45 protein-coding genes, 2 tRNA genes and 1 pseudogene are annotated in these 53,885 nt (G+C 53.8%); 27 read left to right on the top strand and 21 right to left on the bottom strand.

The genetic code is table 11. The annotated features are described in order from the left end of the window. The coding region (locus tag R6V78_RS15270) for a beta-ketoacyl synthase N-terminal-like domain-containing protein (RefSeq protein WP_410290236.1) at positions 1-3,854 on the bottom strand (3,854 nt) is incomplete at its 3' end. Positions 3,855-4,051: 197 nt separating this feature from the next. Here R6V78_RS15270 and R6V78_RS15265 point away from each other — a divergent pair. Next, positions 4,052-4,627, top strand: coding sequence for a hypothetical protein (locus R6V78_RS15265; protein ID WP_410290235.1), 576 nt, complete (start codon positions 4,052-4,054; stop codon positions 4,625-4,627). Positions 4,628-4,642: 15 nt separating this feature from the next. On the opposite strand, the gene R6V78_RS15260 is transcribed toward R6V78_RS15265, so the two are convergent. The 3 genes from R6V78_RS15260 to R6V78_RS15250 form a co-directional block, all read right to left on the bottom strand. Further along, positions 4,643-6,292, bottom strand: coding sequence for a PfaD family polyunsaturated fatty acid/polyketide biosynthesis protein (locus R6V78_RS15260; protein ID WP_410290234.1), 1,650 nt, complete (start codon positions 6,290-6,292; stop codon positions 4,643-4,645). Between the two features lie 137 nt (positions 6,293-6,429). Then, a complete protein-coding gene (xerD, locus tag R6V78_RS15255; protein ID WP_410290233.1) occupies positions 6,430-7,338 on the bottom strand; it encodes a site-specific tyrosine recombinase XerD in 909 nt (302 codons plus the stop codon). After that, positions 7,335-8,456, bottom strand: a complete 1,122-nt coding sequence (locus R6V78_RS15250) for a M24 family metallopeptidase (RefSeq protein ID WP_410290232.1) — start codon at positions 8,454-8,456, stop codon at positions 7,335-7,337. Before R6V78_RS15250 ends, xerD begins: the two co-directional genes overlap by 4 nt. 164 nt (positions 8,457-8,620) lie before the next feature. Here R6V78_RS15250 and R6V78_RS15245 point away from each other — a divergent pair, with 164 nt between their 5' ends. From R6V78_RS15245 to R6V78_RS15185, 13 genes are all read left to right on the top strand, one after another. Next, positions 8,621-9,004, top strand: coding sequence for a thioesterase, FlK family (locus R6V78_RS15245; RefSeq protein WP_410290231.1), 384 nt, complete (start codon positions 8,621-8,623; stop codon positions 9,002-9,004). A gap of 56 nt (positions 9,005-9,060) precedes the next feature. Further along, a complete protein-coding gene (elbB, locus tag R6V78_RS15240; RefSeq protein WP_410290230.1) occupies positions 9,061-9,732 on the top strand; it encodes an isoprenoid biosynthesis glyoxalase ElbB in 672 nt (223 codons plus the stop codon). 64 nt (positions 9,733-9,796) lie between these two features. Beyond that, a complete protein-coding gene (locus tag R6V78_RS15235; protein WP_410290229.1) occupies positions 9,797-12,217 on the top strand; it encodes an aldehyde ferredoxin oxidoreductase family protein in 2,421 nt (806 codons plus the stop codon). Between the two features lie 34 nt (positions 12,218-12,251). Beyond that, complete coding sequence (locus R6V78_RS15230) at positions 12,252-13,424, top strand: iron-containing alcohol dehydrogenase (protein ID WP_410290228.1); 1,173 nt, start codon at positions 12,252-12,254, stop codon at positions 13,422-13,424. Positions 13,425-13,473: 49 nt separating this feature from the next. Beyond that, positions 13,474-14,736: an iron-containing alcohol dehydrogenase gene (locus R6V78_RS15225; RefSeq protein ID WP_410290227.1), complete on the top strand. Its 1,263-nt coding sequence runs from the start codon at positions 13,474-13,476 to the stop codon at positions 14,734-14,736. Between the two features lie 54 nt (positions 14,737-14,790). Next, positions 14,791-14,940 (top strand): hypothetical protein, encoded by a 150-nt coding sequence (locus tag R6V78_RS15220; protein ID WP_410290226.1) that lies wholly within the window; start codon positions 14,791-14,793, stop codon positions 14,938-14,940. An 86-nt stretch (positions 14,941-15,026) separates the two neighbouring features. After that, positions 15,027-15,983: a hypothetical protein gene (locus R6V78_RS15215; RefSeq protein ID WP_410290225.1), complete on the top strand. Its 957-nt coding sequence runs from the start codon at positions 15,027-15,029 to the stop codon at positions 15,981-15,983. Positions 15,984-16,118: 135 nt separating this feature from the next. Further along, on the top strand, positions 16,119-16,541 hold the full coding sequence (locus R6V78_RS15210; RefSeq protein ID WP_410290224.1) for a hypothetical protein: 423 nt from the start codon (positions 16,119-16,121) through the stop codon (positions 16,539-16,541). Positions 16,542-16,639: 98 nt separating this feature from the next. Continuing rightward, positions 16,640-17,683 carry a transglycosylase SLT domain-containing protein gene (locus tag R6V78_RS15205; protein ID WP_410290223.1) on the top strand — a complete coding sequence of 348 codons (1,044 nt, stop codon included), beginning with the start codon at positions 16,640-16,642 and terminating at the stop codon, positions 17,681-17,683. Continuing rightward, positions 17,680-18,498 carry a hypothetical protein gene (locus R6V78_RS15200; protein WP_410290222.1) on the top strand — a complete coding sequence of 273 codons (819 nt, stop codon included), beginning with the start codon at positions 17,680-17,682 and terminating at the stop codon, positions 18,496-18,498. Before R6V78_RS15205 ends, R6V78_RS15200 begins: the two co-directional genes overlap by 4 nt. Positions 18,499-18,577: 79 nt before the next feature. Beyond that, positions 18,578-19,522, top strand: coding sequence for a tRNA dihydrouridine synthase (locus R6V78_RS15195; protein ID WP_410290221.1), 945 nt, complete (start codon positions 18,578-18,580; stop codon positions 19,520-19,522). 145 nt (positions 19,523-19,667) lie between these two features. After that, complete coding sequence (locus R6V78_RS15190; protein ID WP_410290220.1) at positions 19,668-20,048, top strand: response regulator transcription factor; 381 nt, start codon at positions 19,668-19,670, stop codon at positions 20,046-20,048. 76 nt (positions 20,049-20,124) lie between these two features. Then, positions 20,125-20,862, top strand: a complete 738-nt coding sequence (locus R6V78_RS15185; protein WP_410290219.1) for a uracil-DNA glycosylase family protein — start codon at positions 20,125-20,127, stop codon at positions 20,860-20,862. A gap of 76 nt (positions 20,863-20,938) precedes the next feature. Here the strand turns inward: R6V78_RS15185 and R6V78_RS15180 are convergent, their stop codons facing one another. Beyond that, entirely contained in the window at positions 20,939-21,148 is a 210-nt protein-coding gene (locus R6V78_RS15180; protein ID WP_410290218.1) for an FmdB family zinc ribbon protein, read from the bottom strand. Positions 21,149-21,576: 428 nt separating this feature from the next. Between R6V78_RS15180 and aroF the strand changes: the two genes are divergently transcribed. Next, a complete protein-coding gene (gene aroF / locus R6V78_RS15175; RefSeq protein WP_410290217.1) occupies positions 21,577-22,596 on the top strand; it encodes a 3-deoxy-7-phosphoheptulonate synthase in 1,020 nt (339 codons plus the stop codon). A 32-nt stretch (positions 22,597-22,628) separates the two neighbouring features. Here the strand turns inward: aroF and typA are convergent, their stop codons facing one another. Beyond that, positions 22,629-24,467: a translational GTPase TypA gene (gene typA / locus R6V78_RS15170; protein WP_410290216.1), complete on the bottom strand. Its 1,839-nt coding sequence runs from the start codon at positions 24,465-24,467 to the stop codon at positions 22,629-22,631. 323 nt (positions 24,468-24,790) lie between these two features. On the opposite strand from typA, the gene R6V78_RS15165 reads away from it, so the two are divergent. Further along, a complete protein-coding gene (locus tag R6V78_RS15165; RefSeq protein ID WP_410290215.1) occupies positions 24,791-25,915 on the top strand; it encodes a 3-hydroxyacyl-CoA dehydrogenase family protein in 1,125 nt (374 codons plus the stop codon). Positions 25,916-26,017: 102 nt separating this feature from the next. Here R6V78_RS15165 and R6V78_RS15160 read toward each other — a convergent pair whose 3' ends face one another. Then, entirely contained in the window at positions 26,018-26,671 is a 654-nt protein-coding gene (locus R6V78_RS15160) for a PilZ domain-containing protein (protein WP_410290214.1), read from the bottom strand. Positions 26,672-26,998: 327 nt separating this feature from the next. Between R6V78_RS15160 and R6V78_RS15155 the strand changes: the two genes are divergently transcribed. Together R6V78_RS15155 and hpf are read left to right on the top strand one after the other, a co-directional pair. Further along, positions 26,999-27,805, top strand: a complete 807-nt coding sequence (locus R6V78_RS15155; RefSeq protein ID WP_410290213.1) for a DnaJ domain-containing protein — start codon at positions 26,999-27,001, stop codon at positions 27,803-27,805. A gap of 154 nt (positions 27,806-27,959) precedes the next feature. Then, complete coding sequence (gene hpf / locus R6V78_RS15150) at positions 27,960-28,259, top strand: ribosome hibernation-promoting factor, HPF/YfiA family (RefSeq protein ID WP_410290212.1); 300 nt, start codon at positions 27,960-27,962, stop codon at positions 28,257-28,259. Positions 28,260-28,416: 157 nt separating this feature from the next. Here the strand turns inward: hpf and R6V78_RS15145 are convergent, their stop codons facing one another. Together R6V78_RS15145 and R6V78_RS15140 are read right to left on the bottom strand one after the other, a co-directional pair. After that, positions 28,417-29,343 (bottom strand): HDOD domain-containing protein, encoded by a 927-nt coding sequence (locus tag R6V78_RS15145; RefSeq protein WP_410290237.1) that lies wholly within the window; start codon positions 29,341-29,343, stop codon positions 28,417-28,419. 45 nt (positions 29,344-29,388) lie between these two features. Beyond that, positions 29,389-29,484 (bottom strand): annotated as a pseudogene (locus R6V78_RS15140) (zinc-ribbon domain-containing protein); the annotation flags it as partial. Between the two features lie 250 nt (positions 29,485-29,734). Between R6V78_RS15140 and R6V78_RS15135 the strand changes: the two are divergent. Then, entirely contained in the window at positions 29,735-30,238 is a 504-nt protein-coding gene (locus R6V78_RS15135) for a dihydrofolate reductase family protein (RefSeq protein WP_410290211.1), read from the top strand. A gap of 238 nt (positions 30,239-30,476) precedes the next feature. Here the strand turns inward: R6V78_RS15135 and R6V78_RS15130 are convergent, their stop codons facing one another. The 4 genes from R6V78_RS15130 to tadA form a co-directional block, all read right to left on the bottom strand. After that, entirely contained in the window at positions 30,477-31,370 is an 894-nt protein-coding gene (locus R6V78_RS15130) for an NAD(P)-dependent oxidoreductase (protein ID WP_410290210.1), read from the bottom strand. Positions 31,371-31,455: 85 nt separating this feature from the next. Further along, positions 31,456-31,532 (bottom strand) — tRNA-Pro (locus tag R6V78_RS15125). A 68-nt stretch (positions 31,533-31,600) separates the two neighbouring features. Then, positions 31,601-32,893, bottom strand: coding sequence for an adenylosuccinate synthase (locus tag R6V78_RS15120; RefSeq protein WP_410290209.1), 1,293 nt, complete (start codon positions 32,891-32,893; stop codon positions 31,601-31,603). A gap of 64 nt (positions 32,894-32,957) precedes the next feature. Continuing rightward, the gene (tadA, locus tag R6V78_RS15115; protein WP_410290208.1) at positions 32,958-33,422 is read right to left on the bottom strand and encodes a tRNA adenosine(34) deaminase TadA; all 465 of its coding nucleotides are present in this window, start codon (positions 33,420-33,422) and stop codon (positions 32,958-32,960) included. A 101-nt stretch (positions 33,423-33,523) separates the two neighbouring features. Here tadA and R6V78_RS15110 point away from each other — a divergent pair. Both R6V78_RS15110 and R6V78_RS15105 read left to right on the top strand, forming a co-directional pair. Beyond that, a tRNA-Arg gene (locus R6V78_RS15110) sits at positions 33,524-33,600 on the top strand. A gap of 474 nt (positions 33,601-34,074) precedes the next feature. Continuing rightward, positions 34,075-35,151 (top strand): amidohydrolase family protein, encoded by a 1,077-nt coding sequence (locus R6V78_RS15105; protein WP_410290207.1) that lies wholly within the window; start codon positions 34,075-34,077, stop codon positions 35,149-35,151. Between the two features lie 22 nt (positions 35,152-35,173). On the opposite strand, the gene R6V78_RS15100 is transcribed toward R6V78_RS15105, so the two are convergent. The 6 genes from R6V78_RS15100 to R6V78_RS15075 form a co-directional block, all read right to left on the bottom strand. Continuing rightward, positions 35,174-38,596, bottom strand: coding sequence for an AAA family ATPase (locus tag R6V78_RS15100; protein ID WP_410290206.1), 3,423 nt, complete (start codon positions 38,594-38,596; stop codon positions 35,174-35,176). Then, a complete protein-coding gene (locus R6V78_RS15095; RefSeq protein WP_410290205.1) occupies positions 38,577-39,539 on the bottom strand; it encodes an SPFH domain-containing protein in 963 nt (320 codons plus the stop codon). The genes R6V78_RS15100 and R6V78_RS15095 overlap by 20 nt, the downstream gene beginning before the upstream one ends. A 213-nt stretch (positions 39,540-39,752) precedes the next feature. Further along, positions 39,753-40,784, bottom strand: coding sequence for a hypothetical protein (locus tag R6V78_RS15090; RefSeq protein ID WP_410290204.1), 1,032 nt, complete (start codon positions 40,782-40,784; stop codon positions 39,753-39,755). Between the two features lie 193 nt (positions 40,785-40,977). Further along, positions 40,978-42,117, bottom strand: a complete 1,140-nt coding sequence (locus R6V78_RS15085; RefSeq protein WP_410290203.1) for an SPFH domain-containing protein — start codon at positions 42,115-42,117, stop codon at positions 40,978-40,980. Between the two features lie 137 nt (positions 42,118-42,254). After that, the gene (locus R6V78_RS15080) at positions 42,255-42,938 is read right to left on the bottom strand and encodes a hypothetical protein (protein ID WP_410290202.1); all 684 of its coding nucleotides are present in this window, start codon (positions 42,936-42,938) and stop codon (positions 42,255-42,257) included. A gap of 76 nt (positions 42,939-43,014) precedes the next feature. Next, complete coding sequence (locus tag R6V78_RS15075) at positions 43,015-43,803, bottom strand: hypothetical protein (RefSeq protein WP_410290201.1); 789 nt, start codon at positions 43,801-43,803, stop codon at positions 43,015-43,017. Positions 43,804-44,169: 366 nt separating this feature from the next. On the opposite strand from R6V78_RS15075, the gene djlA reads away from it, so the two are divergent. Then, positions 44,170-44,928 carry a co-chaperone DjlA gene (djlA, locus tag R6V78_RS15070; RefSeq protein ID WP_410290200.1) on the top strand — a complete coding sequence of 253 codons (759 nt, stop codon included), beginning with the start codon at positions 44,170-44,172 and terminating at the stop codon, positions 44,926-44,928. Positions 44,929-44,989: 61 nt separating this feature from the next. On the opposite strand, the gene R6V78_RS15065 is transcribed toward djlA, so the two are convergent. After that, positions 44,990-46,537, bottom strand: a complete 1,548-nt coding sequence (locus R6V78_RS15065; protein ID WP_410290199.1) for a putative glycoside hydrolase — start codon at positions 46,535-46,537, stop codon at positions 44,990-44,992. 617 nt (positions 46,538-47,154) lie between these two features. Here R6V78_RS15065 and R6V78_RS15060 point away from each other — a divergent pair. Continuing rightward, entirely contained in the window at positions 47,155-47,616 is a 462-nt protein-coding gene (locus tag R6V78_RS15060; RefSeq protein WP_410290198.1) for a hypothetical protein, read from the top strand. A gap of 270 nt (positions 47,617-47,886) precedes the next feature. On the opposite strand, the gene R6V78_RS15055 is transcribed toward R6V78_RS15060, so the two are convergent. Further along, positions 47,887-49,233 (bottom strand): sigma-54-dependent transcriptional regulator, encoded by a 1,347-nt coding sequence (locus tag R6V78_RS15055; protein WP_410290197.1) that lies wholly within the window; start codon positions 49,231-49,233, stop codon positions 47,887-47,889. 372 nt (positions 49,234-49,605) lie between these two features. On the opposite strand from R6V78_RS15055, the gene R6V78_RS15050 reads away from it, so the two are divergent. The 4 genes from R6V78_RS15050 to gmd all read left to right on the top strand — a co-directional run. Next, positions 49,606-49,890 carry a ComEA family DNA-binding protein gene (locus R6V78_RS15050; protein WP_410290196.1) on the top strand — a complete coding sequence of 95 codons (285 nt, stop codon included), beginning with the start codon at positions 49,606-49,608 and terminating at the stop codon, positions 49,888-49,890. Positions 49,891-50,255: 365 nt separating this feature from the next. Beyond that, positions 50,256-50,834, top strand: coding sequence for a winged helix-turn-helix transcriptional regulator (locus tag R6V78_RS15045; RefSeq protein ID WP_410290195.1), 579 nt, complete (start codon positions 50,256-50,258; stop codon positions 50,832-50,834). 336 nt (positions 50,835-51,170) lie between these two features. Continuing rightward, entirely contained in the window at positions 51,171-52,805 is a 1,635-nt protein-coding gene (locus R6V78_RS15040) for a Gfo/Idh/MocA family oxidoreductase (RefSeq protein WP_410290194.1), read from the top strand. A gap of 40 nt (positions 52,806-52,845) precedes the next feature. Continuing rightward, positions 52,846-53,885 (top strand): GDP-mannose 4,6-dehydratase (gmd, locus tag R6V78_RS15035; protein ID WP_410290193.1); only part of this gene is annotated, 1,040 nt, incomplete at its 3' end.

Raw genomic sequence — 53,885 nt, 5'->3', positions numbered from 1 at the left:
ACCGGGGGCAGGTGGGGCATTTTCGCTTCCATGGCGGAAAGGATCTCGACCCGCTTGATGGAATCGATGCCCAGATCCGCTTCGATATCCATGTCCAGCCCCAGCATGTCCTCCGGGTAGCCGGTCAGCTCGGAAACGATGTCGATCAGGACCTTGGTAATGTCGACGCATGCGGCAACCTCCGAAGCGTTCGCTTCATAAGGGCTGTTGGTTGCCGACGACGCGGACCCGGTGCTCCCTGCCAGGAAGTCGCCGATCTGGCCCAGGGTTTTTAGGCTGCCCACCATGTCCGGGGTGACCGGGGGCAGGTGGGGCATTTTCGCTTCCATGGCGGAAAGGATCTCGACCCGCTTGATGGAATCGATGCCCAGATCCGCTTCGATATCCATGTCCAGCCCCAGCATGTCCTCCGGGTAGCCGGTCAACTCGGAAACGATGTCGATCAGAGTTCTGGATATGGTCGCTGCGGTAATTGTCGGCGCCGTATCCGGCGATGACGTACTCACGGGTGGGTCAGCCGCTGGTAAATTATCCGCAAAAACGGGTATTTTATCCGGATCGGCGGCCGTCGCAAGCGCTGCCGCCGGCCGGGTTGAAATCGATTCCGGATGTAAAGCGGGTGCCTGGATGTCGTTCGAAGCCGTCATGGACATACCCAGGGCTGATCCCACGAACATCCGTGTGCTGATCATCATCTCCTGCAGGGTTCGGCTGGCCTGGGCCTGGGTCTCTAAAAACTTCTGGTGAGCCTGGGCCGTTTGCTGTTGAAGGAGCTGAATCGATTCCAATCCTTTCTGGACTAGGGCCACAGCCTCATTCATGTTGGCCGTTGAAACCGGTTTGATATCCATGGTTTGGACATCCTGATTTTGCGGTGGGGCTGCCGGTGTGGGTTGTTTGATCTGCATACGGGTATCCATGGGCGTGGGTGAAATAACCTTTGCTTTTGTTGCTAATGGGGAATCCATGGGCTGTGCTTTTTGGGTTTTAACCGTATTTTGTGTGTTCATTGCTGAGGTTGCATTTACCTTCCGGGGCGACCGGTAGTTGGTCCCGGACAGCGGAACGGTCATTTTCTGCAAAGGTGTGGAGGGAAGTTCGCTTTCCCAGCAATTCAGGTCAATATCGGTGCCAAGGGCAGCCAGGTGGCCGATGGCGTGGGCCAGATCCATGATTCCTGAAGTCTTTCCGGAGGAGCGATCAATGGCTATGACCGTGATATCCTTCGTTTGGAGGGTAGACCTTACGAGCCCGGAGAGCACTGACTTTGGTCCCACCTCGATGAAGGTGCGCACGCCGGACGCATAGAGGTGTTCGACCGCTTCCTGAAACCGGACCGGTGAAGTCAACTGGCGGCCCAATAGATCCGCGCATTGTGAAGGGTCGTCCGGGTAAGGCGCTGCCGTCACATTTGAATATACCGGGATTTGGTTGGGGGTAAAGGCGGCTTTTTCGACGGCCAGACAAAATGGTTTTCTGGCTCCCTCCACCAACGGGCTGTGAAAGGCGGCGGAAACCGGCAGGGATATGGTCTGCATTCCATTTTGAACACAGATTGCCTTTGCCCGCTTGATGGCTTCGTCAGCCCCGGAAAGCACACCCTGGTCGGGGCAGTTGTGGTTTGCCAGCACCACGTCCGGAAACTGACCGACCAATGCCTTTAGACGATCGATGGGTGCTTTTACCGCCAGCATGGTGCCTGCATCACCGCCCCTGCCGGCGTCGGCCATCAGACGACCGCGTGCGGCGCTCAAGGCCAGCAGGGTTTCCCGGTCGATCCAACCGGCTGCATATAGTGCAGGCAGCTCCCCGTAGCTGTGACCGCAGGTGGCATCCGGCCGCAACTTGAAGTGTTCAAGAATCGAAAGCATGGCCAGACTGACCGCCCCGATGGCGGGTTGGGCCGCATCGGTGCGGCGAAGGGCCTCCGCCTGCTGACGCCGCTGGTGGTCGGACAAGGCAGGGCGTGGAAACAGAATCTCCCAAAGCGGGGTTTCCTGTTCAAAATGTTGAGCGGCGGCTTGGACGGCTTCCATGGCACCGGGAAAACAGCAGACCAGATCACTTCCCATATGGGGGTACTGGCTCCCCTGGCCAGGAAACATGAAGGCGATTTTTCCTGGATCCAAGGGTGTTGCAACGTAATAGATGCCCTGAGTGGACAACAAGGCTGTGCGGGAGCCGGCGACAACCTCGCTGGCCTTGCGCAGCTGCGCTTTCAGGTCAGCGCCGTTCAGGGTGCTGTCCACCACCATGACCAACCGGTGGGGATGAGCGGCCGAAAAAGACTTTCGCAGCGCCCTCGCTGTCCGGGAAAGCACCGTGGCATCGATGGATTCTCCAACAAACCGTTCATCGATCTGTTGCAGACCGCTGGTTATTGCCGCTGCATCCGGACCTGAGAAGGCCAGGATCTCCATCGAACCATCCCAGGCGATCTCTTGTTTATCAGGCTGATACTCTTCGAGCACCACATGAAAATTGCTGCCGCCGAATCCAAAGGAACTTACACCGCCACGTCGTGGGGTGCCGTTCGCGTTAAACCAGGGGCGCTTGGCAGTATTGAGGTAAAAGGGACTGGATTCGATTCCCAGCTTCGGATCGGGGGTGTCGGCCTTGAGTGTGGGCGGGAGGACCTTGTTGTATAGAGCAAGCGCTGATTTTATGAGCCCGGCCGCTCCGGCTGCTGCTTTGGTGTGTCCGATCATCGATTTTACCGACCCCAAAGCGCAGCGGTTGCCGTTGGGGTGGCTCCCGCCGAAGACGTTTTTCAGGGCGGTGAACTCCATTTCGTCCCCCACGCGCGTGCCGGTGCCATGGGCTTCTATCAACGCCACCGTTTCAGGGGCAATGCCGGCAGTTCGATACGCCTCGGTGAGCGCGCGTGCCTGCCCCTCGGGCCGTGGTGCGTAAATGCTCTGTGATTTTCCGTCGCTGGAAGACCCGATGCCCCGAATGAGTGCATAGATTCGATCACCGTCGCGCTCGGCATCGGCGAGCCGTTTCAGAACGAGGATGCCGATGCCCTCACCCAACACGGTGCCGTCGGCATCCACCGAAAAGGGTCGGGCGTCACCGGTGTGCGAGAGGACGCCGGTTTTAGAAAAACACATGTGCATGAAGATGTCATTGATGGTGTCGACACCCCCGGTGACGACCATACTGCTCCTCCCGGTATGCAATTCCATCAGCCCCAGGTGAACGGCACCCAGGCTGCTTGCACAAGCCGCATCAACCACGCAGTTGGTTCCGCCAAGATTCAGCCGGTTACAGATTCGGCCCGCGACGACATTGCCCAGCAGTCCAGGGAATGAGTTTTCCTGCCAGGGGACATAGCTGCCGGATATATCCGCGATGATGGCTGCTTGCTGCTGATCGCTCAGTCCCTTATCGGCCAGTGCGCTGCGCCACAGCGGATGCCCCAGTCGTGAACCCAGGGGAATAACCAGCTCCTGTGTGCCGGTAACTCCGAGGATCACCGAGGTATGCTCGCGGTCGAATTCATGGTCATCCCCATATCCGGCATCGGACAGGGCCATTTTTGCGGCCACCAGACCCAGCAGCTGGGAGGTGTCGGTGGCCTCTAATGCTGCCGGTGGAATGCCGAATTCGGTGGGATCGAAGGGCACCGTTGCGAGGAATCCACCACGATTGCAGTAGATATGATCCGGTTTTTTGGGATCGGCATCGAAATAGTCGTTCAGCTGTTGGTGGCTGGCCGGTGGATCGGTAATGCAGTCGATACCGTTGAGCAGGGTCCGCCAGTACTCTTTAAGATTTCTCGATTTGGCGAACATGCCGCCCATGCCAATGATGGCAACCGGCTGTTGAACTGCTTGTATATTCGTTGTCATTTTATATGGTTGGGTAAATATTAGGGATGATTGATTTGATCGGCCGGGCATGTAAGCGGTCCAGCGCTTTCAGCGGCCATGCATCTGCCTGCGAAAACAGAAGCCAAATATAATGCATTGACGCACAAAAAACAAGGGATTGACGCAAGCCCAATAACTTGTTAGGTAGATATAACAACCAATCAGGTTAACTATTCATGATTTATTACTATACCAATCGAGAACTATCGAAAAAACTCGAGATCAATCTCGCCCGCTGGAAACGTTGGTCGAGATCATTTCTGCCGCCGGACCCGCTGGGGGGAATGCAATCGGGCTATGCCAGGCAGTATATCTTCAAAGATCTGTTCAAGGTCTATTTGGGCGGTTATCTGCTGACCCAACTGAAACTGTCCGTCATGCAGAGTCGGCAGGTGCTGACTGATTTGTCACCATGGCTGAAAAAAAACGGGATTTTAGATCTGAATGGCGCCGATGGAACCGTCACGGAGATGGGTGCGCCATGGGGCGGCTATCGCATTTATTTCCGTCCCCTGAGCGCAGCCGGTGCTAAAAATGGGTCCGATTTTTGCTATCTCGTCCGTAAAACGGTCAGAATCCGATCCGAAGAAATGGCGACCTGCCTGCAACTGACGGAAACAGTTGAGGAGACCATCATCAACGCTGATGCAATGGATGGAAGTATTTTTTTCCGGAATCCGGATGTGCGCTTGATCAACCTCTCCCCGCTGTTGGCCCTGTTGGTTGAAAAGCTTCGCCGTCAACAGCAGTGAAATACCCTTGATCCATTACCGGTGGGACAATGATAGAATCTGATTGTCCGTGATAGGTGCAGCCAAACCTGGCGCGACAGCCAGATCGACCCCCTGGTTTTTCAAACCATTTAATCGGCCGATCACGGCGGCTCCGAAAAGCAGGTTCATGGCAACCGTGGTTGTTCTGCGGTTTTGCGGCGGTTCCAGAAAAGAACCTTTGACCCATTCGTTGAACGCACCCATGGCCGGGCCGCACCATATCTGATAGTCAATGGCCCGATCCGGTACGCCGCGCTTGGCCCACAGTGACGCCCTCCCAAGATAGGAGCGGAACACCAGCGCCATTTTGTGTTTGGGCTCCTTTTCCGCCCGATCAACCTGGGCAGGGTCCCGTCGGCTGAAAAAGGCCCGGGTATTTTCCCATTCCGCTGCGAACGAGCATTTGAGAAAAGATCCTTCCACCAGTTTTTTCTGGCTGTCCGGCACATCTTCGAACCGGTCGTAAGTTCGATAGATGTCGTAGAGCTTGGATCCGCGCATGGAAAACATGGTGCCGCGTTTAAGCACCTGAACCTTGACGCCCATTTCGAACATGTCCGCTGCCGGTGCCATGGTGACATCTGCCTGCCGGGCTTCGGCAAGCATCTTTTTGACCAGTTGGGATGTGTCCGCCTCGATGCAGGCTTGATTGATTGAACCGGTCAGAATGTATGCCGCTCCCATGGCAAAGGCGGCGGCGGCCGATTCGGGGGTGGCGATGCCGCCGGCAAGTCCGACGCGCAAGGGTGTGCCGTCGTCATACTGCCTGGCCATCTCGTCCCGCAGCGCCTTCATGGTAGGAAACAGACACAGGGCGGGGCGGTTGTCCGTATGGCCGCCCGAGTCGGCCTCGGCGGTCAGGTCTTGGACCATGGGTATACGACGGGCCATGTCTGCTTGTCCGTCCGTGATTTTCCCCAGTTGCTTAAGGCGTTGCAGGTGTTTTTCCGCCGGTGGGGAATAGAATTTGCGGGCGACCTCTTCACGAGAGACCTTGGCGATGATCCGATTGGGGCAGATGATCTTCCCGTGCTCATTTTCATGAATGCCGTGGATGCGGTACTCAACCAGGGGCGCCGTCAGATCCAGGTACGCGGATGCAGAAACCAGTCGAATCCCCTTGTTCAGGTAAAGATCAACCGTTTTTTGTTCCAGATCCATAGCATTGGGACTGTGGATTAAATTGAATCCGTAGGGTATCTGGTCAAGTTTTTTTTGCAGGCTGCCGATGGCCGCTTCAATCTGTTCGATGGAAAGCCCCCCGGCACCGAAGAATCCGATCATGCCGGCCCGGCCGGCAGCCTCCACCATGGCCGTGGAGGTGATGCCGTTAGCCATGGCCCCGCAGATGTAAGCGAATTTTAATCCATGATCCGCTTTAAATCCCGGGTCCCCGAGTGACTCCAGGGCAAAGGGCGGCGCCCATCCCAACAGGCGGTAGCAGTTGGATGCCGGTTGTGCGAGCGTTCCGAGCGTGGCCATTCCGTCCTTGGCCACACCGATTTGGCCGTTCATGTCCACCACAAAAAAGGGGTGGCAAAGATCGCGTACGACTTCGGCAATAGCCTTCTCTCCGGTTCTCGGCAAATCGTGTTCGGGTTTCCAGAACCCGTGCGGTTTAGAGGTCATATCCGTGTGGGTCAAGCTGTTGCCCCTCCTGGAGAATCGCTGGTGATGATTGGTAACTGCGTTGGAACGAATTTTTCAAAGCAAGCTCCCATATCCAAGCCACCGCTGTCTGTCAACCCAGCCGGAGATGCCCGGGCTGCTGGATTGAGGTTTTACCCTCTGGGGTGGTATTTTTTATGGGCCTGCACCAACTGCCGATGCGCCACATGGGTGTAAATCTGGGTGGTGGAGATATCCGCGTGACCCAGCATCATTTGTACGGCACGAAGGTCTGCGCCACCTTCAATTAAATGCGTTGCAAAAGAGTGTCTTAAGCTATGGGGTGTGATCTTTTTCCTTAACTTTGCCAGGCGGCCGTACCGGCCGATCAGGTTCCAGAAGCTTTGGCGGGTCATGGCCCTTCCCCGGCGGGTGACAAAAAGGTGAACACTAGCGCGGCTCTTCAACAGCATCGGCCGCGAACGGTCCAAATAGTCCCGGATGGCGTCCAGAGCCAACCGGCCGACGGGAACCACACGCTCCTTGGCGCCTTTACCGAACACCCTGACAAATCCAGCCTCCAGATTGATTGCGGTCATTTCCAGACGGATGAGTTCTGAAACCCGCAGGCCGGCTCCGTAGAGCAGCTCCAGCATGGCGGCATCCCGCAGCCCTTCGGGTTTGTCCCGGCAGGGTGCATCGATCAGTGCCTCGACGTCGGCCACCGTCAAGACGTCGGGCAGGTGCAATCCGGTCTTGGGCAGATCGATTTGTTGCGCCGGATTCTTTTGGAGAATCTTTTCATTGGTCAGAAACTTGAAAAAACCCCGCAGGCTCACCAGGTGGCGGGCCCGGGACCTGGGGCTCAATTGTTGATCCCGCAATTGTATCAGGTAGGTCAGTATCAGGCGTGTGTCGATGTCCGCGACCAGGGTTGTTTTTTTCTTTTCCAGATACAGCCCAAACCGCACCAGATCGGCGCTGTAGGCAGCAATGGTTTTTTCGCTCAGGCCTTTTTCCATAAGCAGAAAAGCCAGGTACCGATCCAGGCGCTGGAGGTAGTCCGACGCGGTGTTTTTCATCTATGGCTGATTCGGGGATCAAATGGTTGTGGATCGTTGAGCACCTGGGCCTTTTCCTGGCGCACGACGACCTGGTTTTCCATGCGCACGCCCCCCCAGTCCTGAATATAAATGCCCGGTTCCACCGTGACGATCATGCCCGCTTCCAGGCGGTCGTCCTTGATCGGGCTCAAGCGCGGGTTCTCATGAACTGCCAGACCGGTGCCGTGACCCAGACTGTGGCCGAATTTGCCAGCGAAGCCGTTTTGGTCAATATGGTCCCTGGCGATCTTGTCCACCTGGGTGCCGCTGGCGTCTGCCCTGATGGCGGCAATGGCCATGTCCCGGGCTTTGACCACAGTGTCGAAGACTTTTAAAAACAAATCATCCGGCTTACCCAGCACCACCGTTCGGGTGGTATCCGAGCAGTATTCGTTCAATCGGGCTCCCCAGTCAAAGAGAATGGGTTCGCCTGTGGCCAGTTTGCGGTCGGTGGGAACCGCGTGGGGGAGTGCGCTGTTGGGGCCCGAAGCCACGATAACCGGAAATGACAGACCCTGGGCACCGGCTTCGCGCATGTTTTTTTCCATGGCCCAGGCCACCTGCTTTTCGGTCATGCCCGGGCGAATGGCATCCAACACCTGCAAAAAGGCCTTTTCGGCCAATTGCAGCGCCTGGATGGTAGACTGGATTTCCTCTTCTGATTTGATCTGCCGCAGTTTTTCGACCAGGTTTTCAGTTGAGACCAGGTCAACCGGTGGATCGCGTTTTTCCAGCGCATGGGCATAGGCCGTATAATTCTTATGTGAAAGACGAACACTTTCAAAACCAAGCCGCTGGATGCCCAGCGCACCGGCGATTTCCGGCAGCTCCTTTTCCAGGCCCTTTTTATGGCACACGATGTCAAATCCGGAGGCCTCTGCCTGGGCCTGCAGTTCATAACGGCTGTCGGTGGCCAGCACCAGGTTGCGATCGGAAATGATCAGCACACCGGCGGATTCGTCGAACTGGGTGTCCCCGCCGGTAAACCCGCTGAGATAAAAACGGTTCTCCTGGACGGATACCATGACGGCGTCCAGTTCCATCTCTATCAAAGCCTGTCTTATTTTCTGGATGCGTGTTCGAATAATGGAATTCAAGGATGCTCCTTTGTTTGCGCAGTGACTCGTGGCAATGGATTGACAGTCTCGTTTCCTTTTTATTATGATTAGATCTTCTTTTCAAGCCACACCATCGCATTCAACCCTTAATATTGCCGTTGTTCCGGGTGGACCCGCTGCCCGAAACGCCTCGGGAGGTCAGCATGAAAATCGAAACCCATCATCTCATCGATCAGACGTTGTGCGGTAAAGCCCTATCGGTTGAAAATGGAAACAGCCTCGTCCAACTTTTAACCACCCCGCAGATGGTCGCCGACAGGCAAGGACTGGTTCACGGCGGTTTTATTTTCGGTGCGGCGGATTATGCGGCCATGATTGCAGTGAATCATCCCCATGTGGTTCTCGGTGCGTCGGATGTAAAATTCCTCAAACCGGTGCGTGTGGGCGAAACGGTAATGGCAAAAGCGCAGGTCAAAGAAATCAAAGGAAAAAAATACTGGGTTTCCGTAAGCGTCACCCATCATGACCAGGAAGTTTTTCAGGGCATGTTCACTTGTTTTGTTCTCGATAAACATGTCCTTGAATAAGAACGGGTTTAAAAGGTTCGGGCAGCGAAACTAAACCGGCAGCGAAAGGAATTCAAATGGCAAAAAAAATTGGCGTTTTACTGTCAGGTTGCGGTGTTTTTGACGGTGCTGAAATTCATGAAGCGGTATTGACCCTTCTTTTTTTGGACCGTGCCGGCGCTTCGGCCGTGTGCATGGCCCCTGATATGGATCAGCTTCATGTGATCAACCACTATACCCAGCAACCTTCCGATGAACGCAGAAATGTACTGGTGGAATCCGCACGCATCGCCAGGGGTGATATTCAGGATATCAGTACGGTCAGCGCTGACAGCCTCGATGCGCTGATTGTACCCGGCGGTTTTGGTGCCGCCAAAAACCTCAGCGATTTTGCAGTCAAGGGACCCGAGGCCCAGGTCAATCCCCAGGTGAGGCGTCTGCTGGAGGAAATGGTTCAACGTTCAAAGCCCATCGGTGCCGTTTGCATTGCTCCGGCAACTGTTGTCCGTGCCCTGTCTCAAAAATCTCCTCAGGTTACCATCGGCAGTGACCCAGGTACGGCTGCGGCAATCGAATCCATGGGTGGAATTCATTGTGCCTGCGGTGTAGCCGATATTTGTGTGGATGAAAAAAACAGCATTGTCACCACCCCGGCCTACATGCTCGGACCGGGAATCAAGGATGTGGCCGCCGGCATTGAAAAACTGGTCAACAAAGTGCTTTCTCTTTGCCGAGCGGATTCGGATTGATAAACGCGTTCGATGCAAGCCTATCTCACGCCAGGACCACTGCAACCCTACAGGATCCTCATTCATGCAAACCATCATCGGAACCAGTAATCGGATAATCGAGATCGACCTGTCTGCCGGGCAGGCAACCGAATTTCAAGTCGGGGATGATGAACGGCGCCTATTTTTAGGCGGCAAAGGACTGGGGCTCAAGTTGCTTTATGACCGCATGGATCGTGGAATCGACCCGCTGGGTGAAAAGAACTACCTGGCTTTCATGATGGGTGTGCTTATGGGTACCGGCGCACCGTGCACCGGACGCTTTTCTGCGCTTACAAAATCGCCGTTGACCGGAATCATGCTGCATTCTTCCTGTGGTGGACCTTTTGGCATGGCTTACAAAACTGCCGGCTACGACGGGTTGTTGATAACCGGTAAGGCCCCGGCACCGGTGGTGATCGAAATCGATGCAGACGGCGCCCGAATCCGCGATGGCACATCTGTTTGGGGCCAAGATACCAACGATTCTCAAAAACAGCTGAACCCGGATGGAAAATCAGGGGTCTTGACCATCGGGCCCGCTGGTGAAAACCGGGTATTGATTGCCAACGTGGCCTCAGGCCACCGTTTTTTAGGTCGCGGCGGCCTGGGAGCGGTGATGGGATCAAAAAACCTGAAAGCCATCGTTGCCCGAGGAAAAGTTTTTAAAATCGTTCCCACCAACCAGAAACTGTTCGACAAGGCCAAAAAAAGGGCCGCGGGTTATATCGAAAATAATCCGCTGACATCCGGCGACTATCGCAGCTTCGGCACCAGCAGCCACGTCAACTGGTGCAACGACGGTGGCATCCTGCCGGTGAGGAACTTTCAGGACGGGAGCCATCCCCAGGCCGATCAGGTCTCCGGTGAGACCATGCGGCAGCGCTACAAGGCCAACCCCAGCACTTGCAAGCCATGTTCCATCATGTGCGGACATAAGGGTACCCACGCTGACGGCAGCGCCCACCAGATCCCCGAGTACGAAACCGTGGGCCTGCTGGGTCCCAACCTGGGCATCTTTGACCCGGATGCCATTTCCAGGTTCAACGACCGCTGCGGCCTTTTGGGGATGGACACCATCTCAACCGGTTCCGTTTTGGCGTGGTGCATGGAAGCCGGTGAAAAGGGATTGATCGCCACCGATTTAAAATTTGGTGCAGTTGAGGGAATCGTCCAGGCCCTGGATGACATGGCCCTGCGACGGGGGTTCGGGGATGAAATGGCCAATGGCACGCGAATGTTGTCTCGAAGATATGGTGGCGCTGATTTTGCGATCCAGATCAAAGGGCTGGAGATGCCTGCCTACGATCCCAGAGGATCCTGGGGGCAGGGACTGGCTTATGCCGTGGCCAACCGCGGCGCTTGTCACCTGTCGGCCGCCACCTTCGCCCTGGAAGTGGCTTTTGGCCTGCTCAACCCGTATACCACCCGATCCAAGGCACGATTTGTCCTTTTTTTTGAAAACCTATATGCGGCGGTCAATTCCCTGCACACCTGCCAGTTTACTTCCTATGCCTATGTATTGGAACCGCCCATCATCAAATACACCCCCAAATTTTTGCTTCGCCTGACCATGCAGTTCCTGCCGTCCATTGCCATCATGCTAATGGACGTCAGCCTGTTTTCCAAACTCTGGCGGTCGGTAACCGGATTGCGGCTGAATCAATGGCAGATGCTCAGAGCCGGTGCGCGTATTCATGTGCTGGAGCGTTATATGAACACTGCCGAAGGTATTTCACGCAAAGATGATACCCTGCCAAAACGATTTTTAACCGAGGGGCGCCGGTGTGATGCCCGACAGCGGACGGTGCCCCTGCAGCCCATGCTGAATGCCTATTACCGGTTGCGGGGATACGACGCCCACGGCATTCCCGCTGACAGGACAATGAAACGGCTGGGGATAGCACCCAGATGGGAAATCTTGACCGATGAACGCCTCGACTATTTTAAGATGCTGTCGCCGGGTGGAAAGCCCCTCAAGCGGATCTACCTGACTGTCATGCTTTGGTTCGTGGGGCGGTCCATCCAGGCGGCTGCCCGGGTGGACCGGGAGGTGCGCACAGCCTTCGATGCCATCCCCGACGGCTTCACCTTTGCCTTGGGCGTTGCACCGGACGGTCCTGCCATGGTTGTCGGCAAGGATAAGGCGGGCAAGGTGAGATATCTGGGTGCCGATGCAAAGCAGCGCTATATCGATTTGAAACTGACCATCAAAAATATCGAGGCGGCGATCCTGCTTTTTACCTTTCAGGAATCCACTGTCGTGGCGGTGGCCAGAGACAGACTGGTTGTGGATGGGGATATACCCGCCGCCTGCGCCGTCGTTCGCATCCTGGATATGGTGGAGGTGTTTCTGCTACCCAAACCGCTGGCTTCCCTGGCCGTCCGCAGATATCCCCATTGGCCGCCCTTTCGAAAGTACGTTGGCCGCGTCCTGATCTATTTGCGTGCAGTACTTGGTTTTTAACGTGGTTCGAATTGGATCAAAGGAGGCGTGGACCATGCGTTTGCCGGAAGAATTTTCCTTTAACTGTCCTTTGAAGATTAACTGCGGCAGCCATGCCGTCGCCCATCTGCCTGCTGCGCTGTCGGCCGCGAATGCCCATGCCCCGCTGATTCTGGCCAACCGTGACCAGGTTGGCAAAAAGGGCCTGAACACTGTTGTCGATGCGTTCAAAACATCGGGGCTGACACTGGGAATATACGACCGGCTGCCGGATCTCCCTGAACCGGACTTGATGCCCGTCCTTGCACGGATGTACCGAGACGGTGGCTGCGACAGCGTTATCGCCGTTGGGAACGGTTCGGTTGTCGACACGGCCAAATGTCTGAACCTGATGGTCTCTGCTGGTGATCACGGGGCGTCGGCGGATTGCGGTAATTGCATGGACAAACCCTCCGTGTTGCGGCCGTTGATGGTGGTGGCAACGGCCGGCGGCAACGGCGATGAAGTCACCGGGTATGCCAACGACGGCGTGCACCGGCTGCGATCCTCCCGGCTGGTTCCTGCCGCTGTATTCATCGATCCGGCAATGTTGGGGGATCAGGACGACCACCAAGTCGTGGATGGTGCCCTGATCGCCCTGACCCATGCTGTGGAGACATTCATCGACGCTTCCACCGGGCCCATGTGCCGTGCTTATGCCCACACAGCCATCGGCCTGATCGTCAAATTCCTTCCCCTGGTCCTTCGTAAAACAGATCGGAAAAAAAATCTTTGTGCCGTGGTCAACGGACAAGTGGCGGCCGGCTGCGCATTTTCAGCCTCCCCACCGGGCATCTGTCATGTTCTGGCCACCCAATTTAAAGAGTCGACCGATCTTTCTTTGGGCTTTTTAATGTCCATTCTGCTGCCCCATCTGGTAGCTGAGGCGGGGTTGGTCCAACCGGAACAGGTGGGCGAACTGCTTTATCCGATGGTGGGGCCGGATATTTTTTCGGTGACGGCCGCTGACCTGAAAACATCCCGAACCACCGTTCTGATCTGGGAGTTTTTCGATGCGATCAACACCGAACTGGTGCAAAAAATCCCAACCTCGCTGATGGGTGCCGGACTGACGGATGAACAGATCAATCGTATCCAATCCCGAGTGGGAAGAGGCGCAACCAATGGTCATGTGGCCCGTATCATTGACAGCGCCAGACAAGATCCCGACATGACAGCCGGTTGGTAGGTCCTCGACACCCGATCTATTTTTTCCACTTGCTTCACAGGAGCACAGCATGCACTTTCCGGGATACTACGAATTTTTTTGCGGCGTTGAAACATTAGTCGGCCGCCGGGCGTTGGAAAGGATACCCCCATTGCTGAGCCGGCTGGGTGGCCAGTGTCCCCTGATCATCACCGACAAGGGTGTGGCCGCCGCCGGACTCGTCGATATTGTCACATCAGCCATCACCCCGGGAGTGCGCATCGGTGCCGTTGAAGCAGACGTGCCGCGCGATTCAGAACTGAAGGTGGTTAACCGGCTTGCCGGGGTTTACCGTGAAAGGGGCTGTGATTCCATTGTCGCGGTGGGCGGCGGCTCGGTGCTGGATACGGCCAAAGGTGTCAATATCCTCGTATCCGAGAATGCCAGCGACCTGATGCACTACTCCGGCGCCGGTTCTCTGAAAAGACCGCTAAAACCCCTGGTGGCCATTCCCACCACTGCCGGGACAGGATCGGAGGTGACAATGGCGGCGGTAATCGCAGACCACGCGCGCAAAAAGAAAATGCTGTTCACTTCTAATTTTTTGTTTCCAGACGCGGCTGTTCTGGACCCGCGCATGACCCTGGCGCTGCCGCCGACCCTAACGGCGGCTACGGCCATGGATGCCCTGACCCATGCCGTTGAGGCTTACACCTGCCTTTCCAAGAACCCGATCAGTGACGCCCATGCGCTGATAGCCATTGGGTTGATTGGTCAAAATTTATTGCAGGTGATAAAGGAGCCGGACAATGAAGATGGGCGCCTGGCGCTGGCTGTAGGGGCCAATCTGGCTGGGGTGGCTTTTTCCAATGCCATGGTCGGCATGGTTCATACCCTGGGAAACTCGGTGGGTGCGGTTTGCGGTGTAGCGCACGGCGCGTGCATGGCCATTTTGCTGCCCTACGGTCTTGAATACAACATGCACAAAAATGGTGGCTTGACCGCCCAACTGCTGCTGCCGCTGGCCGGGGCCCGGATCTATGCACACACGCCGGCCCATCTTAGGGCCGAGCAGACGGTTGCCTTCATCCGGCAGTTGAACCAGCGCCTCCACCAGGAAACCGGCGGCGGCCACGCCAGGTTCTTCAAAGAAATTACCGCACCCGACGGCACTGCGCGTGTTCCTGTTGAAAAATTGGAAGCCATTGCGGAGCAAGCTCTTGGAGACGGAACCCTTTTCTACAACCCCGAGGAGCTTGATCACGAAGACCTGGTGATGGTTATGTCGCATGCATGGGCAGGTACACCCCTGGATCGCAACCTCGTCAAAAAAGGCAGCCTTCAGATTCGATGACACCCGGAACAGAAAACCTTTGCCATCGACTTTATCCCATTTCGCGGAAACAGGATGCAAGACTGGTTGACACCGTCTGCATCGCAAGTTACGCTGGCCGGGACAGGTGGTGCAACCCCACAACCGCTGAAGGCCAAGGCTGGCCGCTGGTTGACGACCTACAAGGGCAGAAGGGTCCAACTGGTCGACGAGATGGTTGCCTAGCCTCAGTTTGCTCATCCCAATGCGGGACGAAAGCAACCGAACGGGTGATCATGCTTTGCGTGCCCAGGAACAAGGAGATCGGTGCTATGCGGATCGGGGTGTTCATTATCATTTCAGCCCTTATGCTGAATGGGTGTGTTCATCTGGAAGCCAACAAGAATATCAGCGCATTGCAACAGATCAAGGCCGGTGATGCGCAAGAGGTTGTTTTCCAAATCATGGGCCCTCCAGACCATCGCAAGGATGTTACTGAACAGCGTTTTATGGTCTATTACCAAACCAAGGCCGGCAATCCGGTCGGAGAACTCCCTTCGGCGGCCTTTTTTACACCCATCGCTTTCGAATCCGGACGGGTGGTTGCCGTCGGTGAGGACCTGATCGATACCTGGACCCGTGAGGAAGGAGAACGCTTGCGCCAGGCTGAAATCGCCGAACGTGAAGGCAGAGAGGCTAAAATTGCCGAAACCGCGCGGCAGGTCGCTGACCAGGCCCGTCAGGAAAAAATCACGGCCATCGAAGAAGCGGTTAAACCGGTGCCTGCCTCCAATGCAGCCTTGAACCTCAAGCTGTACCGTCAATTACTGGATTTGGATCCTGATAATCCCCGTTATCAGAAAAAAGTGGCCTTATACGAAGAGCGGCTGGTCCGGCAGGAAAAGGCGCGTCAGGAGCGCGCTGTGCACAGCGCTAAAATGAAGCGTCGTCAGGCGTGGGAACAGGCCCGTGAGGCGCGCAACAAAACCCTTCGGCAATATTCCGGAAACGGTACCGCCCAAATAGCCGTGCATGATATGGGCAGCGGTTCGCTTTATGTATGGGTGAAAAATGTGAGCAAACAGATCATTACCACCCATCCCGATTATTTTACCCTGGTGGACGAGGAAAAAAAACCGATAAGGTGTGAAATCAGCGGCAGTCTGGACAGCGTACTGGAGCCGGGCAGCATTTCCCACGGCAAGCTCGAATACAGTCGGGAAGCCGAACCCAGGGAACTGATCTTCCAGAACCGGGAGGTGGGCCGGATCAGCAAATTATTCCAATAATCAAACGGCCAACGCCAATAAATGGCAACCGCACCCCGGCCAACCACAAAAAATGACCGGCCCGACTGGGTCGCTGAACCAGCCCCCGTGCAGTGCAATGGTTGGTAAAACAATCAGGTAAAGGAAAAATAACCCATGCCACGAACTGACCTGGATGCTCTGGAAATCGTCTGTCGACGGATCAGCCTCAATATTCCCGAAACCTGTCCGTGGCGCTGGGACAAGGAGTTCAATCTGGCCCTGACGGTGATTGACAGGCGGGATGAAATTATGGTCGAACTGCCGCTGACCCTCGAATTTTCCAATAAATGGGATTTCAATACCATCAACGATGCCGAAAAAGCGATCCGGGATTATTTTGAGGCCGGTTTCGGAATCGTTCCAGGCCAGAAAGTATTCACCATGGATCCCATCAACGGGGTGGTCCTCTTTGTCGCGTGGTGGCCCTGGGGTGACGATGAACAGATTTCCCTGCGACTGGGACTGGTTTCGGTATCCGGAGAAAAACTGGAAGGTGCGGACGTTAAACGCCTGATCTGTCGTTGGTTGAATTTATGATCAAACCGAGGTTGCCAATATTTGTTGCCTGTGCAGCTTGGATCCTTTTTCCGGTGCTGTTTCCCGGCACCAGTGCCTCCCAGGAAACTGCACACGATTTGCTTCTGGCGCTCAGGCTGGAACAGCCGGTTTTGCTTTGCGGTGAAGCGGTCCCTGTTGATCGCCCCGATGTGGCGGAACGGTTTGAAAAAGAGATGCTGCTCGCGCTTGGAAACCGTTCCCAGGTCATTCTCTGGCTGAAACGCACGGCGCGCTATTTCCCGTATATCGAACAGAATCTCAGGGAAAACGATCTTCCCGATGACCTCAAATTCCTGGCCCTTGCTGAAAGCGCCCTCAGGATGCACGCCGGCTCCCCCAAAGGGGCCATGGGCGTCTGGCAGCTTATGCCGCAAACCGCCATTAACTATGGGTTGGTGGTGAACGACAGCTTCGACGAACGGCGCAACCTTTATCTGAGCACACCGGCTGCACTGGCCTATCTCAAGGACCTTTACGGGCGGTTTGGTTCCTGGAACCTCTCTCTGGCGGCCTACAACATGGGGGAAGAAGGTCTCGAAGCAGAAATCCTGGAGCAGGGCATCAACGACTATTACCGACTCTATCTGTCCCTTGAAACGCAGCGTTTTATCCTGCGTATACTGGCGATCAAACGAATTGTTGAGTCCCCCGGAAAGTATGGCTTCAGCCTCTCCGCAGAAGATCTATATCCTCCGGAAACCTTTTCAACGATTCAGATCGATGCCTTTGGGGATCTTCCCCTTCGTCTTATCGCCGGGGCGGCGCGAACTGATTTCAAAACCATCAAAGATCTTAATCCGGAGTTGCGGGGCTACTATCTTGCCGCCGGAGCGCGCATGGTTAATATTCCCGAGAACGGCAGATCGGGGTTTCAAACCCGTCTGGCAGCCATGATCGAGGCCGACGCCAAAATACGGAACCAGCGTGTCTACCTGGTGAAGCCGGGAGACAACCTCTCTCGCATCTCCCAAAAATTTGACGTGCCCATCGCAGCACTGCTGATTTGGAACCGCATCGGTGTCGATGCGGTGATCCAACCGGGCCAGCGGCTGGTCATTTATCCTGCGACAGGTGAAAAAATGACCGCTCGTGAAGCCATCCAGGACGATGTTGACCAATGATCGCAAAGATCATCACACCCGATGCGTTGATTCGTCTGGCCCAGGACCGTCTTCACCATCCGCCTCCAGGCAGTTTCGCGTTCACCGCGAACGGCGATCTGAGGCGGATTTCCGCCGTCCTTTTTCTCTTGGGGAAAGCGCACAACGGGGATCCGTATCTGCTCTTGAACAAGCGTTCCCGGCATGTCCGCCAGTCTGGCGATTTGTGCTGCCCGGGTGGGGGCATTTCCGCAACCATCGATTTTTGGATAGCCAGGTGGCTCCACCTGCCGGCAACGCCATTGTCCCGGTGGCCCCATGGAACGTGGTGGCGGCGGCACCGCAGAAAGGATTTTTCAAAATTGGCGCTTCTTCTGGCCGCAGCCTTGCGGGAGGGGTTTGAAGAGATGCGGCTCAATCCATTGGGGGTTAAATTTTTGGGCCCCATGCCAGCTCAGCATCTGGTCATGTTCAAGCGGGTCATTTATCCGCTGGTGGGTTGGGTGAATCGCCAGCAGCATTTTCTCCCCAACTGGGAAGTGGAAAAAATCGTCCGCATTCCTGTGGCCGCACTGTTGGACGCCGGCAACTATGCCCGCTATCGGATCTCCTTCGTAAACGACACCCCGGGTGCACCGGACACGCCTTATGGGGACATGCCCTGTTTCGTCCATCACCGCAATGGGCACGATGAACTGTTGTGGGGAGCTACCTACCGGATCACCGAGCAATTTTTGAAAACCATATTCGGCCATGTCCCGCCGTCGATGGAATCGTTGCCTGTAATCCACCGTCGACTGGACCGTAAATACCTAAAGGGATCCTCCGCACCATGATGGCGTCAGTCGACGATTGATGTTAAACAACTATGGACAACCTGAGACTGGCTCAGCCGGCTGCGTGGCGGGCGTGCCCATGAAGCCCTTGATCCTGGCACCGCTGCGCGGCTTTACCGATGTCGTGTTCAGAAACACTTTTCAGCGCCATTTCCAAGGCCTTGGTGAGGCAGTGGCGCCGTTTATTACCTCCATTAAAGGTTGCCGCATCAAGCCCAACCACCTGCGGGATCTGGTGCCTGCCGAAAATCGGGCCCTGCCGGTGATACCCCAGGTGCTTAGCAATGACCCCGACGGCTTGATCTGCCTTACCCATGCGCTAAGCGAACTCGGTTATGGGGAGATCAACTGGAACCTGGGCTGTCCCTACCCCATGGTGGCCAATAAAATGCGTGGGTCCGGCCTGCTGCCGCATCCGGACATTATTGATCGCATGCTCGAAAAAACACTGCATGGCTTTTCCGGAAAATTATCCATCAAAACGCGATTGGGCCGTTTTAGGGCCGATGAAATGAATGATCTCATGCCTGTTTTTAACCGCTACCCCATTGCCCGGCTGATTATCCATCCACGGACCGGTGAACAGATGTACGCCGGTACTGTGGATTTGATGGCTTTCCAATCCTGTCTGGAGAACTGTTCCCATCCCGTGGTCTACAATGGGGACATCAATGACCTATCAACGTTTCAACAATTGGAGCAGCGATTTCCGTCGGTCTCCGGGTGGATGTTAGGCCGTGGGCTTGTCGCCAACCCGTTTTTGGCTGAAATGATCCAATCCCGAGTCCAGAACATCAGTCGCAGGCAAGCGCGGTTCAAGAGATTTCACGATGACCTGGTCGATGGATACCAGCGTCAATTTTCCGGACCCGGTCACGTGTTGGACCGGATGAAAGGCTTCTGGCGTTATTTCGCGTCAGGGCAACCGGATGGGGCCAAGATCCTGAAGCGCATCCGCAAGATTGGATCACTTGACCATTATCTAGAGGTTGTGGCCGCGGTGCTGAGCGTCCAGGACCGGTGAGTCGACCCTATATTGGTCGACGGATTGTACAACAATCCAAATTCCATTATACTGGCCCTGAAGGTCGATATTGAACGATTATCGCTTACCCTGCCGGCTTTTGCGAACCTGAACACCGAGCTATTCGGCTCCCAGGAGCAGTTGGATGCAACCAAAAACGATACTCATCGTGGATGACGAATTGAGCATACTCGTGCCCTTGCAGTTTCTCATGGAAAAGGAAGGGTACGTGACCAAACTGGCCCAAAGCGGCAAAGAGGCTGTTGAAATGGTTGCCGAGGTCAAACCGGACTTGATCCTGCTGGACATTATGCTTCCGGATCTGGATGGGTATGAAATCTACCAGATGATCCGTGCACGAGCCGAATGGGAATCCATCAGAATTATTTTTCTGACGGCGAAAAACCGGGATGCCGACATGGCCAAGGGCCTCGCCATGGGTGCCGATGCCTACATCACCAAACCGTTTTCCAATGCGCAACTGGTAGAAAAGATACACGCGCTTATCGGCCCGGGGCGTTCCTAACTCGGTTTCTTTTTAAAAGCCAAGCCATTAATGCCACGACGGTCAATGATTAGACCCTGGGGCGCAGGTCAATAGCATGTTACGATCCCATCGCGATCTCGCTGCGGTTACCGACGATCTGGTGACGCGCCTTCGAACGCTGAAGTTTTCCGCCCCGGTGACGCACACCTACAACCCGTTGATATATGCACGCAGTGGCTATGACAGTTATGTCACCCGATATGCCGGCGCGGCCAAGCAGGTGGTTCTGGTGGGCATGAACCCGGGTCCCTTCGGTATGGCCCAGACCGGTGTACCATTTGGAGATGTAAAGATGGTAAAAGGATGGCTGGGAATTTCCGCAACCGTTGCCCAGCCGACTGACCCACACCCCAAACGACCGGTGTCGGGTTATTCCTGTGCACGCGGTGAGGTGAGTGGCCGCCGCTTGTGGGGATGGGCCAAACAACGTTTTGGATACCCGGAAGCCTTTTTTGAAAGGTTCTTTGTGGTCAACTATTGCCCGCTGATTTTCATGGAATCGAGTGGCCGCAACCGCACGCCGGACAAACTGCCCGGGATTGAAAAACAAGGGCTTTTCCGCATCTGCGACCAGGCCCTCAGACAATCGATCGAAATTCTTCGACCGCAGTGGGTGATCGGGATCGGTGGATTTGCCGAAAAAAGGGCCAGGGATGCTCTAAGTGGATGGCGAGTGGACATCGGCAGGATCAGTCATCCCAGTCCAGCCAATCCCAAAGCCAACCGGGGCTGGGCATCACTGGTGGAATCAGAGCTGATGACCATGGGAATCCACATTCCTGACGGAAAATGACGCGGCCCACGTTGACAGCTTGGCTATTGCAGGAAAAATAAGCCTTTCCGAACCGGAAAAGCGGTGATCATATCCCTCAGCCGCCTGCTGCAGGTCTGCAGGGTGGGGGTTTGAAGCCCCCGGAACCGGAGGGTATGCCATGGGGCCGAACAGCACCGGCAGACATCAGCTTTTCCAGGTTCCCGCAGTTGCAGGACGGGCAGATCTCAGGTTCGGGGTCTGATGAGAACACCAGTTGCTCGAATCGATGGCAGCAGGCTTTACACTGGTACTCAAAAATCGGCATCGTTGGGCTCCTTTTTTGTACTACAATAATGACACACCTTTCCAAGTCAAATTTATTTTTTTTTCATCTGCTCATAAATCCCGGTTTATTCTCAAGGCGGCGGCCATGCACCATTGAAAAATCGGTTGACAATCCCGGTGATGGGTGCCATAGCAAAACATCCGTTTTTGTGTTAACCATCAGAAAAATAAAGAAAACATGATTTTTTTGGCGATTCGGAAACCTTGGTTCTGGTGGTGGCCCTGACTGGCTTGCTGGGCCGGTCAGACTCTCATTTTACAAATGTTTTTTGTTTCGAATATCAGCAAACGGACCAATGGGAAAAGTCCTACGGTCCGTTTGCGTTTAAATGGCGCGCGGGGTTCTTCCGGGTTCTTTTTTCCGGCCGGGTGGGCAAACCCGGACCTGCTTAACAGAGGAGGCATACCATGCTGGTGGTCATGGATAAATCAGCGACCCCTGAACAAATCGAACAGGTGGTCAAAGTTATCGAAGGGCGGGGATGCACGGCACGGCCCATTCCCGGTGGCGATCGGGTATCCATCGGTGTGCTGAACAATGAAGGACCCGTGGACGCCGCCCTTTTCATCGGTCTTCCCGGGGTCAAGGACGCGGTGCCCATTACCAAACCCTATAAACTGGTGAGTCGGGAGACAAGGACCGCAGACACGATTATCCAGGTTGGTGAAGCTACAATCGGCAAGGGTTATCTGACCATCATTGCCGGGCCGTGTGCCATCGAAGGGCGAGACCAGGCGATGACCATCGCCCGGCATGTCCAAAAGGCCGGCGCTCAATTGTTCCGAGGTGGCGCGTTCAAACCGCGAACCTCTCCGTATTCCTTCCAGGGGCTCGGCGAGGCCGGGCTCAAAATATTGGCAGGCGTGAGGGAAAACACTGGTTTGCCGGTGGTCACCGAGGTGATGGATTTCCAGACCTTCGATATGGTGGAACACTACGCCGATGTGGTTCAGATCGGCACGCGAAACATGCAGAACTTCAGCCTGCTCAAGCGGGCAGGGCAGTCCTACCGACCCATCCTGCTCAAGCGCGGCATGGCTGCTACCATTGAAGAGTGGCTCATGGCTGCCGAATACATCATGGCCCAGGGCAACCATCAGGTGATCCTGTGTGAGCGGGGTGTGCGCACATTTGTTCACCACAGTCGCAACACGCTGGATCTCTCCGCCGTGCCGGTGGTGAAAAAAGAGAGCCACCTGCCGATCATGGTGGACCCCAGCCACGCAGCCGGTCGACGGGATCAGGTGCTGCCGCTTTCCCGTGCAGCTGTGGCCGCCAACGCGCACGGCTTGATGGTGGAAGTTCACCATCAACCGGATCAGGCCTTGAGCGACGGCGCCCAGAGTCTTTACCCCGAGCAATTCGAACTGCTTTGTCGGCAGGTCCGGGCCATATTCAAGGTTTGCGGCGAGGATGAGCCGTTTTAGGCAGGGCACAGGTGCCCGTGCTGCGCCAATTATTAATTCCCAGACTGCTTTTTAGACCCGCGCTGACCGTAACGGGCCTTGACGCCCAGCGTCGCCTTTCTCAGCCTGACGGATTTGGGTGTAACTTCAACGCGTTCGTCATCACGAATGAAGTTGATCGCCTGTTCCAGTGTCATGGGGCGAATGGGGGCCAGAATCACGTTTTCATCCTTACCGGACGCACGCATGTTGGTCAGTTTCTTTTCTTTGGTGGGATTGACGTTGATGTCCGTTTCCCGGTTATGCTCGCCAATTATCATCCCTTCGTAAACCGGCTCACCGGGCAGGATAAACAACCGACCCCGCGGCTCCAGATTATAGAGGGCATAGGGCACGGCATACCCCTGGCGGTCCGATACGAGGGATCCAGTGAACCGAGTGGGGAAATCACCCCGATAGGGCTCGTAGCCCAGAAAGTAGGAATTCATGATGCCCGTTCCCCGGGTGTCGGTTAAAAATTCGTCCCGATAGCCGATCAGGGCCCGGGATGGGATGGAAAATTCGATGCGCACCCGGCCGGTTCCTGTGTTGGCGAGGTTCATCATCTTGCCTTTGCGCACCGAAAGCTTTTCGGTCACCACCCCCATGAAGGCCTCTTCGCAGTCGACAAAGAGCCGTTCGATGGGCTCCCTGGTGACCCCTTCCTCCTGTTTCAGGATTACTTCAGGGCGACTTACGCAAAATTCAAACCCTTCCCGGCGCATGGTTTCGATGAGGATGGCCAGTTGGAACTCCCCGCGTCCTTTGACCAACATGGAGTCCCGGTCTCCGGTGGTCTCCACATGGATAGCCACATTGAGCAGGGTCTCCTTGAGCAGACGTTCGCGGATTTTCGCCGACTGCACGTAACGGCCTTCCTTGCCGCCCAAGGGCCCGTCATTGATGGTAAACAACATGGATACGGTGGGCGGGTCCACGGTAATGCGCGGCAGGGCGAAGGGTGCATCTTCGGTACAGATGGTGTCACCGATGGTCACCTCTTCGATACCTGAAAGGATGGCAATCTCACCGGCGCTGACTTCATTTACGGGTGTGATATCCATGCCTTCGTAAATTTGCAGGCGGGTAACCTTGAGCGGACGATGATTGCCCACGGCATCGATGCAGATGAGCCGATGCCTGGATTCGGCCTTGCCGCCCACCACCCGGCCCACCGCCAGGCGGCCTAAATAATCCGAATAGCCCAGGTCGGAAACCAGCATCTGAAACGGTGCTTCGGGTTCTAGTCGGGGCGGAGGAATTTCTCTGAGGATGGCATCGAATAGCAGGTGCAGATCATCGGCCAATCGATCAGGGGTTGTTCCCGCCGCCCCGTCGCGGCCGATGGCATAAAACAGAGGAAATTCGAGTTGGTCTTCACTGGCATCCAGATCGATGAGCAGGTCATATATCTGATCCAGCACCGTCGACGTACGTGCATCCTTGCGGTCGATTTTGTTGATCACCACGATGATTTTCAGTTTGGATTGCAGGGCCTTTTGCAACACGAAACGGGTTTGGGGCAAAGGACCTTCGGAGGCGTCTACAAGCAGAAGGGCACCGTCGACCATGGACAACGCCCGCTCGACTTCGCCGCCGAAATCCGCGTGGCCCGGCGTATCCACGATATTGATTTTCACACCCTGGTAAACCACGGAACAATTTTTGGCGGCAATGGTGATGCCCCGTTCCCGCTCAAGATCCATACGGTCCATAATCCGTTCGTCCATCTGCTGGCCCTGGCGGAAAAGGCCGCTTTGGCGAAACATGGCATCAACCAGCGTGGTCTTGCCGTGGTCGACGTGGGCGATAATGGCAATGTTGCGTAGTTTTTCGTTGGTCAAAAAAAGCATGTGTACTCATTTCATTTGGTTAGGGGTTTATCCGCCGGTTGGGCATGCGGACGCAGATAATAGCCATCCGGATGGTAAATACAAGGTGCTCTAAAGGCGTATTTTATTTTTGATAATACGAAGATAGATAGAATGTAGCTTAAATGTAGTTAAAAAATAGCCTTGACCGTGGGGCTCAGTGGTGCGATAAAAAGAGACCATCCGTCCGGGAAGGCAGTAAATAATCCTGTAACCAATTAATTATATAAATGATTATAGACCAATACCACCACCATGTCGACGCAATCGTCAGGGCCTGCCCCGTCGATTGAAAAGGAGGAGAGATGGCAAAAATTGAAACTGTGGGAATAGTTGGTTTCGGTGTCATGGGTGCGGCCATCGGACTTAATGCAGCATCGTCCGGGTACCGGGTTATCTTCAAGGAGCTCAATGACGAACTGGTAAGGGCCATGTATGACCGATGGGTGAAAAGCGCCCTGGAAAAGCGTGTCGCCAAGGGCAAAATGACCCCCCAGGAGATGGACCAGGTGGCCGGGATGATTTCGGGAACCGCCAACTACCGCGACCTGGCACCCTGTGATCTGATTATTGAGGCGGCCGTCGAAAAGATGGATCTGAAAATACAGATTTTCAAGGATTTGGATGCGGTGTGCCGTCCGGATGCCATCATGGTCAGCAACACCTCCACCTTTCTGATAGAAAAACTGATGGCATCGGTTTCCAATCCTGCCCGCACCGCCGGCCTGCATTATTTTTTCCCGGCCAATATCAACCGGCTGGTGGAAGTGATCCGGCAGAAAAAGACCAGTGATGAGACTTTTGCCGCGTTGATGGCGTTTGCAGAAAAAAACCGTAAGGTGCCCATTGCCGTAAAGGATTTTCCGGGTTTTGCCATTAATCCGGTATTCATCTCCAGCTACATGATGCTCGACTCATTTATTGGTGAAACCTACAATGTAGCCACCTTGGAAAATATTTCAAAACTGGCCCTGGGTGTGAGGTTCGGCATCATGTGGGTGCAAAACGGCTCCGGTCTGGGCACCTGCTACCATGCCGCTGTCTCCATGAACGACTATCTGGCAGATACCGACGTGGGCTATCCAGCGGTTCCTGATCAGCTCAAGGTTCAGTTCGAAAGCGGCAATCCTTGGAATCTCGAGGATGGGCCAGTGGCCGACGATCCGAAACTGCTTGATGTCGTCAGAGACCGGCTGCTGGGATCCATTTTTACCATCTCCACCCATCTCATCGAAAAAAGTGTGGTTTCCCCCAAGGACCTTGAACTTGGGATCTGCACGGCGCTGGCCTGGCCAAAGGGACCCTTTGCCATGATGAATACGATGGGGTTGAAGGAAGCAGCCCGGCTGGTGAAACTGACGGTGGAAAGTGGCGCGTTTAAACTGCCTCAAACCTTTGCCGATGGGATTCCATCACCCTGGGAGCTTTAGCCCGGTTTTTCCCGGATGGCAAGCGATTCCCAGTTCACAAAAAGGGTCCGGAAGCGTTTTCCCGGACTCTTTTTGTGTGTGGCCTGCAGAACCTAATGATTGCTAAGGGCGTTTTAACCTGCAGATACCTTTGGGGGCATGGCTGGGAAGTTCGCCGGCCCTCCCGTCCAACAGAATCCTGCTGACTGCAGGTTTAGGCCCGCTGGCCTTGTCGATGGCAATCCATTCACGCTGCTCTTGCATCAACAGGGTCGGGGCGATGGTGCCGTGAAGGCGTATGCAGGTACGGTTGTCCGCTTCTCGAATCACAATCCCATTGATTGGGGCCCTGCGGCCGCTGCCAAAGATGATTTCTCCCTGGACCGCCTCCCCCGGTTTATACATGCCCGTACCGTCCAGACTGATGCCGGATTCGGAGACGTCATGTACGGGGCAGGTATTCGCCTGAGCTGATGGGCGGTCATCGGTCTTCTGGACAAAAATGGGGCGCAGAACATCAACATATCGGATTCGGTAATGCTGGCGATTTTGATCAGATGATTTGCCGCCGTCCGCGTCAACAGACATTGATGGGTTGCGGTGGGACGTCACTAATCGAAGCAGGCTGATTACCGCGAGAATACCGCTGATCATCAGTACAGCGGACAAGTAATAGCGACCATATACCGATGAACCGGAAAAAATGGTCTGTCGGACCCACCATGCAGCCATCAATACGGCTGAGCTGATCAGCAGGGTAACGATGTTAATTTTCACGGTTCAGATCCTGATTGCACCAGTTCATAAATAGGGTCACGCGCCGAAATTGCCGAGCCGGGATGTCCTGGCGATCGAATCCCATGGCATTTAAAAATACGGCAGTATGATGCAGCCACATTGTTCCATGACAGTTGCGCTAACTCAATCCTCGGCGGTTTTTATAATTACTTGAGCGTACACGCTGTAAAATCCCATGGTACCGGTCAATTCAATTTTAAGGGGCCAATGCAATTGACCATCGCCAACGGACGATTCATGACTATATTAACGATCATGGGGCCCACAGCGGGTTTAAATCAAATGAAATTGAGATGACAGGGGATCATGGCGCAACAGGACTACTATCAGACACTGGGTGTGGATCGCACTTCAGATGCGAAAAAAATTAAAGAGGCCTACCGAGAACTGGCCTTCAAATATCATCCCGATCGTAACGAAAAAAAACCGGACAGCGCGGAAAAGATGAAGCTGATCAATGAGGCTTATGCGGTATTGTCAAATGTGGACAAAAAACGTGAATACGATGATTTGCGTGCTCGTTTCGGCGATAGCGCCTACGGTCAGTTTCGAAATGCCTACACTGAACAGGATATTTTCGACGGCTCCGATGTCTATCAGATCTTCGAGGAAATGGCGCGATCCTTTGGCCTTCGGGGTGTGGATTCCATATTCAGTGACTTCTACGGTTCGGGATATAAGCGCTTTGCGTTTAAGCAGCATGGCCTTCACGGTAAGGGATTCATTTACCGCGGCGCAATGGGCCAAGGCCGCGGTAAAATCGGTGCGGGCAGCGTCCCTCCCGGTGTGGGCAGGCTTTTCAAATTTTTGTTAAACCAGATCACAGGGCTGAAACTGCCCCAGATTGGGGACCATATCCACGATACGGTTCACCTCACCCAGGAGTTTGCCAGAACCGGGGGGCCTTTTCCCTACAATCACCATCGCCGTTCCAAAAAACTGGTGGTCGACATCCCGGCCGGTACGAAGGATGGGCAGCAAATTCGCCTTGCTCAGATGGGTGCAACAGGCAAAAACGGTGGCCCCAGCGGGGACCTGTACCTGAAAGTGAAAATTAAAAAGCCGTTGATAGAAAAAGCCAAGGATTTCATTGTCTCAACTTTCGGTCGATGATACATTGTCGGCTAGTCGGCAGCGACTGCTGAAAAAAAGGTTTTAGGATTCTTTTTATGTTTTCGTGCTGTTCATACGCCCTGTCGGTCCGTGGCTTTATGGGTTGCAAAAAAAGTGGTTAGTGGACCGCATTACCGCGAAAGGAGGACGTAATATGCAAATTCTGGTTACCTTTAAAAACGTAGATTCCTCAGATTACTTGAAATCCTACCTTGAAGAAAAACTTGACCGCCTTGAAAAAATCATGCCTCATTCAGGAACCGCCGATGTGGTGTTCCAGGAAGAGAAGCTCAGAAAAATCGTGGACGTCAATTTGAGTGGCAAGGGTTTTGATGTACACGCCAGAGAAGAGAGCGGTGCTTGGAACGAAGCCATCGATATCGTGGTCGACAAGGCTAAAAAACAGCTGATCAAAAACAAGGAGAAAATTCAGTCCCATCGTGCAGAAGCGTGACTTCTAATTTGGGACCAGCTGATATCCATTTCCCACCCGGTTATGGTTTTTGGGCTTACTCTGCCTGAGCATCCGGGAGATGGTGGATGGGGCGATGCAGATTGCCTGGAGAATTCGGCAGCGGTTGCGGTGGAGACGTGAAAATGACATGCTGGGCTTAGGCTATGCTCTGCGTGATCAGGCTTACCGCAGCAATGGTGGCTTCGTTATAGCGGGCCAGGTCCTCCTCGTCCAAGGAGAGAAACGCTAGCGCGCCCGGGTTCAGTTCGGACTGTTTTGCGTCCATACTGCCGCGAATCCCGCTTTGCTGGGCAATATGGTTGGCCGTGTGGACGATATAGGCAAGCTGATTACCATTGGAGGCGCCGGGGTCGTGGTGATATCGCATGGCGGTCACATGATTGTCCGGCAGTTTCCATTTGGCGCACAGATCAGAAGCCAGTTCCGTATGATCGAAGCCCAGCACCTGTTTTTCAACCTCCAGAAATGTGACACCGGTACTGAGCGACTGATCGACCTGGACCCTTCGTTCCAGAAGATAGCGATCCAGAGCCAGTTTGCCGGCATCGTGGATCAATCCGACTGAAAAGGCATCATTTTCAAGTGCCGGCGCCCGGTCTTTGGCAATCAATCGTGAACACAGAGCCACAGCCAGTGAATGCTGCCACAGGGCACCGGAACCCATCCGGTACCCCTTCAGGCGGCTGCCCAGTAGGCTGGTGGCGGAAACCATGGTGATAAGCTGTTCCAGGGTTTTATGACCAAGCACCACGGTTGCCTGATGGATCGAAGCAACCATCCCTGACAGTCCGTAATATGCCGAATTGGCGACCTGCAGGATTTTGGCTGCAATGGCCTGGTCCGTTTCGATCACCTCGGCAATCTCCTTGAATCCGGCCATGGGGTTGGCCATGACCTCCCGCGCCTTGTAAATTATTTTGGGCATGGGTGGGAGATCCTTGATGCCGTTAAGGATCTTTCGTTTCAAATCGTTGCCGTCCAGTTCTCTGGAAGGCTTTTCAGCAATGGGCGTGAATACAATTTTTCCGGCAGCTTCATCAGGTGAAATCGCCGGTTGGTCCATCACCGGTTCCGGATCTTTTCTAAGGTCCAACGTTATCTTGGTTTTACAGCCGGGGCATGGAAAAGAAACCTTTTTCCCGCTGGGAAGACGGTTATCGGGTAATTCGAAAGCTTTATGGCAGTTTTCGCATTCAACTTTCATGGGAACACCTTTCTATTCAGCCTCAGGGGTTCTTAAAAATCATGGCATCAATGTCGTATCATAACGGTTTTGGTCGATATTGACCATAATCAAATTGCGGAGTCGCTCAATGCGCAGGAGCTGACGAACGGCCACGATTTTTTATCGGCCATGTGAGGGCAAACTTGAGCTTTTGCACAATGGCCAAGTGGGGAACCCGCTTTTTGTTATAAATGGATGGGCACACAATAAAGATGTGGTTGACACCGCCATGCATGTCAGTCTGATGGTTGCCATTACCGTAGACGGAAAAATCGCCAGGGCCTCGGACCACTATCCTGATTGGACCGGCAGCGCCGATAAGCAATTGTACGTCAAAATCACTAAAAAAGCCGGTGTCATGATCATGGGATCAACGACCTTCGATACCATTGGGCGGGTTTTGCCCGGTCGCAAGACCATCGTAATGACCCGCAACCCGGATCGTCAGTCTGACCGGGAAGATCTTGTCTTCACCCAGGCAACGCCCGAGCAGATCATCAACGATCTGGATGCTCAGGGCTACGATGAAGTCGTCGTGGTGGGCGGTGCGAAGATTAACCAGCTTTTTGCTGCAAGCGGGTTGATCGACGAGTTGATTCTGACGATCTCCCCCTATGCATTCGGCTCCGGGTTGTCCATATTTTCAGGTGCGGTGGACTTGAAACTGGCCCTTGAAGAATTCTGGCAATTGGATGCAAACTCCATTTGCATCCGTTATCGGGTTTTGCATTAATATTTCCGTGAAACAGTCCAACCTTGATGAACTGGTAAAAAGTCGATTATCGGACGGTGCCGTAAAAAGTCCAAGATCAAGGCTTGCGAATCCCGAGGAATGAGGCGTACTTAACGTACGCCGCAGTGACGAGGGATGAAGCGTAACGCAGATATTGGACTTTTTACGGCACCGTCAACCTTAAATCGGCGTCTTTAGACGCGCGGCAGATGTCATCCGTGGATGGGTACCGACCCGTTTACCGGGGTAATTTTTCCCCGTTCATGACCGCCAGCACCTTATATAGCCCCTGAGTGCCCAGGTTTTCCCATCCCATGGCCATGGCCGCCACGTAAAACTGGTGCACCAGGCTGAGTCCCGGCAGTGACAGACGCATGCGACGGGACTCCTCCAGGGCGATGCCCATGTCCTTGACAAAGTGCTTGATGTAAAACCCGGGGTTGAAGTCACCATCGGCTATTCTGCGCCCCAGGGTATTGATCGACCATGAACTGGCTGCGCCTTTACCGATTACATCGATCACCCGGTGGGTTTCCATACCGGCACGTTGTGCGTACAATAGTGATTCAACCACTCCGATCATGGTGCCTGCGATCAGGATTTGATTGGTCATTTTGGTATGCTGACCGGATCCGGCGCCGCCCATCAGGGAGATGGTTTTTCCAAGGATGTCAAACAGCGGTTTGACGGCATCGAATACCGGCTGGTCACCGCCCACCATGATAGCCAGGGTGGCTTCCCGGGCACCCACGTCACCGCCGGAAACGGGTGCATCCAGCGCTTTTACACTTTTATGGGCACATTCAAGATGAATGCGCTGGGCCAGATCCGGGCTAGAGGTGGTCATGTCCACCACCGTGTCACCGGATTTGGTTCCCGCCAGGGCTCCTTCTGATCCTAAAATGACATCCCGGACATCATCTGGAAAACCGACCATCGTGAAGACAATGTCGCTGTTTTGAGAAACTGCTTTCGGCGTTGCGGCCCATACAGCCCCTTTTTCAAGAAGGGTGCGGGCTTTGTCACGTGTCCGGTTGAACACGGTCACCCGGTGCCCGGCGTCCAGCAGGTGCCCGCACATGGATAAGCCCATCACGCCGGTACCGATCCATCCGATGCGTTGATTGGTCATATAGTCCTCCTTAAACAGTTCAAGTATACGGGGGTTAAAACAGAAAAGGGGTACGATTCGAAACCGTGACCCCTTTCAATCAGATTGGTCGGGACAGCAGGATTTGAACCTGCGACCCCAGCGTCCCGAACGCTGTGCTCTACCAGACTGAGCCATGTCCCGATGGGTGGTCCTTGTACGTTAAGGCATATAAAATGTCAATAGGTTCAAGCGCGTTTAGGATGCCTTTTTTAACGGTGGAAGGGGTTGTGCGTAACGATCGTTTCCTCTCTTCCCGGCCCCACCGAAATAATCTGGATCGGTACGCCGGTCAAGGCCTCGATTCGCTCCAGGTATTGTCGAGCCACCGCTGGCAGATCCGCGAAGCGTCGAATACCGCGAATATCCTTGCGCCAGCCGGGCAGTGTTTCATATACCGGTTGGCAGGCGGCCAGGTGGTTGAGGTTGGCCGGCACCTCGCTGATCCGTCTGCCTTTCAATTCGTAAGCGACACAAATTTTAATTTCATCCAGTTCGTCGAGCACATCGAGTTTGGTAATGGCCAGGCCGGTAAGCCCATTGAGTCTCACCGCATTGTTCAGGATAACTGTATCCAGCCATCCGCAGCGTCGCTTTCGGCCGGTGGTGGCACCGAATTCAGCGCCGGTTTTTTGCAGAAGGTTGCCGATATCGTCAAATAGCTCCGAAGGGAATGGACCGGCACCCACACGGGTGGTGTAGGCCTTGACGATGCCGATTACACCATGAATGTCTTTTGGGCCAACCCCGCTGCCGCTGCAGGCATTGCCCGAAACGGTGTTGGAAGAGGTGACAAACGGGTAGGTGCCGTGATCGATATCCAGATGCGTGCCCTGGGCGCCCTCAAACAAAATTTGCTTGCCGGTTTTTCCGGCTGCTTGCAGTGCAACCGAAACGTTGGCGACGTAGGGCCTCAGCCGGTCAGCGTAAGCAGCATACTGAACCCGAGTCAATTCGAGATCAACGGTTTCGGTGGCGAGAAAGTTTTCCAGGTAGAAATTCTTTTCGGGAACGATGGCATCCAGGCGCTCCTGAAATGTTTCTGGATCGACAAGATCCACGAAACGGACACCCCGCCGGGTGGCCTTGTCTTCATAACTGGGTCCGATGCCGCGCCCGGTGGTGCCGATCTTCTTGTCGCCCTTCATCTTTTCACGACCGTGGTCGATCAGTTTATGATAAGGCATAATTACGTGGGCCCGATCGCTGATCAAGAGCAGGTCGGGTCCCACTGAAATTCCTTTGGACTCCAGGTAGTCGATCTCTTCGATCAAAACCGCCGGGTCCACCACCACCCCGTTGCCGATGACGCAGAGTTTTTTCTGAAGGATTCCAGATGGGATGAGATGGCAGATAAACTGTTCACCATTGACGACCATGGTGTGCCCGGCGTTGTTGCCCCCCTGAAAACGCACCACCATGTCGGCGTCGGCGGCAAGCAGATCAACAATCTTGCCTTTGCCCTCATCGCCCCACTGTGTCCCTACTATTACGATATTCGCCACGAGACGCTCCTTGATCACCGCTATGAACCCAAAAATGGGTGCGGACGGATGCTTGCCGCATTGTTCAAGTGGCCCTTCGCCGGCAGCGAAAAAAGTCCTGAATCACCAACCGGCATTGGTCTGCGCAAATCCCTTTGATGATTTTCACCTGATGGTTAAGCCGGGGGTCTTGCCCGATGTGGTAAAGGCTTCCGGCCGCGCCCCATTTCGGGTCGGATGCCCCGAAAACGACCGTTTTCACCCGGGCATGGACAACCGCACCCATGCACATGGCACAAGGCTCGACAGTAACATAGAGCGTGTACCTTAACAAACGATAATTTTGCACCTGCTGAGCGGCTTCACGAAGTACATTGATCTCCGCATGCGCCGATGGATCACAGCGACTGATGGTTCGGTTGTGGTCTTGTGCAATCAGCTGATTTTCAGCATCGACGATCACCGCGCCCACCGGTACCTCGTTCATCCGACCGGCCTCAATGGCCTGATCGATGGCCATTTGCATGAAGTGTTCGTGTAAAGTTTCCATTGGGGGGCAATTAAAGGCTTTTTGGTTTTTGATCAATAAATTTTTTCAAGAATCCATTGACATGACCGGCGGTTTGGCCTAATTAGCACCTTTACATTTTAGCGCCCGTAGCTCAGCTGGATAGAGTGCCGGACTACGAATCCGTAGGTCGCCCGTTCGAATCGGGCCGGGCGCGCCAGTAAATACAAGGGGTTAGCCGGTTTCGGTTGGCCCCTTTCCTTTCTGGTTGCGGTTGGTTGCGGGTTCATCGAGATCGTCCAGCCTGTCCACAGCGTCTTTATTCCCGCCTGGGACAAGATGCCCATACGTGTCGACGGTTGCTTCTATACGCACAGACCTTATTGACCTGAAATGACCCAGGATTTTTTCGGCAGGACTTGAAGTCCAGGCGTTCGTCGGTTATAGGAAAAAGAACCGATTCACAAGCAATCATCATGTTGCGTCGGATGAATCGGAAAATAAGGCCCGTCGGGGTTAAAAAGCGGTTAAAGATAGACAACCTGTGCGCAATATGACTGCATCGACTATCGCTTATCGTGTTGGATGGCTTATCGATGGAACTGGCCAACCGGCTGTTGAAAACCGTCTGATCAGCGTCCGCGCGGGCCGGATTCAACAAATTCTGCCTGCCACAGACCCGCAGCCGTTCGGAATGACTATCATCGATCTGTCGGTCTGTACGATTTTTCCCGCACTGATCGACAGCCATGTGCATTTGGTGATGTCTGGAGCCATGGAACCGCCCATTCGCCAGGCGCAGTTGAACTGCGTTTATGCGGATCGCCGCAAAACCATTGCGGCACATCTGCGCCAGCATCTGAGCTGCGGCGTGCTGGCTGTTCGCGACGGTGGGGACCATAATGGCGATACGCTGCGCTTCAAATTAGACCCGGACAACCATCCCCTGCCGTTGGTGCGTATTGCTTCCCCAGGCCGCGCCCGCCATGCACCGGGTCGATATGGCAAGCTGATCGGAATCCCGGTGGAAAAAGGCAAGACCCTGGTTCAAAGTGTCTTCGACAAGCATTCACACCGTGATCACCTGAAACTGGTTAACTCGGGACTCAACAGCCTTACCCAATTTGGTGTCGAATCTTTGCCCCAGTTCGATGAACATTCACTGGCAATGGCTGTGTCGACCGCACGGAAACATGGCCAATTTTCGATGGTTCACGCCAATGGTCATCTGCCGGTGAAAATGGCTGTCGATGCGGGCTGCAACAGCATCGAACATGGTTTTTTCATGGGCAGGGAAAACATGCTCCGCATGACTGATCGCGGTGTCGTCTGGGTGCCCACGGCCGTGACCATGAAAGCATACGGAGACTACCTGAAAAGCCAGGGACATCGCAGTGACCCGTCATTTGCCGAGGTGTCCCGAAAAAACCTGGAACACCAACTGGAGCAGATCAGCACGGCCCGGCAGCTGGGGATGACCCTGGCGCTCGGGACCGATGCCGGCAGCCCGGGAGTTCATCATGGTTTATCGGTGAAAGAGGAACTCAAGCTTTTCGTTGCTGCGGGGTTCAGCGTGGAGCAAGCCATCCGCTGCGCCAGCCGCAATGGTGCGCTGCTCATGGGGCTGTCCGACAGGGGTGAACTTACACCGGGGATGCGGGCGGATTTTATGGCGGTTCAGGCGCCCCCTGATCGCGTCCCGGAGGAACTCCATCGGATTGCGCATCGAATCGTTGAAGGGCGGGAGATTGACCTGGAAGCAGTCCAATGAAAAACGTATAACCGATAAAAATTTATGATTTCAATCGATTTTTTGATCTCCAGTTGCGCGAACGAGCTCTCTGAATCAAGCGTTTAACCGGGTCGGCCATCCTCGCCAGGGTGGATTCACGCTGGCGAAAAATCTCCTCCAGGGAAAGGTGGGGGTCTTTTGCCGGGCTTCTCAAATACCGGCGCAGGGCCACCAGCCGGTTTTTGATCTCTTTTTCCGCACGTATCCTAAGGATCTCTTTCTTTCTTAGAATATCCTGTTTAATCGCCTCGTCCGGTCGTTGGCCCTGATATTTGCCAAGCTTGTAACGAATCCGGATAGAAATGAGATCCTGCAGCACCTGCTCATACTCAGGATCGAGGCAGATCACTTCCGGAACCAGATCCCCGAAATGGGTTACTCCCAGGATGTCCTTGTCCTGGATCCAGTAGTTGACCAAAAATTCCTGTTCCAGGTCGATATAATTCCTCAGCGGCATGTACATTCGCCGCAGATACATGAGGACCTTCTCCGTTTTTTTCCGCTGCCCGCCGATGATGACCGAACCGCCGACTTCGCCGCGCTTGACACCTTTGGTCCAAGGTGCGCCGGTAATGCCGAAATCGTTGTAAACGGGAATGTGCATCAGCGTCGATAGCGTATTGATGGCCAGGGCGTACCCCGCTGACGGCCCACCTACGCTGTATGATGCGGAAAGCAGCTGGTGATGGATGGTATTTTTGTCCAGAAACTCCCCCAGCAGCCTGGCGGCACTGACTTTGGGGTCCATGTCCTGCAGGTAGTTCTTGACCATGGTCAACGCCTCTTGGGCGCTCTGCTGGGTCATTTGAACCGCCATCTCCATCTGCGCGCCGGCCGAGGATGACGAGGATACCGCACCGGTGACCATCACCTTTTCCGATGACAGGCTATAGGTGAGGCTGGTGGCGATGGGCAGGAGGACGCCGGTGACATCGTTGGCCCCGACCCCGATAATGAACCCGACCTGCGGCTCCTGGCTCAACTCGGCTTCCAGGAACTCGTCCAGCACCACTTTGCCCTTTTTGATGGGGCTTTCCGAGATTTCGTGGCGGGCCGACTTGAGATGACTGGCCATCAGGGGATAGTCGTCGGGTTGTTGAATGGGGGCGATCGCCTTTAATATATTTTCGTAATGTTCCATGAAGCGCTCGGGTTCAGCCCGTATGACTGCTTTCATCTGGTTCTGGCCTTCGAACGCATCCAGGATTCCCATGAGGGTTTTGAAATTGAATTTAACAAAGTTCTGGCGTGTTTTCTCAGGGGCATGCCGGATCTGTCGCAGGCGCATGACCACTTCATACTCGGTATTTCTTAAGGACCTGGCCTTTTCAACAAAGGCGGCATAATCCGCCGGCGTATTGCATACCCCCTTGGCGGCCTCCACAATGCGGTTGGACGTCAGCTCGGCAGACAGCGGAATACCCTCAAGGGCGTTATCCACAATTTGAACGATATCGCCTTTTTTAAGCATGCCCTTGATTTCCAACACCTTAAGACGCTTGGATCGGATCAGGGCCGGGTCGAGAATGTCCAGCCGGTTGGTGGTAAGCACGGTGAACACCTTGTGCAGGGGTGTTTCTCCATCGATAAGGTTTAAAAATTTATTGGTCAGTTTGTCTGACGGATTGCCTCCGGTGCCGCTGCGTTTGGGCGCCAGGGCGTCTCCCTCGTCGAAGAAAACAACAGCCGGAGCAATCATTTTGGCGATGTCGTATACCTTTTCAAGGTTGTCCACGGCACCGTCGACCGGATTAGAAGGGTCCTGAAGGGCACTGGCGCTGGTGGCGATGTCGTGGACCTCGCTGTTCTCGCTCAGCCAGGTTCGCACCAGGAATGTCTTGCCGCTTCCGGGAGGCCCGTTGAGCACCACTCCCTTCTCTTCACTGACGTTATAATAGAGGCAGTTATTGGTCATCTCCGAAAAGGTATCCTTGATGCTGCCCACGTAGGATTCCCATTTAATATCCCGGTCCATGCGGCCGACCACCTTCTTGTAAAGATCACCGTATGAATTTTGAGCCACCAGTTCGAAGGCTTTCCTCACCAGCATGGCGTCATCCAGGTAGACGGATGAGAAATCCTTCTTGAGCTGGATAATGGAGTGAATCAGTTTGCGCACGTAAGAAGGGATTATCTTCAGGGTGCGTGCCTTAAAAATCGAGTAGAGTTTATGCACAGTTGCGGACATATCCTCAGGCGACAGGCATCTGACCGTTTTGCATACATTTGCGTTGTGTTCGGAAAATACCAGAATGTCGTTGCGCAGCATCTCCAGACGCACCACCGCTTTGAGGTTTTCCGGATTGGTCCAGTAGTCCGAGAGGTTGATGATGCTGCCTTTCTCCACAAACCGACGGTAAACCGCGGCGTCGAAGCGCTCGGGCTGATCCGTGGTGGCAATAAGCAGGCAGTCCCGTTTGCCACTGATGATTTCATCCAGTACGATATTGGACGTATCCACCAGGGTCCGCTGCTGACGGGTGACCCCGGAGTCTCTCCCGGTGGCTTTGCCGAAGGCACTGTGGGCCTCTTCGATATGGCGTATCGATGTTTTACGAGGATCGCCCAGAGCCTTTTTAAAATAGTTGCCGGGTTCACCGGCAAGGGCGGTCTGGAAATCATTGGGGGTGACCATGGCAAAGTCAACCCAGATTCCTTGCTCCTGAAGCCTGGAGAGGCTTTGCCCGATTTTTTTTTTCAAGGTTCGCCGCAGCAGTGGAACTTTTGAGAGCCGTTTGTAAAATTTGACCTTTCTTCGTCGGGACATTTCGACGGCCAGTGTGGGATCGATCTCTTCGATGGTTTTCCAAAACGGTTCATCGGCGAGAACCGCCTCTTTTTTCAGCTCAAGATCCACTTCGGGTTGAACGTCGTTGCCGAAAATGATCTGTTCGATAGCCTGGGTTACGGTGGAGGTTTTGCCGCTTCCGGAAGGGCCGACAAACAGCATCAAGGGAGCTTTGGGAACGCTGGCGTCCGAGATGTACTCCTTGCGCAGGTGGGCACGATACACTTTTTCAAACAGGTCGTGGAGTTCGACGGGGATGTGCACATCCACCAGTTCTTTATCCAGAAGGGAGAGCAGATAGCGGTAGTCCCTGGCGGACACCTCCTTTTCCAGTATTTTGTTCCAGGCATCCTGGGGGTTGGTTTGGCCGGAAATTTCAAACCGTTTTTGCCAGTCGGTAAGAATATCCGGGTCTTTGAGAACGTTGAAGTTTTTTTCAGGTGAATCCATGAAAAAGGAGAGAAAGGTCTCCAGAAGATTGTTGATCATGTCCCTGGGCGGCCGATACTGATTCAGACGGGCGCGCATGAAGGCCTTTGTTTCCTGGGGCCACGAAGCCACCAGGTCGTTGATTTCACGGATCCGACTTTCCGGCAGCCGGACGTAGGTAATCTCTCTAGTCAGCCGTCGGGCCATCTTTGCCTCCCGCCACTCGATCGGCGGCATGGAATGCGGGAAGGGTGATCGCCGGGGGGGTGCCCTGGGTATTCTGGATCACCATGGTGTTTTGGCCCTGCTGATGCTTCTCATATGCGGTGGCCCATTTCTGTTGGGTGAGGAACTGGAGCAGCGCGGTGTCGGTGGATCCATCCTCCCGCCCGAGTGCATGCTGCAGGCTTCTGATGCTTTCCAGGTAAGCGGCATACAGTTTGCGGATACGGCTGGCCTCCTGGTCGGCAGCATAATTGTCGGCTTCGGCGATCATTTCCCGGCGTTTTTTTTCCTCCGACGCCTCCACCAGCTTGTCGCCGAATCGGGTTTCCTTGAGTACGAAACTGACCACTTCGATGCCGTATTTCTTCTCTATAGTCGGTCCACCGATATTTATGGGCCGTGATTTCAAGGCAGTGAAAATCACTTCCTTGATGGTTTCCCGGTCGCTGATCAAGCGGTCTACTTGCTGGGCCTGGAGGATATCCTTTACAACACCGTCGTAGTCACCTTGCAGCAAGTCCAGCGGGCTGAGATTTTCGATGGCCCATGTATCGAGATCCCGGATCCGGTAGGTGAGAACACCGGATGTCCACAGGGCGACGTTGCCCTTAGAGATGATCCGCATGGGCTCTGGGGTGCCTCCCAGCTGGAGCGTCTGGTTCATCAGCGGCACCTCCTGCTCAATGCGGGTGAAATAGGGCAGGCGGGCATGCCAGCCCACATCCGTGACCGCCTGACGGATGCCTCCGAATCGCTCCAATACCACCGCATAGTTCATTTTGACCTTGAAAATGGTCTTGGTGGCATAGACAACGGCGATCAGGCCATATGCCAGCCCAACCAAGGTGATCAATGCGATCAGGCGGCGCAGCACAGTTTTTATAAAGGACCGTCGCAGCAATTGAGTGGGTTGCGATGAAACCATATCTGCTCCTTTAATTGCAGGAAAATCACCAACGGGTAGTATCTGTTTCCAGGCGGCACATATTTTGCCAGTGTGGTCTGACGGCTGCCGACGACATCAGCCTATAAAGATGAGGGCTTTCCGATATATAATTGGCGTCATTCAACCATGAAAAAGGTTCCTTTTCAAGGGCAAAGCCATGCTAAAAAAGTGCTGGAACCAGCTCGATCGTTATTAAAGGTTGTCAGCCAAAGCCAGCTGGTTGCGATTGACGGCGATATCGAAGGTCGTCTGGACCAAATCGTGGTGGCGAATCTCGAAAGGAAGGTAGACCAGAAGAAATCGTCTGGGTTTGACCTGAATTTCAGCGATGCCTGCTTCCATCACTTTTTTAGGTCGAATGAAACCGGCAAGGTTCAGTTTCAGGGTTTGGATGGATTCGGACATCGGCAAATTGACTGGGTGCATCGGCCCTTCGGGCACGTCAGCAATCAGATGATCACGGGGTTGAGCAAGCGTGAGATGCTGGGTTAAGCGCAGAAAACTCCGCGGCCGGATCTTGAAGGCCGGACCCCAGAAGTGGTATGGAATCTGATCCCACCCGGGTTGAATCATCTTGGGAAGGTTGGCCACCTTCACCAGATCGGCATAGCAGTCGAGATTGATGCCCGACACGTCGGCCCTGATGCGCCAGAAGGGTAGAAAAATCGTAGCCTCACTTTTAGCTCCCGGCAGATGGGCCACTTTAACCCGGGTCAGCCCCTGTTTTGCAGTCTGCCACATGGATCGGCAGTTTTTGCAATGCAAGACCAGTGCATCCCGGTGCCCCTGCAAGTCCCAAGCGCAGTTGGGGCAAAGGGAGGGGATGAAGCGGATACGCCAGTCCGCCGGGCCGCCGGAGAATTGGCTCACCTCACCCGTCTCATCCAATTCTCCGGACACCGGTTGATTTAACACGGCATCGACTATGGTTTTGCCGACGTAAAATGGGGCGTAAATCAGGCTCAGCGATTCACCGATATGGGATTGGTGCAAAATCGGCCGGGGCATGTTCCGGTTGACCTGCGCAAGAAACGTTTCCATCGCCTGGCCCAAGGGCAGGGTGGGTTTTAGAAACCGCCCCCTGGTTTCCGGACTCACAAAACGAAGCTTCATGGCCTGGCTGCGCAAACCTACCGTGACGGGAAAAAGTGGCGATTGCACGGCCTGCTGGCTGATATCCAGAAACCGATGCTGGATACCGGACAGCAGGCAGGAAAAAAGCATGCCTTTGAATCGCCAATAGGGAAAGTAAACCAGTTCCCGACCCTTGGGTGCATTATGCGGCAGCAGATAACGAAAATAGCTACTCTCAATAAGATAGGAACTAACCTTGCAGAAGGCACACTGAAACAGGCGATCCGTTTCATTCAGCTCTGCCGGCGCGCCGCATTGGGGGCATTGATGGTCGATGACAAAATTAATATTTTTCTCCGCACTGGTTACAGAATTTGGACCCGGCCAGGTTTTCGGCACCGCACTTCTCACAAAAGACCGGCTTGGGTTTTTCTTCAGATGGATGACCGCAGCGGGAGCAGAATTTCGCATTGGGGGCCAGGTTCTTCCCGCAATGGCTGCACTGAATGAAAACCAACTGCTGATGGCCGCACATGGGACAGAACTTGGCCGATACAGGAATGCCGGATCGGCATTCTGGGCAGATGGCCGGTTCGTCCACAGCCGCCATGCCGGCGCCTTGCGGACCCTTTCCGGCCGAATTGAAATACTGGGCAAACATGGCCGGCATCATCAGCCCTAAACTGGTTCCCATGCCCATACTTCCTTCGCCATCGGCTTCCGAGGCCTTTTCCATGGCCATGGCCGATTTCATCTGCATCAGTTTGTTCATGTCGTCAAATACACCCAGGCGACTGCGGTCGTCGATGGCTTTTTGTACATCCGGCGGGGGGGTGATGGCATTCATGTACAGATGGGTCAGGCCCATACCGAAATGTTGGAAGTCATCGTGGAGCCGTTTGGACAGACCTTCGGAAAGCTCGTCGTACCTGGCCGGCAGATCGAGGATGGAATCAATGGTTTCCCCCATGTAATCATTGAATCGCGAAACGATGACCCGGTTCAGGTACTCCTCTATTTCTTCAGTGGTGAACATACCCTGGGTGCCGACCATGGTGTTGATGAACAGCACCGGCTGAACGATCCTCAGATTGAACACGCCAAAGGCCCGCAGCCGGATCAATCCCAGTTGGTTATCTTTGAATGCAACCGGATCACGTGTTCCCCATTTGAGGTTGGTAAACACCTTCATGTTGACGAAATACATTTCCGCGCGCAGCGGACTGGTCATGCCCCAGGGAAGACTGACGATTTTGGTGAGAATGGGAATATTGCCCGTTTTGAGGGTATGGCGTCCGGGACCAAACGCTTCGACGGCTTTGCCTTTGTAGAAAAAAACACCCGCCTGGCTCTCCCGAACGGTTAGCTGTGCCCCCCATTTGATCTCTCCCGAGCCTTTTTCAGGCAGCCGATGGACCAGTTCTTTGCCGCTTTCGTCGAACCACTCCAGATTCTCAAGAAATACCCGGTTGTCACCTTGCATAGGCCGATTCTCCTTATCGATAAATGAGTCTTGATCCTTATTATCGGATGTGAATTGGAAAACGTGAGCGCTGGCGTCTTTACCGGCAGTTTTTTATTGAAATAATTCCATCATGGGTTGATCAACATGTGCAGCAATCATTGGGCGGGAGGTTTGGATGCCGGTTGTGACTGCGGTGAATCATCCAGGGTCTCTTCGGCAACCGGAGGTGTCGTTGCGGGAGAAGGTGCCCCAACTGCAGGGGGATTCGTGCCTTGGGGAAGTCCTTCGGAATCTGTGCCAGAAGGCACGGGAGCCGGCTCGGTTGATGTTTTGGGCAATTGGATAGCCGGTGTTTGATCCGGCGCTGGCGGCGCGTTTGTGGGATCGGTCTGCTCAGGGGAGGGTGACGCCGGCGATAAAACGGTCGGCGCGGAAGACGCTGGAGATGTCGCTAGCATGGCCTTGAGTTTGGCGACGGTCTGCTTGGAAATTTCCAGATCGGTTTTGGCACCTTCGAGATCCTTAATGGCTGCGGACAGCTGTCGGCGGAGTTGTTCGACGGCTGTTTTTTCTTCACCCAGAGCCTGCTGCGTCTTTTCAAGAGTGATCGTGGCGGTTTTAAGTGCGGTTTCCAGCTCCTGGTTCAAAGCCCCTTTTTCCAATGTGGCGGTTTCTTTTTCGGCTTTCAGATAATTGGCCTGTAGGGTGGCAAGTCGGTTGCCGAGGATCATGGCAATCAACGCAAAGCATAGGGTCAACGCGGCAAAGGCAAGGGTGAAGTTATGTAAAAGCATGCTGGGACCGGCGTTTTTTTTCTGGGTGGCGATATCAGCAGTCATGGGCACTTTTCCGAATATAGGGTTGATGGTTATGTCGATTGAGGCCTAATCATGTCGGGGGGAATGAGATGATGCCTCACCCGTCAATGGTGCCGACGACCACGGTCAAGGACCATTCTCTGTATTTGCTGTCTATCTTCGCGGAAACCTCCATGCCGATGGTTGAAAATACCCGCTGCAGGAATGAAGCGTATGAAGGCGCCGTTTCCTTGCTGTTAACCACCAGCATGATGCCCTTCGGAGGCGTGGAAAATGCGCTTTGGGCAACTCCGTTGGTTTTCCAGCCGTCGGCGGTCAGAATTTCCTCAAACTGCCTGGCCGTCAGTTCAGATATTTGATCACCCATCACGTAAAAAATATCCAGGTTGCCCTTGGGACCCGGATCAAGCAGATCGATCAACTGTTCACGCTGCGTTTCCGAAAGGCCGCCCTCCGGTTCCAGTTCCAGTTCCAGTTCCAGGCCCGGTGTTTCGGCCGTTTCGGTCTCCTCACCATTTTTTTCTGCCTGAACCTGATGGGCTTTAATGGCTGCTTCAGCAATTTCCAGTCTTTTTCTGGCATCGAACAGCGCTTGGCGCAGCTCTTCGGTGGAGGATTTGCTGGTTTTTAATTTGAGTTGATTGATATCCTGATACTGCTGGGTTTCAAGCAGTTCCCTACGAATCTCCTCAGCGGTCTTTTCCAATGATTTTGTTCGTTTGTGGGAGGATTCGAGTTTCTCATGGAGCCGGGTGATGAGGGTTTTGGATCTGCCGGCGGTAAGATAGACCATAATACCCGTCAGCACCGCAAAAACCAGCGTGCCCGTCAGCATCCAGGTATTCAGCGCTGCAACGGGTTCGATGTGGGTCCACCATGACAGCATACGCGCCAACCTTTCGTGGAGTCGGTAGATGGGAAAGTGTCTGGAAGTTTAACAAGTATCGATAATACAAAGAAAATCAATATAATTCAAGCTATTTTTGACTGCACATCGGCCTGGGGACGTCGCCATGACCTTGTCAAAGACCGAGCCTGGATGCCTACCGGCGCCTCTGTGCTCCGCAGCTGCGTTTGTGGCGTGTCTGTATGGGCTCGCTTTCAAGGGTACACGGTTTTCTGAGGTACGTTGACGGGACCCTGGTGACATTTCACCCAGCAGTTGGCAACTGCTTTGTTTTATGCTACACGAAGAACGCTTTTTTCGTGCGCGAAAGAACCACGGTTGCAATTGAATCAGGAGATATCGTCCATGGGATGGATGGGTAAAGTGGTAGGTGGAACCATCGGCTTTGCGTTGGGCGGACCACTGGGCGCCATATTCGGAGCCGCGTTCGGGCATGTCTTCGATGCAGATGCCGCGCTTGATGCGGGCAGGATTCACCAACGGCTTTCAACAATCGAACAGCACCAATTGACCTTTTTTGTGGCGGCTTTTTCCATGCTGGCCAAGCTGGCCCAGACAGACGGGAGGGTGACAAGGGAGGAGATCGATTCCATCACCGGTTTCATGGAAAACGATCTGCGGTTGGACCCCCAAAGCCGAAACGCAGCCGTTAATATTTTCCGAACCGCCTTGAATTCGCCGGTGACATTTGACGATTTTTCCAAGCAGTTTTACAGTATGTTCCATAACCAGCCCCAAATGCTGGAACTGATGATTGACATTCTCCTGCGCGTAGCGGTGTCTGACGGCAGCATGAACCATGCCGAGGAGCGGTTGATCCTCTCCGCCGTGCACACCTTCAACCTATCCAGTTCCGTTCGTTTTGAACAGTTGAGGTCACAATATGTCCAAACGGCGGATAAAGCCTATGCGTTACTGGGGTGCCTTCCGGGTGATTCCGACGATGAAGTCAAACGCTGCTATCGGCGGCGGGTACAGGAGTATCATCCGGACAAGATCGCCGCAAAGGGACTGCCTGAGGAATTTACCCGCTTTGCCCAGGACAAGTTTCGCGAGATTCAGGACGCCTGGGAACAAATCAAAACTGCTCGGGGCATCAAGTAGCGCGGGTGGCGGGTGGGACCCTATTGGCAAAACTGGCATTGCCCCCCACCACTGAGCGATCTCATCGCGTTTGCGGCCCGATGGTTTTCCGCGAAAGCAGATAAACATCCGCGTTGATGGCCGGATCGCGTGTGGTGCCGAAAAGGCTTTCGGCGATGGCCGCCATGGTCATGGGGTCTGGTTTGGTAACAACGCCCGCGTCTCCCACAACAATCTGCCGGGCGGTTTCGGCATAAAGATCCAAGCGGTGCTGGGGAATTGCCTCGGTGGAAAAGGTGCAATCCCGGGCCCAATCGATATAGATGGGTTCGGGTCGCATCCGGCGTGCATCTTTACCGATATCACTGCAGAGCAGATCGCTGAGAAGCTTGCGTTTGGTGTAAGGTTCGGCATCCGGGTTAAACGGAATCGATCGGATTTTCAGGATATGATCCATGAGCCCCTCTTCGAGGGTCGCCAGTATGGCAGCCGGTGAGCCATAGGGTGATGGTTTTCCATCAACAGACGATTCGAGGGAGAGAATCGAATAACCCATTTTAAAACTGGTGTAATTTACGACTGCGCGATGCCCGCGTATTGATCGATCGTCCTGCAGCACGAGATCGGCCAGCACCGGGTAAAATTTTGGTCGGGGCAGACATATACCGGCTCGATCAGCCAAAGCCTTGTAAGATAAGCCATAGCTCCCGGTCGGGCTCCAGATCGACCACGTGCTGCCGGCGGCGTTTTCGATGCCATCAATCTGGGCCACGATATCCTGAAAGGTGTACCAGAATCCCTGAACCCAGGGTCGAATCGGTTTGTCGGTACGCTTCATCATGCTGCGCATGCTGGCTTGCATGATCATTTCAGGGAACGCTCCCGGTGATTTTTTTCCCAGGAAACCGGAGGGGAAGTGGGACGGATAAAACATGGGACAGATAACGTCGAGGTACGGGGCCATTTTTTCCAAGACCTGCCCAATGCCGAAGTCATCCGTTTTCCAGGCGGTCAATCCGAAAATATCAGCGGAGATGCACACCCCTAAAGGCTTTAATTCACGATGGGCCTTTTCAAGAAAGCCTTGGATGCATTCTGATTTGGAAAATCCGGGCAAGGTGTTGGGGTATTTGATGGCGGAAAGGTCCCCGTCGCTGGGAAATCGGACATAGTCAAACTGGATCTCATCGAACCCAATTTGGGCCAGTTCTTTGGCCAGGGCAATGTTGTAGTCCCAGACCCGGTTGTCACTGGGATTGGACCAGTGAAGATTGTTGGCGTCTGTCCAAGGTGTATCCGTGGAGCGATCCAGGACACTCAGCTCCGGCATTGCCGCTGCCAGGCGGTGGTCGGCGAAGACATCCAGTTTGGCAATGGTGCGGATATTGTCTGCTTTCAGCCGGGCGACGTGCTTTTCCAGGCCTGAGTGCGTGGCCCCGACGTTCAGGTCGATGGCAACGGGATTGTCTGAAGGCCATAACAACCTGCCGGTGGGGCTCTTTACGTGCAACACGACCGCATTAACCGGCGTTAAACCGGCATAATGGACAATTTCATCAAAAGTGCGCTGGGTGATTTTGTGTGGTGGAATGTATAACGCGTTAAAGTGGTCTTTGTATGTCTCAGCCATTGCCTGGTCCATGCATGCGGGTGCGATAAGAATGCAGGTCGAAGCGGCCAATATCCATAAACGGTATAAGCGGGTGGTTGAAGCCAAATGCCCAATAATCCTTTCTCAGCCTCAAGATTGCCGGATGGCTGATTGTGGTGCTGTGTTTTCGATCGCCTTGGTTGTGCTACAAAGCGGTTATCGGCATTTTTATGATTTCATGAACCCGGATTTTCAAGGCGAGCCTGTTCAACGATCGACACACTGCCTGGATGGGTCAAAGGGCCCGCCTTGCCAGTCGAGAGTTTGCCAAGGCTGAGGCTGTGAATGGCAAAAAATGCCGTCGAGCGGGTTAAATTTTGCCGGAAGGGCACGCGGGATTGGTGTTTTCAGTCGTCGGGAAAGATCGAACCCTCCCCGCGGCAAGCCTCGGGGAGGGTTCGATCGGGTTTATTCATCCGATCGTTTCGTTTTTTTTAAAATGTTGCATGATCATTGCTTAAATGCATTTAGCACCACGGTGACGGGGAACACGACCACGCCCGGGGGGCAGTCCATGCGCCGATGGTATGGCCGGCACCTCTGGTGGTTGGCATGTGAAGATAAAAAACGAACATGTAGTCGATCAGGAGGTGAACATGGTAACTGTCGATCCCGATAAACCGATTTTGAAGGCCACTGAACTGAAAACTACGGCCGGTCGGATTGAAACACGGCGGGATGAATTTGGTTCGGTTTTCCGCGAGGCGATGGCGTCAGCCCAAGTCAAGGGCATAGAGCTGGAATCGACACCGGTCATGTCCGAAATCCGCCCTGCCCGTTTTTCGGCTGAAATGCCGCCGCCAACCCGCACGGTTGACCGGGTCCAGCAGTTGATCGATACGATGGATGCCTATCAGCAAAAACTGGGTGCCAGCGAGGCCACGTTGAAAGATATCCAGACACTGGTGCGGAAGATGACCGTCCAACACGATTCACTCACTGCTGTGTCGAATGACCTGGGTGAACAGGAAAATCTGGGAACCATCGTCAATCATTCGCTAATGCTCGCATCCATGGAGATCGCCAAATTCAACAGCGGTTACTATAATGATCAATGATGCAGCCGGGAAAGGTTGGAGATCAAGGCTTGATGGCCTCGTAAAAAGTTCCCGATGTGTCATTCCCGCGAAGGCGGGAACCTATAACTATTTGAAACTTATGGATCCCCGCCTCCGCGAGGATGACAATAAATCTGAGATTTCGACTTTTTACGACTCCGTCAAGGCTTGCGAATCCGGAGGAATGCGGTGCACTTAACGTACGCCGCAGTGGCGGGGGATGACGCGTAACGCAGATATTGGACCTTTTACGGTGCCGTCAGAAATGGTTCAACTCAGGTTGTAACTGGTCATCTTGCGATAAACGGTTGTCGTATTGATCCCCAGCAGTTTTGCCGCTTCGGCCTTATTCCCGTTGCATTTTTGCAGGGCCTGCTGAATGGCGTTTCTTTCGATTGATTTCAGATTAAGATCCACATCTGCAGCCGTTGTTTTTGGTGATTGCTGGGCGATTTCATTGGGCAGGTCATTCACATCCAATCGGTCTTTCGCACCCAGTGCGAAAGCTCTTTTGATGACATTTTCTAGTTGTCTGACATTTCCTGGCCAGTGATACCCCATCAACCGGCCCATGGCTTCCGGGCTGACTCCCGACACCGCCGTTTTACCCGTGCGCCTGTGCTTGGCCATGAAGTGGTTGACCAGCAAGGGGATATCTTCGCGCATTTCCCGCAGGGGCGGCATGGTGATGGAAACCACGTTGAGCCGGTAGAACAGGTCCTCTCTGAAAACCTTATTCTGGATCGCCTGATCCAGATTTTTATTGGTGGCGGCAATCACACGCACATCGACTTCGGCTTCCCGGGTATCGCCGACGGGGCGCACTTTTTTTTCCTGCAGGACGCGCAGCAGGCTGACTTGAACCGCCGGTGACACCTCCGCTATTTCGTCCAGGAAGATGCTTCCCCCGTCAGCCGCTTTGAACAATCCAATGGAATCTTTCAAGGCACCGGTAAACGCACCCTTGACATGCCCGAAAAGTTCTCTTTCCAAGAGGCTTTCGGCGATTGCCCCGCAGTTGATCGGGATAAAAGGGCCATTTTTTCGGTCGCTGTTGTTGTGGATGACGTTGGCAGTCAGCTCTTTTCCGGTTCCGCTTTCACCTTCGATCAAGACGGTGGGGCTGCCGAAGCTGATTTTATCGATGATTGCGTAAAGGTTTTGCATTTTGGGGGACATGCCCACCAGTTCATCGTATTTGTAGCGCTCCTTTAGCCTGCTGCGGATCAGTTGGTTCTCCTCCTTCAGTTCCAGCTTTTCGACGATGCGGTCGATCAGGATTTTAAAGCGGTCTAAGTTGATCGGCTTTTGGAGGAAATCATAGCTGCCCATCTTCATGGCCTGGATGGCGGATTCGATGGTACCATAACCGGAAACGATGATGACATCTGATTCCGGAGAAATTTTTTTAATCTGCTTCAACAACTCCATGCCGCTGATCTCCGGCATGATCAAATCCGAAAAGATAATATGATAATGATCTTCCCGGATCATGTCGATGGCCTTCAGACCGCTTGATTGCGTGGTGACATTGAAGCCGCAACGCGTCAAAAACTGATCCACGATCGACAGGATCTGCGAATCGTCGTCGACAAAGAGAATTTTATAATTTTTCATAAATATTTTTGACAGTGGTTTAAAATAGTAGACACGTTATGCGATTTAATTCGGTTGATTCAGCGCGATGCATTTACTCAGACAAAGAAAAAAAAGTTAATATTTAATATATAATAAGGCATGTTATGTCATAGCCAGCCAAGACAAGTCAAGGGATCAATGGGCGAATGGGTTCTTTTTTTAAAAATGGTACCAAATCTGCTTTATCATGCTGCAAACGATTTCCATGATATACCTTTTTAAGCTCATCTGTGCTCCCGTTACCGACCGGGACTGAACTGAACACGCAATTGTTCCATCTGTATAATTGGACGCGATTTTGCCATGACTCACATGGTAAAACAACCATCATTTACCTAAAGGAGGGCTCATATGCCAAGTTTACGTAAAAAATTGTATTTTGCTGTTCTGGTTTCGTTGGCAGTCATTTTCACTGGTACCTGTTGTGCAATCGCCATGGAGAAGATCAATATCAACACCGCATCCGTCGAACAGCTGATGCAACTTGACCGGGTGGGCGCAAGCTATGCCCAGCGGATCGTGGAATACCGTGAAAAATATGGACCGTTCCAGGCACCGGAGGATATTATGAAGGTCAAGGGAATCGGCATGAAAACTTGGGAGGCCAACAAAGACCGGATTGTGGTGCAGCCTTAAACCGTGTCTGCCCACAAATTGGCAGATCGACCATTTATGGCTGATTCCTAAATGCAAACCAACCCGCCGTTGCAGTTCGCCGTTGGTTCCCGGCAGGCTGCAGCGGCCTTCTTTTTTTGACAAAAGCGCAACGATCCCATATCCGGGATTTTGCCCGAACTCAGCCTGATCCGCGTAAATCAACACGATCAATCTTTACGATTGACTCCCGTCAGTTTTTGTGTTCAATAATTGAACGCTACACGCGCCACATCAAAACAATTGACTTCATTTCCTACCAGATATTGGCACATCCCTGATGTAACCGAACCGGCGGAGCTATAGAAAAACCAAGCGACATCGGTTGTTATACGCAACCGTAAAATATGGAATCGAAAAGCCTCAAGACCTTACAACTCCTGGAAGCCATCGCCGAGGATAAACCGACATCCCAGCGCGAACTGTCGGATTCCCTGCAGATATCGCTCGGGTTGGTCAACTCGTTTATCAAACGCCTGGTGAAAAAGGGGTATTGCAAGGTTACCACCATCCCTAAAAATCGCGTGAAGTATATTCTGACGCCGGCAGGTGCCATGGAAAAAACCCGCCTGACCTACGAGTATATTTCTATCTCCTATAACTATTTCAAAAGAGCCAGGAACCGGTTGCAGGGGCTTTACGATGAACTGCAACACCAAGGTAAAACCCGGATCGTCTTCTACGGAACCGGGGAAGTCGCCGACATCGCATATCTGTCCATGACAGGGACGGATCTGGATTTGGTTGATGTGATCGATCCTGAAAAGGTGGGGCAGCAGTTCGGCCGCCATGTCATCAGGTCCTGCGCGAACATCAACCGGGAAGATTTCGATATACTTCTGGTCACCGCTGTCGGCGAGCATGCAGCGATTCTGAGTTTGATGGAACATGCCGGCGTGCCGGCGAACAAAATAAAATTCTTTTAACCCCGCGGGAGATGGTGTCGTCATCGCCAAACCAGCCGAGACCTATTACACCCTTGCCCGTGAAGCGCTACTGGCAGGCAAGCCGGTCTATGTCTAAAAGCCATTGGTCCTCATTCTGGGGAACATCCGGATTCTTTTGCGGAGGAGCGTGGCAAGCACCTGGAGAGCATTGTATCCAGGCATTTACGGTAGCAGACCGAAGCAATCTTTTTTGCACGCAATGGCTGGGAATGGGGTTTCGCTTTTTTCGAGTCGGGTCGTCCGCCCACACTCGTGCAGGTAACCCAACACCTATTGCAACGAATCAGTGATTAGAACTTCATGGAAGGAAAAATGATGATGGATAAAGATATGCAAAATGTTCCTTCCATTGCTGTAATCGGTTCAGGCTACTGGGGAAAAAACCTGATCAGAAATCACCATGAGATTGGATCGCTGAAAATGATCTGCGATAAAAATGAGACCTCACTAGAAGCCTTCAAGGCGCAATACGCAGATGTGGATACGTGTTTGGCGGTAAACGATGTGTATGGTGATCCAGGCATAGATGGTGTTGTCATTGCAACGCCTGCTGAAACCCATTACGCGATTGCCCGTGAAGCCTTGCTTGCGAACAAACATGTATATGTTGAAAAACCCCTGGTTCTTGAAGAAAAGGATGCCGAAGATCTAATCCGGATCGCCAGAGAACGTAAATTAATCCTTATGGTCGGTCATCTGCTTCAATATCACCCCATTTTTATGAAATTAAAGGAGATGGCTCACAACGGTGAACTGGGGCGTATCAATTATATCTATTCAAACAGGCTCAACCTGGGGAAAATCCGTCGTGAAGAGAATATTCTCTGGTCGTTTGCACCGCACGACATCTCAATGATCCTCGCTTTGGCCGAAGACGAACCGGAATCCGTATTGGCAATTGGCGGCTATTACCTTCACAAGAAAATTGCTGATGTGACCACAACGCATCTTGAATTCAAATCCGGGATGCAGGCGCATGTGCATGTATCCTGGCTGCATCCGTTCAAGGAGCAGAAGCTGGTGGTGGTGGGTGATCGAAAAATGGCCGTGTTCAACGACACCAAACCATGGGAGGACAAGCTCTGGCTCTATGCCCATGAAATTAAGTGGGAGCATAACATTCCGGTTCCAGCTGTAGCCGAACCGGAAAAAGTAGGTGTCCCGCAGCAAGAGCCGTTGAGACAGGAGTGCGAACACTTTCTTCAATGCATCGCCACCGGTGAGCCGCCGATCACCGACGGAAACGAAGGCCTTCGGGTGCTGCGGGTGTTGAAAGCCAGCCAGCGGTCGTTGGACGCCAAGGGGACCCCTTTTCAACTCGTGTCAACTTCGGATACGGGTCGCAGGCAGGTTGCCTTAGCAGTGGAGAAGGGCTATTTCGCGCATAACTCAGCGGTTGTCGATGATGGCGTCTCGATAGGCAAGGGTACCAAAATCTGGCATTTTTCGCATGTATTGAAAGGATCTATAGTCGGCGCAACTTGCAATATCGGCCAAAACGTGGTGATCGGGCCGGATGTATCCATAGGCAGCGCATGTAAAATACAAAACAACGTCTCTGTTTACAAAGGGGTTACCCTGGAAGACGGTGTGTTTTGCGGGCCCAGCATGGTGTTTACCAATATCTACAACCCGCGTGCTGAAATCCGTAAAATGGATCAGGTGCGTCCAACCCTCGTGAAGAAAGGCGCGACGCTGGGAGCCAATGCGACCATTGTCTGCGGTACCACCATCGGACGCTACGCATTTGTGGGCGCGGGTGCGGTGGTCAACAAAAACGTTCCGGACCATGCCCTGGTGGTAGGCAACCCGGCTAGGCAAATTGGCTGGGTTTGCACATGTGGGGAACGACTTTCAGACGATCTGGAATGTCTCGCCTGTGAAATATGTTTCCAAAAATTACCGGATGGCCTTAGACCTATTGCCGATGGAATAATAAACGACCGGTAATGGCCGATAAGCTCATATTCTTTTAAAATCAGGATATTCCATGAAACAGAAAACCGCACTGATCACAGGAATTACCGGGCAGGATGGTGCCTATCTGGCAGAGTTGCTGCTCGAAAAGGGATACGAGGTCCACGGCATCAAGCGGCGGGCTTCTTTGTTCAATACCGACCGAATCGATCATTTATACGAAGACCCGCATAAACAGGGACGCAAGATGATCCTGCACTACGGGGACCTCACGGACGCCACGAATCTTATCCGCGTGCTGCAGCAGATCCAGCCGGATGAAGTTTACAACCTGGCAGCCCAAAGTCACGTTCAGGTGTCCTTTGAGACGCCCGAGTACACGGCGGACGTCGATGCCCTCGGCGCGATGCGTCTGCTCGAAGGGATCCGTTTGCTGAGGCTCGAGAAGAAGACCCGATTCTACCAGGCCTCCACATCGGAATTGTACGGCAAGGTCCAGGAAATCCCCCAGACCGAAAAAACGCCTTTTTACCCCCGATCACCCTACGCATGTGCCAAGCTTTATGCGTATTGGATCACGGTGAACTATCGCGAGGCCTATGGGATTTATGCATGCAATGGCATCCTGTTCAACCACGAATCCCCCATCCGGGGAGAGACATTTGTCACCCGGAAAATCACACGGGCGCTGTCACGGATTTATCTGGGGCTGCAGGATTGCCTCTATATCGGGAACCTAAATGCCCTTCGCGACTGGGGACATGCCCGGGATTACGTAAAAATGCAGTGGCTTATGCTCCAGCAGGAGATTCCCGACGATTTCGTCATCGCCACCGGTGCGCAGCATTCAGTGAGAGAGTTTATCGAGCTGACAGGCAAGGAAATAGGGATTGCCATTGGATGGGAAGGGGAGGGGATTTACGAAAAAGGGATCAACCGAGCCAACGGGAAAACAATTGTCGCTGTTGATCCAACCTATTTCCGACCCACTGAAGTCGAGACCCTGCTTGGCGATCCGACAAAGGCAAAAGAAAAGCTGGGATGGGAACCGGAAATTTCCTTTGAAGCCCTCGTTCGTGAGATGGTCAGGGCAGATCTGGAAGCGGCCAAACG

This window comes from Desulfosarcina sp., assembly GCF_046496365.1.
Lineage (GTDB): Bacteria > Desulfobacterota > Desulfobacteria > Desulfobacterales > Desulfosarcinaceae > Desulfosarcina.
The sequence above is the reverse complement of the archived record's forward strand: the minus strand, read 5'-3'. Positions and strand labels throughout refer to the sequence as shown.

What these genes read in the sequence shown, in the direction of transcription:
- R6V78_RS15265 (WP_410290235.1), top strand. Translation starts at nt 4,052, where the DNA reads ATGATTTATTACTATACCAATCGAGAACTATCGAAAAAACTCGAGATC.
- xerD (WP_410290233.1), bottom strand. Translation starts at nt 7,338, where the DNA reads ATGAAAAACACCGCGTCGGACTACCTCCAGCGCCTGGATCGGTACCTG.
- R6V78_RS15245 (WP_410290231.1), top strand. Translation starts at nt 8,621, where the DNA reads ATGAAAATCGAAACCCATCATCTCATCGATCAGACGTTGTGCGGTAAA.
- elbB (WP_410290230.1), top strand. Translation starts at nt 9,061, where the DNA reads ATGGCAAAAAAAATTGGCGTTTTACTGTCAGGTTGCGGTGTTTTTGAC.
- R6V78_RS15235 (WP_410290229.1), top strand. Translation starts at nt 9,797, where the DNA reads ATGCAAACCATCATCGGAACCAGTAATCGGATAATCGAGATCGACCTG.
- R6V78_RS15230 (WP_410290228.1), top strand. Translation starts at nt 12,252, where the DNA reads ATGCGTTTGCCGGAAGAATTTTCCTTTAACTGTCCTTTGAAGATTAAC.
- R6V78_RS15225 (WP_410290227.1), top strand. Translation starts at nt 13,474, where the DNA reads ATGCACTTTCCGGGATACTACGAATTTTTTTGCGGCGTTGAAACATTA.
- R6V78_RS15220 (WP_410290226.1), top strand. Translation starts at nt 14,791, where the DNA reads ATGCAAGACTGGTTGACACCGTCTGCATCGCAAGTTACGCTGGCCGGG.
- R6V78_RS15215 (WP_410290225.1), top strand. Translation starts at nt 15,027, where the DNA reads ATGCGGATCGGGGTGTTCATTATCATTTCAGCCCTTATGCTGAATGGG.
- R6V78_RS15210 (WP_410290224.1), top strand. Translation starts at nt 16,119, where the DNA reads ATGCCACGAACTGACCTGGATGCTCTGGAAATCGTCTGTCGACGGATC.
- R6V78_RS15200 (WP_410290222.1), top strand. Translation starts at nt 17,680, where the DNA reads ATGATCGCAAAGATCATCACACCCGATGCGTTGATTCGTCTGGCCCAG.
- R6V78_RS15195 (WP_410290221.1), top strand. Translation starts at nt 18,578, where the DNA reads ATGAAGCCCTTGATCCTGGCACCGCTGCGCGGCTTTACCGATGTCGTG.
- R6V78_RS15190 (WP_410290220.1), top strand. Translation starts at nt 19,668, where the DNA reads ATGCAACCAAAAACGATACTCATCGTGGATGACGAATTGAGCATACTC.
- R6V78_RS15185 (WP_410290219.1), top strand. Translation starts at nt 20,125, where the DNA reads ATGTTACGATCCCATCGCGATCTCGCTGCGGTTACCGACGATCTGGTG.
- R6V78_RS15180 (WP_410290218.1), bottom strand. Translation starts at nt 21,148, where the DNA reads ATGCCGATTTTTGAGTACCAGTGTAAAGCCTGCTGCCATCGATTCGAG.
- aroF (WP_410290217.1), top strand. Translation starts at nt 21,577, where the DNA reads ATGCTGGTGGTCATGGATAAATCAGCGACCCCTGAACAAATCGAACAG.
- typA (WP_410290216.1), bottom strand. Translation starts at nt 24,467, where the DNA reads ATGCTTTTTTTGACCAACGAAAAACTACGCAACATTGCCATTATCGCC.
- R6V78_RS15165 (WP_410290215.1), top strand. Translation starts at nt 24,791, where the DNA reads ATGGCAAAAATTGAAACTGTGGGAATAGTTGGTTTCGGTGTCATGGGT.
- R6V78_RS15155 (WP_410290213.1), top strand. Translation starts at nt 26,999, where the DNA reads ATGGCGCAACAGGACTACTATCAGACACTGGGTGTGGATCGCACTTCA.
- hpf (WP_410290212.1), top strand. Translation starts at nt 27,960, where the DNA reads ATGCAAATTCTGGTTACCTTTAAAAACGTAGATTCCTCAGATTACTTG.
- R6V78_RS15145 (WP_410290237.1), bottom strand. Translation starts at nt 29,343, where the DNA reads ATGGACCAACCGGCGATTTCACCTGATGAAGCTGCCGGAAAAATTGTA.
- R6V78_RS15135 (WP_410290211.1), top strand. Translation starts at nt 29,735, where the DNA reads ATGCATGTCAGTCTGATGGTTGCCATTACCGTAGACGGAAAAATCGCC.
- R6V78_RS15130 (WP_410290210.1), bottom strand. Translation starts at nt 31,370, where the DNA reads ATGACCAATCAACGCATCGGATGGATCGGTACCGGCGTGATGGGCTTA.
- tadA (WP_410290208.1), bottom strand. Translation starts at nt 33,422, where the DNA reads ATGGAAACTTTACACGAACACTTCATGCAAATGGCCATCGATCAGGCC.
- R6V78_RS15105 (WP_410290207.1), top strand. Translation starts at nt 34,075, where the DNA reads ATGACTATCATCGATCTGTCGGTCTGTACGATTTTTCCCGCACTGATC.
- R6V78_RS15100 (WP_410290206.1), bottom strand. Translation starts at nt 38,596, where the DNA reads ATGGCCCGACGGCTGACTAGAGAGATTACCTACGTCCGGCTGCCGGAA.
- R6V78_RS15095 (WP_410290205.1), bottom strand. Translation starts at nt 39,539, where the DNA reads ATGGTTTCATCGCAACCCACTCAATTGCTGCGACGGTCCTTTATAAAA.
- R6V78_RS15090 (WP_410290204.1), bottom strand. Translation starts at nt 40,784, where the DNA reads ATGCTTTTTTCCTGCCTGCTGTCCGGTATCCAGCATCGGTTTCTGGAT.
- R6V78_RS15085 (WP_410290203.1), bottom strand. Translation starts at nt 42,117, where the DNA reads ATGCAAGGTGACAACCGGGTATTTCTTGAGAATCTGGAGTGGTTCGAC.
- R6V78_RS15080 (WP_410290202.1), bottom strand. Translation starts at nt 42,938, where the DNA reads ATGACTGCTGATATCGCCACCCAGAAAAAAAACGCCGGTCCCAGCATG.
- R6V78_RS15075 (WP_410290201.1), bottom strand. Translation starts at nt 43,803, where the DNA reads ATGCTGTCATGGTGGACCCACATCGAACCCGTTGCAGCGCTGAATACC.
- djlA (WP_410290200.1), top strand. Translation starts at nt 44,170, where the DNA reads ATGGGATGGATGGGTAAAGTGGTAGGTGGAACCATCGGCTTTGCGTTG.
- R6V78_RS15065 (WP_410290199.1), bottom strand. Translation starts at nt 46,537, where the DNA reads ATGGCTGAGACATACAAAGACCACTTTAACGCGTTATACATTCCACCA.
- R6V78_RS15060 (WP_410290198.1), top strand. Translation starts at nt 47,155, where the DNA reads ATGGTAACTGTCGATCCCGATAAACCGATTTTGAAGGCCACTGAACTG.
- R6V78_RS15055 (WP_410290197.1), bottom strand. Translation starts at nt 49,233, where the DNA reads ATGAAAAATTATAAAATTCTCTTTGTCGACGACGATTCGCAGATCCTG.
- R6V78_RS15050 (WP_410290196.1), top strand. Translation starts at nt 49,606, where the DNA reads ATGCCAAGTTTACGTAAAAAATTGTATTTTGCTGTTCTGGTTTCGTTG.
- R6V78_RS15045 (WP_410290195.1), top strand. Translation starts at nt 50,256, where the DNA reads ATGGAATCGAAAAGCCTCAAGACCTTACAACTCCTGGAAGCCATCGCC.
- R6V78_RS15040 (WP_410290194.1), top strand. Translation starts at nt 51,171, where the DNA reads ATGATGGATAAAGATATGCAAAATGTTCCTTCCATTGCTGTAATCGGT.